This is a genomic window from Streptomyces roseochromogenus subsp. oscitans DS 12.976, from assembly GCF_000497445.1.
GTDB lineage: Bacteria > Actinomycetota > Actinomycetes > Streptomycetales > Streptomycetaceae > Streptomyces > Streptomyces oscitans.
The window spans coordinates 3273272-3330091 of the sequence record NZ_CM002285.1 but is presented as its reverse complement, the minus strand read 5'-3'; the positions used below and the strand labels follow the sequence as shown (position 1 = coordinate 3330091).

Genomic DNA, 56820 nt, shown 5'->3' with positions numbered 1-56820 from the left:
GGCGGGATCGGGGCCACGCCGCTGCAGCGAGCTCTGGAGCTGCTTACGGACAAACGGATCGTCGCTGGGGAGCTGCCTGTATCGCTGCGTCCGTCGAAGGATCGCCGTTACCGGGTGACAGATCCCTACCTGCGGTTTTGGCTGCACTTGCTCGGCCCGTCCATGGAAGAGATCGAGCGGGGGCGGGGCGATCTGACCTTGGCGCGCATCCGGGAGAACTGGACCAGCTGGCGCGGCCGGGCGATCGAGCCGCTCATCCGCGAGGCGCTTGCCCGGATACTGCCCGACGGCCAACTGCCCGCAGCCCCCGCGGTGGGCGGCTACTGGACCCGCACCAACGACGTCGAAATCGACATCGTCGGGGCGGACCGCGCCCCCATTGCCAAGGAGCTGCTCTTCGTGGGCTCCATCAAGTGGCTGGAGCAGTCGCCCTTCGACCGGCACGACCTGGCCGCCCTCCACCGACACCGGGCCGCCCTCACCGACGAACCTGTTCCCGTCGTGGCGGTCTCGCGCAGCGGAGTCGACTGTCCGGGGCTCGACGCCGCCTACGGCCCCGGCCACTTGCTGACAGCCTGGCCGCTGTGAGTGGCGAGTAGCAGGCAAGGCAAGGGATTTGGGGCGCGATCAGGCTGCAAGGGCGTCGCGGAGAAGTCCCTCGAACCTCGATCTCTTGCTGACGCTGTTGTGTAGTGTTGGCGGTCCCGAGCCTTCTCGTACTTTGTCGCGAATCCCGTGCTGGATCGGTGCTGGATGTTCTGACCCGACGTCAGGCGTACTCAGGTGTCGTACACAGTGGAGCGATGCCCGACGTGCACGACCCACACCACCAGCTCGCCGTTGTCGATCGTGTAGATCACGCGGTAGTCGCCCACGCATAGGCGGCGGCGGTCGGGTTGGGAGACGAGGGCGGTGGTGTTGAACCCCAGAGGGTCACTCTCCAGCTCGGTCAACTTGGCCAGAATGCGGAGGGTCATGTCTCGCGGGACCTTGCGGAGTTCGGCCTGAGCCTCGGGCCGGAAGGCGGTGCGGTACTCACTCACTGCGCGCCAGCGTCTCCCTCATGATGTCCTCGATCGGGATGCCGGGCGCCGGATTGGCCATGCGCTCGTCGATGATCCGGTTGATCTCGCGCTCTTCCCACTCCTGGTATTTCCGGAGCATGTCGATGGACACCACGGCAGCCACCTCCTTGCCTCGGCGCGTGATCACCGTGGGTACGTCGTCACGGTCGGCTCGTTCCACGACCTCGGCCAGGTGTGCCCGGACATCGCGGATGGACTCTGTGGGCAGTGGCTGCGTCATACACCCAAGTGTACCGAGTGTCTCATGTGTACACAACGGCTTCACGATCGCTCGGAGGTGCTGGGTAAACCGCCACCGTGCTGGACCTGTGCTGGATGGGATCGTGGAAAGGCGCGTTTCCGCAGGTCGCAGCGTTGCCGTGGGCGTTCCGGTTCAACGTGTGATCGCCGCGTTGCTGAGCGCTAGGCGATTGCTGACTTCAGTTGCCCCGCGGTGGGGTGAGCTTGTCGAGGTCCAGGTTGATCTGGAACGGAACCGGGCGCTCCAAGGTGCCTCGGAAGATGCCGGCGGGTGCGTAGGCTCCCGTTGGTTCGTCGAGTTCATAGACATGGACGACGGGGGCGCCGTTCTCGTCCTCGATGCACCAGTAGTGCGCGATGCCTGCCTCCGCGTACTTGCGGAGCTTGACCGTGCGGTCCCGGTGCGCGGACTCGGGTGAGACGACCTCGATGACGAGTCGCACCTCGTCCGGCGCGAACCAGGTGCGGTCTCCGTCGTAGTCGGCGGTCGTCAGCAGCAGATCCGGCTCGGGCCGGTTTCGCTCGTCGAGCTTTATGGTCATCTCGCGGCCGACCCTGACATCGCCGGGCGCCTGCTCCATGAGAGCGACGGTGAGCATGGTGACGAGGTGGCCGTGCCACCACCTCTGCGGCGACATCACGAAGACAAGCGCTCCGTCGATCAGCTCGGTGTGGCGGGGTGCCTCGGGAAGGCGGTCCAGGTCCTCCGCGAACCAGCCTTCCTCGCGCGGCGGGCGCATCCAGTCGGGCAGTGCGGTCATGGCTCAACCGTAGCGATTCGACGAGGCGCGGGCCACGAGATCGTCGCCGGGGCGCGGTAGCGGTCCCGGGTCGGTGTCGGGTTCACTGCAGGGCCGTCAGCGCGGTCTCGGCGGCTGCCACGACCGTGCGTGCCTGGTGTTCCGCCTGGTGGTGCACCGGCACCCAGCGCAGCCGCAGGGCCGTCTCGAAGTCCGTGCACCACGCGGTGAAGAGTTCGTCCAGGTCGCGGTGCAGACCGGGGGCGGCGGCGTCGTCCGTCGTCTTCAGCAGCCGTAGCAGAAGACCCGCGGCGCGCAGCGGTTGGCGGCGGGCCACGATGTCCAGGGCGCAGACCTGGGCCGTCGTCAACCGGTGCGGATCGTCGGGGTGTGACGCGGCGGCCGCCTGCCGGGCGAGCGGTTCCCAGGAGTCGGCGACCAGGTCGTACAGACCGTCGGCCATCCACTCCAGCACGCGTCTGGGCGGGCTGTCCTGGGCCGGTGGCAGGAATGCGCGTGCCTTGTCGAGGACGGCGGTCACCTGCCGTCCGCGCTCCCGTACCAGCCCGGCCAGTTCGCGCAGTACGTGAGCGGCTTCCGGGTGCGGGGACAGATCGTCGGCGAGGTCGGTCGCCCACATGGGCACTTCGATGATCGCCGTGACGCCGCCGTACCGCTGAGGTGCGCACCAAGTGGACAACCCGATGTTCTCGGACCCGGCCGCCAGGCGGTCGGTGCTGTCCGGCGGTGGCAGGACGTAGACCCCGGGGCTGGGGTTTTCCCAGTACAGGGCGTCGAACGTGCCGTGCTGGACCGGAATGCCGAGCTCCGTGGCGGACGCCTGGAAAGGTACAGCGAGCTCGGGGAGGTCGCGGGTCACCTGGACCCAGCTGCCGCCCGCTTCGACGCCGTGCAGGGAGCACTGGAGAAACGGACGGAGTTCGTCGATCACACGGAACAGCGCCTGGCTCTCCGGGAGTTGCTGCGATTCGATCGGTGCCCACTCCGGCTGTTCCGCCGCGACCGGGCGGTAGGCGGTGCGGTAGTAGGTGTCCAGGGTGTGGCCGGGCCCGGCCGTCGCCTCTTCGATTCCATGGCTCAGGGCGGCGCCGTCCGGGTCCAGGCACAGAATGATGTCCCAGGTGACGATGGCGGGGTCGGTCGCCGCGGACAGCCGGTCGCCGCGTGCCACTCGCTCCGCCAGCGCGAGCGCGGTCGCGGCGCCGACCGGCTCGTCGGGGTGCGGCCGGGCGACCACCAGGATGTGACGCGGCCCGTGTCCCACGGACAGCATCAGGACCGGGCGGCCCGCCCGGGACGTCCCGATCCGGCGCAGGCGGCCGGCTCCGGGGAACCGGGAGACCAACTGCCGTGCCGACTCGGTGACTTCCGCGACCGTGGGGTACCGGTTCATCATCCGCGTCTGGTCAGGCGCCGCCGTTACCGCCGCTGTCGCTGGTGGTCTCCTTCTTGTCCAGCGGACGGATCTCGATCTTGTTCGGCATGCCGTGTCCTCCCGGTGGTGGCCGTGGCGTGCAGTGGGTTGATGTGCTCTTGTCAGGGTTCGCTCGCCGGGTGACGCTTGTCAATGTCCGTTGCAGTCGGAGGAGTTGGGGCTGAGGAGATTGGCGCGATGATGACGGTGCCCGCGATGCGGCGCCCCCGGATCAAGCCGGAGCACCGGGCCTACCGAACCGTTGACGGCCACGTGAGGATCGGGAGCGTCGTCCACGGCATCGGTGCCGAGGTCAAGGATCCCGACGGCTGGGTGTGGACGCTGGTCGAGGCCATGGACGGCACGCGGAACGCCGGGGAGATCGTCGCCGAGGTGTCCCGCCGCCATCCGGGATTACGGCCACCGGCCCCGGACATCGTGCAGGCGATGACGGATCTGACCATGGCCGGGTTCGTGGAGGACGCCGGTGCCGCCCCGCCGGCGGAGCTGTCCGAGCGGGAACGGGAGCGGTACAGCAGGGGCATGACCCTGCTGCGCTGGATGGATCTCCGGCCGAGGGAGAGTTCCTGGGAGCCGCAGGTGCGGCTGCGCCGTGCCCGGGTCCTGTTGATCGGCGTCGGCGGTACCGGCGGCGCCGCCGCACGGGACCTGGCGGCCTCCGGAGTGGGGCGGCTGCACTGCGTCGACCCGGATGTCGTCGAGCTGTCCAACCTCAACCGGCAGACCCTCTTCAGCGAGCGCGACCTCGGTACGCCCAAGATCGACGCGGCGCTGACGGCGTTGCGCGCCCTGAACTCGGACACGACGGTCACCGGCGAGCGCCGCGAGGTACGCGGGCCGGCGGACCTCGAAGACCTGCTGACCGGCGCCCCCGACAGCTCCGGCGGCGGGTCGGGGTACGACGTACTGCTGCTGGCCGCCGACCGCCCCGCGGCCATCCGCAGCTGGACCAACCGGGTCTGCCTGGCCTCCGGCACGTCGTGGGCCGAAGCCGGTTACCGCGGTCCACTGGTGAGTGTCGGGGTCTTCACGCCGGGCCGGGGCGCGTGCTGGGAGTGTCTGCGCATCGCGGAGGCCGAGCGGCGCGATCTGCGGCTCGCGCCCGGCCAGGACGAGGATGTCGCCTCGCCCCGCATGCCGTGGAATCCGGTCAACGCCGTGACCGCGGGCCTGTCCGGCGGTCTGCTGGCCCATGCCGCCATCACGCTGCTGTGCGGTGTCCCCCCGGTCGGCCCCGGGCACCGGTTCGGCCTCAATCTCATGGTGCCCGGAGACGCGATCGAGCAGCGCTCGGACCGACGCCCCGACTGCCCCGCCTGCCGAGCGGAACCGGCCGGGCCGGAACCGGCCGCGCACCGGGGACCGGGGGACCTCTCGTGACGGACACCGCGGCGGAGGGCCTTCCCCGAATCGAGCCGTCGGCCCGCGTCCTGCTGCACGACCTGGCGGTGCAGCGTGAACGGGACGAGTGGATCGTGGGCCGCATCACCACCCGGACCTTCGTCGCCATGCCGGCGGCCGGGGCCCGGGCGGTGGAACTCCTGGGCGAGGGACTGAGCGTGGCCCGCACGGCGGAGACGCTGCGTGACGAGACCGGCGAGGAGTTCGAGATCACGGAGTTCGTCAGGGACCTGGCCGCTCTGGGGTTCGTGGCACGGATCGGGGAGTGTCCGATTCCGGACGCCGAACCGCCGCGCGCGTCGCTGCCATGGCTGCGCCCCCACCATGTCCGGTTCGCCCTGCACCCGGTGCTTCCCGTGTTCGCCGGAGCGCTGCTGGCGGCTGCCGTCGTCGTCCTGATCCGCCGTCCCGGCCTGCTGCCGGGCTATCGCGACCTGCTGTGGAGCCCGCACGGCAGCCTGGTCCTGCTCACCGGGGCGGCAGCCGGGTGGGCGCTGGTGCTGGCTCATGAGCTGGCGCACCTGGTCACCGCCCGCGCCGCGGGCGTGCCGGGGAAGATGCGGCTGGGCACCCGGCTGCAGTTCCTCGTCATGCAGACGGACATCAGCGGCATCGAGCTCGCGCCCCGCCGCCACCGGCTGACGGCCTACCTGGCCGGCATCGCCCTGAACCTGTCCGTCGCCTCGTCGCTGGTCCTGACCCTCGCCCTGGCGAGCCCCGGTACGACGGTCCGCCGGCTGCTGTCCGCGGCCCTGCTGCTGGCCCTGATGCCGTTGCCCTTCCAGCTCATGGTGTTCATGCGTACGGACCTGTACTTCGTCGTCCAGGACGTCACCGGTTGCCGGAACCTGTACGGCGACGGTCTCGCCTACGTGCGGTACGTGTTCCGGCGGGCGGTGCGATCGCTGCGCCCCGGCCGGACCACCGGGACCGACGACCCGAGCTCCCGGCTGCCCCCGCACGAGCGCCGGGCCGTCCGCCTCTACAGCGCCGTCCTTGTGGCCGGCACGGTGGCCTGCCTGACGTTCATGGCCGCGGTCACACTCCCTGTCGACGTCACCCTGCTGATCCGCGCGGCACGGGGACTGGGGCCGGGGCACGGCCTCGCGGGCAACACCGACTCGGCGGCAGTCCTGATCACCCTGGGCGGCGTCAACGTCCTGTGGCTGGTCACCCGGTGGCGCGACCGGGGATCACGCAGATCAGCGGGCTTGACGTGAAAGCCCGGTGAAGCGGGACGAGGGCGTCATGGCGGGCCGGTCCAGCTGGAGGCCACCGGCGAACATCGCCCCGGCCGACCGGTCACATCCCCGTCACCCGCGCCACCGTGAACGGTGTCGTCGGTGTGCCCGAGCCCATCGGGCCGCCCTTGTCGAACTGGGAGCGGACGACGAGGAGGCCGCGGGGGGTGTGGGCCAGGGTGGTGGGGATCTGGAGGGCGGGGTCGGTCAGGGTACGGAGAAGACGGGCCTCGGTGCCGTCGGGGGAGAGGTGCCAGCGGGTCAGGGTGTTGCTCTTGTTGTGGGCGGCCCACAGGGTGCGGTGGGACAGGTCCAGGCCGTCACCGTGCACCAAGTCGCCGCCGTGCAGGGTGACTTGGAGTATCGAACCGTCGGTCACGTCGACCCGGTACAGGCCGCCGCCGGTCATGTCGACCACGAACAGCCGGCGTCCGGTGGCGTCGGCGGCGATGCCGTTCAGGGTGTAGGCGTCCGGCCCGTGCGACGGGACGGCCCCGCTCAGGTCGTACCGTGCGGTCAGTGGCGCCCGGCCGCCGTGCGCGCGGGCCAGGTCGGCCGGGGTGATCCGGTAGACCACCGGGCGCACGCTGTCGGTGACGTACGCCGTGCCGTCCGCGGTGATCACGAGGTCGTTCAGGAAGTGCGGGTCGCCTGCCGGTACCTCGAAGCGGGCCAGCAGGGAGCGGTCGCTCAGGTCGTACACGTCGACCCCGGTGGTGTGGTCGATGACCCAGAGGCGGCCCGCCCGGTCGGCCTTCAGGCCGTTGGCCGTCGTACGGCCGTCCGTGCCGGCCGGCAGGAAGACCTCGGCGGTGCGGCTGCCGGCGGCGGCGCGGTAGATCGCGCCGGTCGTGTAGGAGCCGACGTAGGCGTCGCCCGTGCGGGGGTCGAGGGCTATGCCCTCGGGGTAGGCGCGGTCGCCGGGGAGGGTGAAGGCGGTCGAGATGCGGGGGCCGGTGGCCGCGGTCGCCCGGGGCGCGGCGACGGCGACGGCCGCGGCGGCGGCGCCGGACAGGAAGGTACGGCGGTGGATCGAACGGGACACGACAGGCGCCTCTCGGTTCGGCTACTCACTGCATGACGGATGCAAAGCTATATTAGAACTCTAACGATCACCAGTGTATTAATCATCGAGAGTATCCTGATCATCATCAGGGCATTCATCCTGGCCAAGGCATTAATGTGGTCCGGTGACCTCCATGCCCGCGTCCGAGCGCCTCGGCTCCCACCTCAAGCGGGCCGAGCAGGCCCTCAACGCGACCAAGGCGGCGGTCCTGAAGCCCGCGGGCCTGACCGTCGCCCAGTACGCCGCGCTGCTCCACCTCGACGACAACCCGGGCATCTCCGCGGCCGCCCTCGCCCGGCTGTGCGGGGTCACCCCGCCGACCATGAACACGGTCCTGAAGAACCTCCAGGACCGCGATCTGATCACCCGCAGCCCGCACGAGTGGCACAAGAACGTCCTGGAGACCCGCCTCACCGACGAGGGCCGCGCCGTCCTCACCGCGGCCGACACCTCCGCCGTACGCGTCGAGCGAGCCCTCGCCGCGGAGTTCACCGAGGCGGAGCGGGACGCCCTGACCGGGCTGATCGCCCGCTGTGTCAGAGTCCTGGAGGAACAGCGCCCGGGAAGCTCATGACCGGCTCCGGCGCCGGATCCGTCACCCAGCCCGCCACCAGCACCAGCCGGGACTCACGGTCCACGGCGAGAAAGCCGAAGGGACGGTCGAAGACGACCCGCACGACCGTGGACTCGTAGCGGTACTGCGGCGGCAGGCCGCCCGCCTCCGGCATCACGGCCGTCACCGCCGCCGCCCGGAACCCCAGCGGACCGAACTGCGCCAGCGCCGACTGGCGGGCCTGGCCGATCGCGAGTGGGTAGTCGCTGATGCCGGAGAAGTGGCCGTGCCGGGCATCCGCTGCCGCCGTGAGCCCGAACAGCCCGGGCAGGGCGAGCAGATCGTGATCGGCGCGCACCTCGTACGCCACCGTCCGCACGTCCAGCGTCAGTGACGTCGGCTCGACGGCAGGCTGCTGCTCCACATACAGGCCCGGCCCCACATGCCCGTGCGGCAGTGCGCCGCCCCCGGTGAGCGGCAGCGCCCGCTCCACGATCCCCACCCCGGCGTTCAGCACCTGCCCCGGAGTCATGTGTTCCTCGCCGAGCACCAGATGGACGTCGATGCCGTTGTCGCCGGGCACCGTCAGCGCCGTGACGAAACCGTCCGGCGTGCCCGTCACGCCCACCCGGTCCGGCCGTGGGCTGCGCCGGTGCAGCCCACGCAGGGTGCGGCCCTGCCAGGGGCCGGCGTCCGGCCTGAGCGGCAGCTGGTCGAAGGGCTGCCGCCAGGTCGTGCGCAGCGCGAGGGCGCTGGCCAGCACCATCCGCGCGTCCCGGGTCAGCGTCACCGGCATGCGCTCGACCAGCCCGCCGGTCCGCTCGGCCGCCCAGGCGTCCAGCCGCTCCTGCGCGGTGACGAGGTCGTCCCCGAACACCCCGTACGTCCCGGCCGGCAGCCCGGCCCGCCACTCCTCGCGCAGCGCCAGCCCCTGGTGCGACCACAGGCCGAGCGCCGCGTCCAGGCCGGACACCGAGGCGAGCGCCAGCAGCAACTCCCGTGCCGCTGCGGCCGCTTGCTCGGCCGGCACGCCCAGCGCCCCGGCCAGCTCCGCGCGCGCCGGGCCTGTCGCGCCGTCGGCCAGGAAGCCCAGCAGGGGCCAGACCCCGGGCGCCGAGAACGCCGTGCCCTCGGGCAGGGCCTGCGCCCAGCGAGCCGTCAGCCCGTTCACCTGACGGACCGTCTCGGCGGTCACCTTGCTCACTCGTCGTCCTCCTGCGCGGCCTTGCCGGTCACTAGGTACGGATCCTCGGGATACGGCGGCGGATCCGTCACCCACCCCGCCGCCGGCACCAGCCGCGCGTGCCGGTGCAGGGCGAGGAAGCCGAAGGGGCGGTCGAAGGGGCGGTCGCAGGCGGCGTCGATCCGCGTCGTGGCGTACCGCGGCTTCGCCAGCGCGCCGGCCCCGGCCGCCACGAACGTCGTGATCGCGGCGGTGCGGAAGCCTGGCAGGGGCCGGACCCCGGCCGCCGAGAAGACCGTGCCGTCGTGCGCGGCCGCCGCCCAATGCCTGGTGAGCCCGTTCACCGCCCGGACGACCTCGGCGCCCCCGCGGTCCCCGGTGACGGCGTCGCCGCCCGCCCGACCCCCGGTCAGGGTCCCCACCCTCATTCCGCCCCCGCTTCCGCCCCGCTCACCATGTGCCCAGTCGTACGTCAGCCGGGCCACCGGCCGTTCACCGGTCCCGCGTCGCCGCCGCCCGGCCAAGGAGCACGGTACCGGGGTCCCTACGGCCGCCCCCGGCCCCCACCAGCCAGAAGCGCCGTTTCAGCCACCCCGCCCGCACCCGCACAGTCCGTACGTGGCCCCGCCGTACCCCCAACAGTCGGACGGGCCACAGGCGTTGCGCCATACCCGCCATGCCCGCGGGGCTACAGCTCCCTCAACCGCCCCGCGCCAGGTGTGAGCGGACCTATACGGGGGAGAAAGTGCCTGGGTAAAGCCCTCCCACGCCCCGTGTCATCACATCGAGTGATTCTCTGGCCTTTGCTTGCATGGCACAACCCACGGTTGCCAGGCTGTTGCTGTCTGTACAACCTGATGGGAGCGGCCAGTGACTTTCGGTGAGCAGCCGGCGTACCTGCGTGTCGCGGGTGATCTCCGCAAGAAGATCGTCGACGGTTCGCTGCCGCCCCACACCCGGCTGCCCTCCCAGGCCCGCATCCGTGAGGAGTACGGCGTCTCGGACACGGTCGCGCTGGAGGCGCGCAAGGTGCTGATGGCCGAGGGGCTGGTCGAGGGCCGTTCCGGCTCCGGGACGTATGTGCGCGAGCGGCCCGTGCCCCGGCGCGTGGCCCGCTCCGGGTACCGCCCGGCCGGCGGTGCCACGCCCTTCCGGCAGGAGCAGGCCGACGCCGCGGTGCGCGGCACCTGGGAGTCGAGCAGCGAGCAGGCCGAGGCCGGGGCCGCCATCGCCGACCGGCTGGCCATCGACGTTGGCGACCGGGTCATGCGCACGAAGTACCTCTTCCGGGAGGCCGGCGAGCCGATGATGCTCTCCACGTCATGGGAGCCCCTCGCCGTCACCGGCCGTACTCCCGTGATGCTGCCCGAGGAGGGGCCGCTCGGCGGCATGGGTGTGGTCGAGCGCATGCGCGCCATCGACGTCATCGTGGACAACGTCACCGAGGAGGTCGGCGCCCGCCCCGGCCTCGCCGAGGAACTGCATGTGCTCGGCGGAGTCCCCGGCCATGTGGTCGTGGTCGTCCAGCGCACGTACTACGCCTCCGGGCGGCCGGTGGAGACGGCGGACGTGGTCATTCCGGCCGATCGGTACCGGGTGGCGTACCACTTGCCGGTGAAGTGACGGCCGGGTCTGGAGCGTGCGGCTCCTCTCGCGAGGCCAGGTCTGGAGCGTGCGGCTCCTCGCGCGGCCGGGTCCGTCGGTGAGGTGGTGGTCGGGCTTGCCTGTGAAGGGGGCCGGCCGTTAGGGCGCAGGGGTACCCGGCCCCTCGGCGAAGGGGTAGTCCGGGCCCCTCGGTGAGGGGTGAGTCTGCCGGTGAAGTGGCGGCGGAGCCTTTCGCGCCGGTGCGTGCGCCCCTCCCGGTGAGGTAGCGCACACCCTGGCGCGCCCTGACCCGCACGCCCTGTCCCGCGACCTTCGCCGAGGGTCGGCCGGCCGCTGCAATCCAGCCGTTTTCCCAGGTGACCACGGGTCACTCGGATATGCCTACGACTCGGGGCGGTGGCGCTCACGACGGCGCGTTCACTCCTGTGCGCCCCCGTGTTCTGGCTGGTTGCGTACCTCTTTGTGAAAAGGCGTATTCGCTGCGTAAAGGTTGGGCGTACGCTCGGGCATATGCGGATTGCGGTTTCCTTAGGCGGGGCGCGACCGAGGCCCGGGACGGGACGGGGGTCCCCTCGGGTCAGCCCGGCCGAGCGTGGGGGAGGGCGGGGCGATGCGAGAAGGAGCGACGCGGGCGGTGGGGGCCATGAGTGAGGGGACGGTCTCCCTGCCCTGGATCGTCATACGGCAGGACGACAACGGCAATCGCTACCGCGTCGGGCGGTACGCGACCCGCGCCGAGGCTCAGAAGATCGCCGACAGCCTCGACGACGACCGGGGCCACAAACAGCTCTACTGGGTCGAGCGCATCGGCCAGAACGGGGACGGCGGCCGCAACTGACCTCGCGCACCCTCCCGTAGGCTCCGCCCCATGACGCCCATGACGGACCGGATGACACCCGAGGCGGACCGCATCGTGGTGGTGGGAGCCGCCCTGCTCGACGGCGGCCGGCTGCTCGCCGCGCGCCGCAGCGCCCCCGCCGACCTCGCCGGACGCTGGGAGCTGCCCGGCGGCAAGGTCGAGCCGGGCGAGCGGCCCGAGGACGCCTTGGCGCGCGAACTGCGCGAGGAACTCGGCGTCGACGCCGAACCCGTCGAGCGCGTACCCGGCCAGTGGCCGCTGCGGGCGCCTTACGTCCTGCACGTATGGACCGCCCGCCTGCGCCCCGGCTCGCCCCCGCCCCGGCCCCTCCAGGACCATGACGAGCTTCGCTGGCTGACCCCGGACCGGATCTGGGAGGTGGCCTGGCTCGACCAGGACGTCCCAGCGGTCCGCGAGGTGACCGCCCGATCCAAAGCGGGGCGAAGCCCCGCAGGGGGCGCCGGGCTGAAGAGATCTGCGGCTCCACCGCCGGGCGCGACCAGCCGAAACGGACCCGCACCCGCACGACGACCGCACCACCCGAGTTCTTAGGCGCGCGGCGGCGCGCGGCGAAACCCGCGGAGCGCCCCGTACGCCGTTTGTGCCACTGTGCGCCCTCCCGCACGGTACTGCCCCCGGGATATCGGGTATGTGCCCATTAACCCCACGAAACCGGACATGGGTGGGCTCGCTGGCCTGGGAGTGATCGGCGTGATCGACACCGATGGCGACTGCGCCGAGTGGAGCTTTCCCGCGGAACCGGGCGCCGTACGCACCGCACGCGCAGCAGTCCGCGGGCAACTGCACGGCTGGGACCTCGACTGCCTCGCCGACCTCGCCGCGTTGCTGGTCAGTGAGCTGGTCACCAACTCGTTGCGGTACGCCACCGGCCCCATCGGCGTACGACTCGTACGCCCCGTCGGGCTGGCCGACACCCTGCTGGTGGAGGTCTCCGACCCGCTGCCCGACCCGCCGCGCGAGCGCGTCGCCCGCGACGAGGACGAGAGCGGGCGCGGTCTGCAACTGGTCGCCGGCTCCTCGCGCCGCTGGGGCACCCGGCCCGGCGTGAGCGGAAAGACCGTCTGGTTCGAACTGGCCGTGCCCGGGTGAGCCGGGAGCGTGCGCGGAAGCACCTGGGGAGCAGGGGGTGTACAGCGGGCGTTGGTGAGTCCACCGTGCGCCCCGGGCGCGCGGCTGACTCCGGAGTGCGTGATTCGAGGGCGTGTTCCCTGGTTAGAAGAGTGGAAGTGTTGTCACGGAACGGTCCTGAAATCATCTGGACCGAGCTGTGATCGTGAACACCGTGTCGTGCGGCGTCGTAGTGCTGGATACTGCGGGCAGCCGCCTCCGGTGACCGGTGCCGGGCGCGGTGAGCTGGAGGGGACGGTTCGCGTGAGCGAGATACCAGCGAAGGCCACGGAGTCCGAGGACCCGTCGGACGGCGCGAGGAACCAGGCCGCGGAGGCCGCCACGGCACCCGGCGACGCCATGTGGCAGAGCAGTCCGCCCGGTTCGATCTACGACTACATCAAGGTCGCGTCCTTCTCCATCAGCCCCGGTGGGCTGGTCGACCAGTGGAGCCTGCGCGCCGAGCAGCTCTTCGGCATCCCCGCCGCACGCGCCGTCGGCATGGACCCGATAGAGACCTTCATCGACCCCGACCTGCGCGAGCGCGGCCAGCGCAAGATGGCCGAAATCCTCGACGGGCGGGAGTGGACCGGGGTCGTACCCTTCCGGATGCCGGACAAGGCCGACGGCACGCGCGGTGAGGAGGGCCTGGCCGAGGTCTATGTCATGCCCACCCGGACCGCCGAGGGGGACAAGGCCGCCGTCTGTATCGTCGTGGACGTCCGTACCCTGCGCAGCATCGAGACCGACCTGGCCGCCTCGCAGGCCATCTTCGGCCAGTCGCCGTTCGGATTCCTGCTGATCGACATCGATCTGAGGGTCCGTCGGGCCAACGAGCGGTTCGCCTCCATCTTCGGCGGCAGCCCGGACGACCACCGGGGCAACGGCGTGCACGACTATCTGCCGCGCGGTGAGGCCGAGCGGGTTTCAGCCACCCTGCGGCGGGTGCTGGAGAGCGGCCAGTCCATCACCGACATGCATGTCACGGGCCATGTCCCCGGCTCCGAGGAACGCCGGCACTGGTCCGTCAACCTCTACCGGGTGCACGGCGGCACCGGGCGCCCCATCGGCATCGCCTGGCTCGGCACCGACATCACCGCCCGCCGGGCCGCCGCCCGCGAGGCCGCCAACGCCCGCCGCAACCTCGCCCTGCTCAACGAGGCCGGCGCCCGCATAGGGAACTCCCTCGACCTGGAGACCACCGCCCGGGAACTCCTCGACGTCGTCGTCCCCGGCTTCTGCGACCTCGCCACCGTCGACCTCTACCAGGGCCTGCTCACCGGCGACGAGACCCCGCCCGGCCTCGCCGACGGCAGCGCCGAACTGCGCCGCGTCGCCTTCGCGAGCGCCGTCTCGGACGTGCCCCTCACCGGCGCCGCCGACCCCGTCGCGGTCGGCGCGGTCCACCACTTCCCCTTCAACTCACCCTGCGCGGACGCCCTGCGCACCGCCCGCCCGCAACGCGTCCCGGCGGAGGACGGGAGCCTCGTACAGTCCACGCTGGCGGTTCCGATGGTCGCCCACGACACGGTCGTCGGCCTCGCCCGGTTCGCCCGCACCAAGGGCAGCGAGCCGTTCGGCGACCGCGACCGGGACCTCGCGGTGGAGCTTGCCGCACGCGCGGCCGTGTGCATCGACAACGCTCGCCTGTACCGCCGGGAACACGAACGCGCCCTGATCCTGCAACGGTCGCTCCTGCCGCCGGGCGCCCCCGAGGCCTCCGGCCTGGACATCGCCTGCCGTTACCTCCCCGGCAACGCGGCGACCGAGGTCGGCGGCGACTGGTTCGACGTCATCGAACTGCCCGGCCACCGTACGGCGTTGGTGGTGGGCGACGTGATGGGCCGAGGTCTGCGCGCGGCGGTGGCGATGGGTGAACTCCGCACGGCGGTACGGACATTGGCCCTCCTCGATCTCGAACCGGCCGAGGTGCTCTCCGCGTTGGACGAGATCGCGCGCGGCCTCGGCACCCCGGGCGGCGTCCAGCAGGCCACGCGCACGGCCCGCCAGCCCCGGGACGCCGACCTCTCCGAGGTCTACCTGGCGACCTGCGTGTACGCGGTGTACGACTCCGTCACCAGACGCTGTACGTTCGCCAACGCCGGTCATCTGCCACCGGTCCTGGTCGAGCCCGGTGAGCCGGCCCTGATGCTGGACGTGCCGCCCGGCATGCCGCTGGGCGTGGGCGGCGAGCCCTTCGAGGAGGTCGAGGTGGAACTCCCCGAGGGCGCGTTGCTGGCCCTCTACACCGACGGCCTGGTCGAGTCCCGCGACCACCCTCTGGACGAGGGCCTGCAGGCCTTCGTGGGCGCCCTCACGGACCCCTCCCGTCCCCTGGAGGACGTCTGCGACCACGTCCTCAACACCCTTGACACCCACCACGGCGAGGACGACATCGCGCTGCTCATGGCCCGGGTACAGGGCCTGCCGGCCGACTCCGTCGGCGACTGGACGCTCCCACGCGAGCCACGCAGCGTGGGCCGGGCCCGCGAGGACGCCCGGGCACAACTCCTGAGCTGGGACCTGGAGCCTCTGGTCGACACGACGGAACTCCTGGTCAGCGAACTGGTCACGAACGCGCTGCGCTACGGCGAGGGCGAGATCCGCCTGCGACTCCTCCTGGACCGCACCCTGGTCTGCGAGGTCTGGGACTCCGGGCTCGTCCAGCCCAGGCGCCGCCGCGCCCGCGACACCGACGAGGGCGGCCGCGGTCTCCAACTCGTCGGCCTGCTCAGCGCGGCCTGGGGCTCCCGCCGGACGCCTCGCGGCAAGACGGTGTGGTTCGAGTTGCCGCTGCCGGGTGGCGAGACGGGACTCACCGATCCGGCGGAGGCGTTGCTCAGCCTGTTCTGATATGGAGCAGATCTTGTCAAGAGGCATGACGGGCCCGTGTCGTGGGGCCACCGAAGCTTGTTGGCGGGCCTCCGTTCTGGCGTTCTGCCAGCAGTACGCCGCCCAGGACCGCGCCGGCCAGGCCCGGCTCGGTTCCGGCGGTGCCGGCGTAGGGGTTGCCGTGGGCTCGTACGTCCCGTTCGGCCAGGTCCCGGGCCTCGCGGGCCAGGGAGTCGGCCCGGTCGGCGCGGTCCGCGCCCAGTTCCCGTTCGGCCTCCGCAAGGAGGACCCGTGCCTCCGGCCCCACGGCGCCCCGGTGCGCCGCGACGAACCCGTCCGCCCCGGCGACGGAACTCCGCGCCACGAGCAGCGCCGCGGCGGCCGGGGCGCCGAAGTGGCCCGTCTCCAGCCGTTCCACGGCCCGCGCGATCCGGCGCAGGGCGTCCAGCGGGTCGTACGGGCCCGCCGTCAGTTCCTCCCGTACGGCCGCCAGTACGCCGTCCGCGTGGGCCAGCCGGGCATGTAGTTCACCGTCGGTCAGCGGCTTGTGCGCACCCCCGTGCCGGGCCGCCGCGAGCACCGACTCGGCGCCGGTCAGCGCGGCCGGCACCAGTCGCGCCGCCTCCCGCAGCTCCCCCGCGAGTCGTTCCACCCCGGTCACCAGGACCTCTGCCTGGGCCACCGCTCCCTCTGCGGCGCGCAGATGCCCGGCTGCCCGGTCGCCGGCACCCGCCTCGGCCGTCTGGCGGGCTTCGTTGAGCTGGACCGTGGCGAACACCAGGCGGTCCTTGGCCTGTTCGACGTACCCGGTGACGGGCGCGGTGGCCGCGGGCGTGCAGTGGTCGTGCAGCGTGGTCAGGGTGTCCTCGGCGGTCAGCGTGCGTGCCGTCAGAGCCCGGAACCGCCCCTCGGCCGTCTCCAGCGCCCCGGCCAGCCCCGGCCCCTCCAGCTCCCGCAACGCGTCCAGCGCGGCGGCCTCCGCGTCCAGCCGGCGCCCCGCCTCCGCGCACCGGCCGACCACGCCGACCAGCGCCTGCCGTCGCGCGACGGCGTCCTGCGGCACCCCCTCCTCGTACCGCCGCCAGATCGCGCACGCAGCCGTCAGTTCGGTCTCGGCGGCCCGCAGGGCATGGACGAAGGGCTCGGTCTCGTCGTTCGTGAACCTCTCCTGGACGAAGGAGAGTTCCTCCCGGCTCGTCCGTACGCAGTCGTCGGCCATGACCAGCGCCGCCCGGGCCTGACGCTCGGAGTCGGCCGGGGTGGGGGTCGGCGGGGCGGCGGAGATGGTTCCGGGGGTCGTGCGGGTACGGGCACGGCGGGTGCGGCGCAGATAGCCGTATCCGGCCAGCACCACGGCCGCCACCCCCGCGAGGAGCGGCAGCACGAGGTCGGCCGTGGACGTCCCGCCCTGCTGCGGCGCGGCGGCACTCGCCACCGTGCCCGCGGCCGCCGCCGGAACCGGATCTCGCGCCGCGACCGTCATCACCGGCAACACCAGCCACCCGGCCCCGGCCACGGCACCCAGCACGGCCTGCGCCACCCGCACCCATATGTGCGCCGTGGCGCGCCGGGGCCGGCCCCGAATCAGGGAGGACGTCACATTTCGGAGCGTATGGGCAGGTAGGCGCCTTCGCGAGCGGGACGGATACAGGTGGGGGACGAGACAGGCAGGCGGTCAGAAATGGACACCCGAGGAGCGGACGGCAGAGGTATGGGCGAGGGCGGAGGGCCGGGCGAGGGCAGAGTGGACGGCGGAGGGGCGGGTGGGGGCGAGAGGGGAGGGACAGGCGATGAGGGCGGTGATCGCAGGGGACCCCGATCCGGGACGGCTGGCCCACTCATACACCTCATGCACCGGATCCGCCGCGCCCGCCAAGTCCTCGGTATCGGCCGTGCCCGCCGAGTCCTCGGCATCCGCCGCGCCGGCCAAGCCAACCGTATTCGCCGTGCCAGCCAATCCCACCGCGCCCGTCGTCCCCTCCGTCTTGCCCTCACCACCCTCACCCTCCTGCTCCTCCCCCTCCTCACCGCCGAAACCGCCCTCCGCCTCAACTACACCGGCACCCCGAAACCCGGCACCATCACCCGCCACCAGGACGCCCTCTGGCTCGGCCATGCCTGGGTCGACGGCCGCAAGACGCACCAGGACGTCCAAGCCCTCGCCCGCCGGCTGAGAGACACCGGCATCCGCGACCTGTACGTCCACTCCGGCCCGCTGGAGCACGACGGCACGCTCCCCGACTCCGCCTACCCGAAGGCCCGCCGGCTGATATCAGCCCTGCACCGCGCGGCGCCCGGCGTCCGTGTCCAGGCCTGGCTCGGCGACAAGCTGGCCACCGAGGATCCGGACGGGCTGCACCTGGAGCGCGCCAGGACCCGTGCCGCGATCCTCGTCTCCACTCGCCGCGTCCTCGCCGCCGGTTTCGACGGCGTGCACTTCGACCTGGAGCCGCTGCACTCCGGCGACCGCGACTACCTCGCCCTCCTCGACGACCTGCGCGCCCTCACCCACGCCCGGCACGCCGTCCTCTCGGTCGCCGCCCACCAGATCGACCCGCTGCCCGCGTTCCACTCCTTCTGGGGCACGACCACCGGTCACCCCAAGTGGTGGTCGCAGTCCTTCTTCGGGCAGGTGGCCCGCCGTGTGGACCAGATCGCCGTCATGTCGTACGACACCATGCAGCCGCTGCCGAGTCTCTACGGCGGTTACGTGGCCCAGCAGACGAGCCTCGCCCTGGAGGTCACCCCCGACACCACCGACCTGCTCATGGGCCTGCCCTTCTACCACGAGAACCGTTTCGGCCACTGGGCCCGCGCGGAGACCGTCCCGGCCGCCGTACGCGGTGTCCGCCTCGGTCTGTCCCGCACCGACGCCGACCGCGTCCGCTTCGGCGTCGCCCTGTACGTCGACTTCGCGGCGACGGAGGCCGACTGGCGCGCCTACCGGGAGAACTGGGTTCGCTGAGCGGGGCCGAGTCGACGAGGACCTTCCCCATACGGAACCCATGCGCGGTATCACGGAGTACAACCTGGCGCGGGCGCTCGCCCTGGTGGGATCATGATCTTCATGCACATGTTCTTGGCGGTGGCGGCCGCCGTCGTCTACGGCCTGCTCGCGGTGTCCGGGATCGCGAGCATCACGACCGGCTGGGTCGTGCCCTGGCTCCGCACCCGGGTGCTGCGCCCCAGGCTGTGGGGCTACGGCTCTCTCCTCGCGGCCGTCGGCGGGGCGGTGTTCCTCTACCTGGGCCCGCTCGCGGAGAGGTACGGTTCCCTGCCCTGGCTCGGCTGGCTCGGCTTCATGGCCGGGCTGGGCCTGCAGATGCTGGCCCAGCGCCCCGGCCGCGCTGTCACTAAGGCCGCCTCCTGATCTTCGAGCCCAGCCACACCAGCGGGTCGTACTTGCGGTCCACCGCGCGCTCCTTCAGGGGGATCAGGGCATTGTCGGTGATCTTGATGCCCTCGGGGCAGACCTCCGTGCAGCACTTGGTGATGTTGCAGTAGCCGAGGCCGTGTTCGTCCTGCGCCGTGCCTTTGCGGTCCAGGCCTGACTCCGCTGCCGCGTCCAGGGGGTGCATGTCCAGTTCCGCGATCCGCATCAGGAAACGCGGGCCCGCGAACGCCGTCTTGTTCTCCTCGTGGTCGCGCACCACATGGCAGGTGTCCTGGCACAGGAAGCACTCGATGCACTTGCGGAACTCCTGCGAGCGGTCCACGTCCTCCTGCATCATCCGGTACGCGCCGGGACCGACCCCGGCGGGTGGCACGAACGCCGGGACCTCCCTGGCCTTCTGGTAGTTGAAGCCGACGTCGGTCACCAGGTCGCGGACCACCGGGAAGGCGCGCAGGGGGGTGATCGTGATCGTCTCCTCGCGCGTGAACACCGACATACGGGTCATGCACATCAGGCGCGGGCGGCCGTTGATCTCCGCCGAGCACGAACCGCACTTGCCGGCCTTGCAGTTCCAGCGCACGGCCAGGTCGGGCGCCTGGGTGGCCTGGAGGCGGTGGACGATGTCCAGGACCACTTCGCCGTCGTGGACCTCGACCGTGAAGTCCTCGAGGCCACCGCCCCGCACATCACCCCGCCACACCTTGAAGCGGGCCTCGTAGCTGGTCACTCGTACAGCTCCTCTTCGGCGAGGTACTTGACCAGCTCCTCCTTCTCGAAGAGAGCGAGCAGGTCCGGGCGGATGGGGTCGGTGTTCTCACGGGTGAGGCGGATCTGGCCGCGGCCGGGGTCGGTCGCCGCCAGGCTGCCGGTGGGGTCGGCGAGGGCGCAGAGCAGGTTCACATTGCGCCAGGCGCGGTCCATCGTCGGATGGTCCTCGCGGGTGTGGCCGCCGCGCGACTCGGTGCGTTCCAGGGCCGCGCGGGCCACGCACTCGCTGACCAGCAGCATGTTCCGCAGGTCGAGGGCGAGATGCCAGCCCGGGTTGAACTGGCGGTGGCCCTCGACGCCGGCCCGCCGGGCGCGTACCCGCAGCTCGCCGAGCTTGCGCAGGGCCTGCTCCATCTCGCCCTCGCGGCGGATGATGCCGACCAGGTCGTTCATGGTCTGCTGGAGTTCCTGGTGCAGGGTGTACGGGTTCTCCGGCGGGCCCGCCTCGCCCTCCCGGTCGGCCTCCGCCGAGAAGGGCCGCAGGGCCTCCGCGGACGCCGCGTCGACCTGGGCGTCGTCCAGCGGCGGGCGCTGGTGCGCCTGGGCGTACTCCGCCGCGTGCCAGCCCGCACGGCGGCCGAACACCAGCAGGTCCGAGAGGGAGTTGCCGCCCAGCCGGTTGGAGCCGTGCATGCCGCCCGCGACCTCACCGGCCGCGAACAGGCCCGGCACGCCGCGCGCCGCCGCCGTGTCGGAGTCGACCGCGATGCCGCCCATCACGTAGTGACAGGTCGGCCCGACCTCCATCGCCTCCGCCGTGATGTCGACGTCCGCCAGCTCCTTGAACTGGTGGTACATGGAGGGCAGCCGACGCCGGATCACCTCGGCCGGCATGCGTGTCGACACGTCCAGGAAGACCCCGCCGTGCGGGGATCCGCGGCCCGCCTTCACCTCGGAGTTGATCGCGCGGGCCACCTCGTCGCGGGGGAGCAGCTCGGGCGGGCGGCGGTTGTGCTCCGGGTCCTCGTACCACCGGTCGCCCTCCTCCTCCGACTCGGCGTACTTCTCCTTGAACACGTCCGGGATGTAGTCGAACATGAACCGCTTGCCCTCGGAGTTCCTGAGCACCCCGCCGTCGCCGCGCACCGACTCGGTGACCAGGATGCCCTTCACCGACGGCGGCCAGACCATGCCTGTCGGGTGGAACTGCACGAACTCCATGTTCAGCAGCTGCGCGCCGGCCAGCAGCGCCAGCGCGTGGCCGTCGCCGGTGTACTCCCAGGAGTTCGAGGTGACCTTGAAGGACTTGCCGATGCCGCCGGTCGCGACCACGACCGACGGTGCCTCCAGGACGAAGAAGCGGCCGGTCTCGCGCTCGTAGGCGAAGACCCCGGACACCCGGTCGCCGTTTTTCAAGACCCTCGTGACCGTGCACTCCTGGAAGACCTTCAGCCGGGACTCGTAGTCCCCGGTCTCCTTGAAGTCCTCCTGCTGCAGGGCGACGATCTTCTGCTGGAGCGTACGGATCAGCTCCAGGCCCGTACGGTCGCCGACGTGGGCGAGGCGCGGATACTCGTGGCCGCCGAAGTTGCGCTGGGAGATCCGGCCGTCCTCCGTACGGTCGAACAGCGCGCCCCAGGTCTCCAGCTCCCACACCCGGTCCGGGGCCTCCTGCGCGTGCAGCTCGGCCATCCGCCACTGGTTGAGGAACTTGCCGCCGCGCATGGTGTCGCGGAAGTGGACCTGCCAGTTGTCGTGCTCGTTGGCGTTGGCCATGGCCGCGGCGATGCCGCCCTCGGCCATCACCGTGTGCGCCTTGCCGAACAGCGACTTGCAGATCACCGCCGTACGGGCGCCCCGCTCGCGCGCCTCGATCGCGGCGCGCAGCCCGGCGCCTCCGGCACCGACCACGACGACGTCCCACTCCTGGCGGTCGACCACGGACATCGGCTCAGATCCTCACTGGGTCTTTGGAAGACGGGTCTCTAGATGGGTCTCTAGAAGAAGCGCGGGTCGGCGAAGACCCCGGACGCGACGAGATAGACGTAGAAGTCGGCGAGCGCCACGCTCAGCAGCGACGCCCACGCCAGCTGCATATGGCGGGCGTTGAGCCTGCCGACGAACTGCCACGCCTGGTAGCGCACCGGATGCTTCGAGAAGTGTTTGAGCTTGCCGCCGACGATGTGCCGGCAGGAGTGGCAGGACAGGGTGTACGCCCAGATCAGCACGATGTTGACCAGGAAGACGAGGGTGCCCAGGCCCATGTGGCCCCACCGGTAGTGGGTGTCGCGGAAGGACAGGACCGTGTCGTAGGTCAGCACGCCGGCGACCAGCAGGGCGGCGTAGAAGAAGTACCGGTGGACGTTCTGCAGGATCAGCGGGAAGCGGGTCTCACCCGTGTACTTCTTGTGCGGCTCGGCCACCGCGCAGGCCGGCGGGGACGCCCAGAAGCTGCGGTAGTACGCCTTGCGGTAGTAGTAGCAGGTCAGCCGGAAGCCGAGCGGGAAGATCAGGATGATGATCGCGGGGGAGATGCCCCACCAGCTGCCGAAGAGGTCGGCGTTGGGGCCGGCGTGCATGGTCCGGCAGTTCTGCGCCAGGCACGGCGAGTAGAACGGCGAGACGTACGGCGCCGCGTAGTAGTCCGCGTTGGCGAAGGCCCGCCACGTCGAGTAGACGACGAAGGCGAACAGACCGGCCGCGGTGACGGCGGGCGCCAGCCACCAGCGGTCGGTCCGCAGATGCGGGGCGGTGATCGCGGCGCGCGTACCGGTCCGTACGCCGCCGCTGTTCTGTTGGGGTTCCGTACCAGTGGCCAAGGCGGGGCTCCGCTTCTATGGCGCTCTATGGCTCTTCTAGGGCTCAGGGATCAGGGGGCGTGGCGGTCGCGGGCGCCCAGGCCTTCGTCGTCCGTGTCCGTCCACAGGCTGAAGTCGTAGGGCTTGTCGGAGATGGTGACGAGGTCGGGGCGGCGGGGCTCGGCCGGGGCTGCGGCCGTCTCCCGCAGCAGCGCCAGGCTCTCGCGCAGATGGTCGGCGTCCAGCCGGACCCGGCGCATCTCCAGGCCGCCGCTGCCGAGCTGGTGCTCCAGACGTCCCAGCGACCGGTTCAGATCGTCGAGGGAGCGCTGGACCGAGGTGATGTCGTCGTGCACAGACATGTCTTGCCTCACTTCCATGGGTCCGGCGGGCCCTGGGCGGCGACGTTCATGCGCCTTGGAGTGTTGCGCGTCACACCTGCCTCTGTGAAGGCATGTGCACCGATTGGCGGAGGCGTATCGATGCATCTCCGGGTGTGTTGCGCCACACGGGTGAGGTTACTGTTTGTGGTCGCCGTGTCGCCCGCTGTTGCCGGATCCTTTCCTCTTCAGTGGGCCGCATAGATCTGATCAGCTCCATATACCGCCAAACGTGATCATAACGCTCGCGGCTTCCCGGAGGTAGCAGAGATGTCCCACGACGGCGTCGGCGCCCAGCCGGTCACGGCTGGGCAGCGCCCTGAAGGGGCGCGGGGAACTGCGCGACCAGCCACGACGGAGCAGCAGACGACCGACGGCGCGTCACGGCGCCTCCAGCGGAGCCTCACCGCCTTTCTCACGGCAGGCGTGCTGGCCGTGCCGTTCCTCGCCGGGTGCGGCTCGGACGAGGACGAGGCTGGCAAGCCGCTCGCCGGCCAGGACATCGCCCCGGTCGCCCGGGACCTGGTCGCCGACGGCTCCAGCCTGAAGTGGGCCGTCGACGCCGTACCCGCGACTCTCAACACCTTCCAGGCCGACGCCGACACCGGCACCAACCGCATCGCCCAGGCCGTACTGCCCTCCCTGTTCCGGCTGGACGCCGGCGGCCGGCCGGTACCCAACCCCGCCTACCTGGAGTCGGCCAAGGTCATCGAGACCGAGCCGCGCCAGGTCGTGCTGTACAAGCTGAACCAGCAGGCCGTCTGGAGCGACGGCCGGGAGATCGGGGCCGCGGACTTCCTCGCCCAGTGGCGCGCCCTGTCCGGCAAGAACAGCGCCTTCTGGACCGCCCGCAACGCCGGCTACGACCGCATCGAGAAGATCGAGCGCGGCGCCAGCGACCTCCAGGTCCGGGTCACCTTCGCCCGCCCCTACGCCGACTGGAAGTCGCTGTTCTCACCGCTGTACCCGAAGGAGGTCATGGGCACCCCGGAGGCCTTCAACGACGAGGCCCGCCGCAGGCTGAAGGTCACCGCCGGACCGTTCACGGTGGACAAGGTCGACACCGCCAACAAGGACGTCGTCCTCACCCGCAACCCGCGCTGGTGGGGCAGGTCCGCCAAGCTGTCCGAGATCGTGCTGCATGCTGTACCCCGCGACAAGCGGGCCGAGGCGCTCGCCAACGGCAGTGTGGACGTCGCCGACGTCGACCCCGCCGACGCCCAGCGGATCGGGCTCGCCGCCCACGGCACCGCGAACCCGCTGCAGGGCTCCGGCCGGACCTCCGTGAAGAAGCTGCGCGCCTGGGCGCTCGCCCACGACTTCGGCGCCGACGCGGCCAAGGCCGGCAAGGGCAAGCTGCACAAGGCCATCGCCGAGTACCTGGGCGAGCAGCTGGCATTGCGCGAGGTCGAGGTCCGCAGGTCGCTGGAGCCCGCCTATACCCAGCTCGCCCTCAACGGCTCCGAGGGCCCCCTCGCCGATGAACGCGTCCGCCGGGCCGTCGCCCGTGCCCTGGACCGCAAGGAACTGGCCCGGCTGGTCCTCACTCCGTTGGGCCTGCCCGCCGTCCCGGTCGGCAGCCATCTCGCGCTGTCCGGGCAGGCCGCCTACGCCGACGACAGCGGCGCGGTCGGCGGCCAGGACACCAAGGAGGCGCAGGCGCTCCTCGCCGACGCCGGCTGGGTGCCGGGCGGCCCGGTCAAGGGGGCCAAGAAGGGCGAGAAGGCCGCCGGCGCCGAGAGCGACCAGGGGGACAAGGGGGATAGGGGAGACAAGGGTGACGGGGAGGAGAAGTCCGACGGCGGCAGGGACGGCGAGTACATCGTCGGCGAGGACGACAAGACCGGCGACGGCAAGAGCGGGGGCCACGGCGACGGGGGTGACCGGCACCTGGTCCAGGAGGGCAGGAACGGGGGCGTACCCGGTGCGTACGCCCCCAAGGGCACGGCCGCGGCCGCCGCGCCGGCGGCCCCGCTCGCCAAGGACGGCAAGGCGCTCACGCTGCGCTTCGTGCTCCCGTCCGGCGTCGGCTCCGAGACGCTCAACTCGGTCGCCGAGCGGATCTCGGCCATGCTGGAGCGGCTCGGCATCCGGACGACGATCATCAAGGTCTCGGACGACAGCTACTTCAAGGACCACATCGCCTCCGGCGACTACGACCTCGCGCTGTACTCGTGGCCGTCCTCCGCGTTCCCGGCGACGGACGACCGCCCGGTCTACGCGAAGCCGGTGCCGGCCGCGGACGGCTCGGTGAACGTCGAGCAGAACTACACGCGGGTGGGGACCGACCAGGTCGACCAGCTCTTCGACGAGGCCGTGGCGACGCTGGACGAGGGCAAGGCGGTCTCGCTGATCCGCAAGGCCGACGCGAGGATCTGGGCCGCGGCGGGGTCCATCCCGCTGTATCAGCGGCCTCAGCTGGTGGCCGTGCGGAAGAACCTCGTCAATGTGGGAGCGTTCGGATTCCAGACGCCCGTGTATGAGGACATGGGCTTTCTGAAGAAGGGGGCGAAGATCTCCCCCAGTCCCAAGAACTGATCGTCTCCCAGGAAATGATCTCCGTGGAGATCATCACGTGACCCTCGGAAGGCCGACTCGCTCGGGGCCACGTAACATGGGGTGAGGCCGTGGCATGTCAAGCCCGGCAAGGCCCGCGTAACGCACACGTACGCGCAGGCTTTCCTCACACTCCGGGAGTACGCCGCAATATGGCCACGCGCCACGACATCCGCAACGTCGCCATCGTCGCCCACGTCGACCACGGCAAGACCACCATCGTCGACGGCATGCTGAAGCAGGCCGGCGCGTTCGCCGCCCACCAGCTCGACTCGGTCGACGACCGCATGATGGACTCGAACGACCTGGAGCGTGAGAAGGGCATCACGATCCTCGCCAAGAACACGGCGGTGAAGTACCACCCCAAGGACGGCGGGGACCCGATCACGATCAACATCATCGACACCCCGGGCCACGCCGACTTCGGTGGCGAGGTCGAGCGCGGTCTGTCGATGGTCGACGGCGTGGTGCTCCTCGTCGACGCCTCCGAGGGCCCGCTCCCGCAGACCCGCTTCGTGCTGCGCAAGGCGCTCCAGCAGCGGCTGCCCGTCATCCTGTGCATCAACAAGACGGACCGCCCGGACTCCCGGATCGACGAGGTCGTCAACGAGACCTACGACCTCTTCCTGGACCTGGACGCGGACGAGGACCAGATCGAGTTCCCGATCGTCTACGCCTGCGGCCGTGACGGCGTCGCCTCGCTGACCAAGCCGGACGACGGCACGGTCCCGGCCGACAGCGACAGCCTGGAGCCGTTCTTCTCCACGATCCTGGAGCACATCCCGGCTCCGACCTACGACGAGGCCGCGCCGCTCCAGGCCCACGTCACCAACCTGGACGCCGACAACTTCCTCGGCCGTATCGCGCTGCTCCGCGTCGAGCAGGGCGAGCTGCGCAAGGGCCAGACGGTCGCCTGGATCAAGCGCGACGGCTCGATCCAGAACGTGCGCATCACCGAGCTGATGATGACCGAGGCGCTCACCCGCAAGCCCGCCGAGAAGGCCGGCCCGGGTGACATCTGCGCCGTCGCCGGTATCCCCGACATCATGATCGGTGAGACCCTCGCGGACACCGAGAACCCCGTTCCGCTGCCGCTGATCACGGTGGACGAGCCCGCGATCTCCATGGTCATCGGTACGAACACCTCGCCGCTGGTCGGCCGGGGCGGCACCGGCAAGGGCGCGGACGCCAAGGCGGCCGTGAAGGACCGCAAGGTCACCGCCCGCCAGGTCAAGGACCGCCTGGACCGCGAGCTGATCGGTAACGTCTCCCTCCGTGTCCTGGAGACCGAGCGTCCGGACGCCTGGGAGGTCCAGGGCCGTGGTGAGCTGGCGCTCGCCATCCTGGTCGAGACCATGCGCCGGGAGGGCTACGAGCTGACCGTCGGCAAGCCGCAGGTGGTCACCAAGGACGTCGACGGCAAGGTCTACGAGCCGGTCGAGCGCATGACGATCGACGTGCCCGAGGAGCACATGGGCGCCGTCACGCAGCTCATGGGCGTCCGCAAGGGCCGCATGGACAACATGTCGAACCACGGCTCCGGCTGGGTGCGCATGGAGTTCGTCGTGCCGTCCCGTGGTCTGATCGGTTTCCGGACCGAGTTCCTGACCCAGACCCGCGGCACGGGCATCGGCCACTCCATCCACGAGGGCCACGAGCCCTGGTTCGGCACCCTGCAGACCCGTAACAACGGTTCGCTGGTCGCCGACCGCTCCGGTGCCGTCACCGCGTTCGCGATGACGAACCTCCAGGAGCGCGGCGTGCTGTTCGTGGAACCGGGCACCGAGGTGTACGAGGGCATGATCGTCGGTGAGAACTCCCGCGCCGACGACATGGACGTCAACATCACCAAGGAGAAGAAGCTCACCAACATGCGGTCCTCGACGGCCGACGTGGCCGAGTCGATCGTGCCGCCGCGCAAGCTGTCCCTTGAGCAGTCGCTGGAGTTCTGCCGCGACGACGAGTGCGTCGAGGTGACCCCGGAGGCCGTTCGCATCCGCAAGGTCAACCTCGACCAGCGGGAGCGGGCGCGCGCCGCGAGCCGAGCCAAGCACGGCTGATCCACCTGTAGTTGAGCCCGGGTGCCCCCATCGTGGGGGTGCCCGGGCTTTTTGCAACCCATTTTCTGGCGCCCTATGTCCGGCATGCGGAGATCGCTGCCCGATACCCATGTAACAAGTCCGTTTCGCGCCTTCTTCCGTCGAACAGTTTGTCCAGATTTTGAAAGATCTGGCCGCGATCCGTGACTGAATTGAGATCTACGGGCGGTGGTCGGTAGTGGACCCATGGCAGATAGTTAGCCGCACAGCGCTCGGGTCAATGGGTCTCGCACTGTGGGGACAGTGCGCCGACTCACGAGCACCAGGGGGTGCCTGATCCTCCGTCAGGGGTGTCGGAGGCAGGGCGGAACCCTCTCTTGTTGGTGAACGCGTGGAGTCACTCATACCTTGAAACGGACGAACCGTGACAAGTCCTATCGACATTGAGGGCGGCGGGACTTCGGTCGTCGTCGACGGCGAACCAGGGCCGGAGACGAAGAACGAAGCCGTCAAGCTCGAGGGCCGGTCCCCCGGCCAGCTGATGTGGCTGCGCTTCAAGCGCGACCGCACGGGCGTGATCTCGGCGTACGTCGTGGGCTTCTTCTTCCTGATCGGACTGCTCGCCCCGCTGATCTCCAAGCTGTACGGCAAGAACCCGTACACGGTGTACGCGGACGAACGTCCGGAGCTCTTCGACAGCGCCGGTGTGCCGGTACAGCCCAACGGCGGTATCAGCAGCCAGTTCTGGTTCGGCCTCGAACCCGGCAACGGCTACGACGTCTTCACCAAGCTGATCTACGGCATCCGCACCTCGCTGATGATCTCGGTCGCCGTCACCGTCGCGGTCGTCCTGACCGGCATCCTGCTCGGCGTCACCGCCGGCTATGCCGGCGGCAGGACCGACTACTTCATCGGCCGGGTCATCGACTTCCTGCTCGCCTTCCCGGCGCAGCTGTTCTTCATCGCGAGCATGCCGGTCGTGGTCTCCCTGTTCGTCAGCCCCCGCGACGAGACCCCCACCTATGTCCGGGTGGTGGCCCTGATCATCGTCCAGTGGTTCCTGGGCTGGATGGGGCTCGGCCGTATCCTGCGCGGCACCGCACTCGCCCTGCGGGAACGGGAGTTCATCGAGGCGGCCCGGGTCAGCGGTGCCTCGTCCTGGCGGATCATCCGCAAGGAGATCCTGCCGAACGTGGTCACGCCGCTGCTGGTGCAGTCGACGTACCTGCTGCCCGGTTTCGTGACGGCCGAGGCCGGTCTGTCCTTCCTGGGCGTCGGCATCGTCGAACCGACGCCGGACTGGGGGCAGATGTTCTCCAAGGCGTCCACCGAACTGGTGATGCAGAACGACATCACCTACATGTTCTTCCCCGGCGTCTCGATGATCATCTTCGTCGTCGCGTTCAACCTGCTCGGGGACTCGGTCAGAGACGCCTTCGATCCCAAGACCGCGCGCTGACCCGGCACCACGTCAACCAGACGGATCGTCACTTCACGGATCGTCACTTCACGGTCGTCACTTTCACAGATGGGTGGGTATCTTCGTGATGAGTAGGGGCGGACGCCACGTCTACGGCGCGCTCTCCGTGCTCGCGGCCGGAGCACTCGTGCTCACCGGTTGCAGCAAGGGCGGCAGCGACTCCGGCGGCAACGACAAGAAGGACCAGCAGAACGCCAAGAACCAGCAGGCGGCCATCAAGTTCGGCACCGCGGCCGACTCCACCGGCCCCGCGGCCGACGTGCCCGGCGCCAAGTCCGGCGGCACCATGGAGGTGCTGCAGCGCGACAGCTTCGCCCACCTGGACCCCGGCCAGATATACGTCTCCGACCAGATGGCGCTCGCGCAGCTGATCCACAGAGGCCTCACCGGCTACAAGGCCACCAGCGACGACGGCAAGCAGCACGAGATCGTCGGTGACCTCGCCACCGACTCCGGCACCACCACCGACGGCGGCAAGACCTGGAAGTACACGCTCAAGGACGGCATCAAGTTCGACGACGGCACTCCGATCACGTCCAAGGACGTCCGCCAGACCGTCGAGCGCCTCTTCGCGCCCTTCATCACCCAGGGCCCGAGCTACCTCCAGCAGTGGCTCGCCGACACCTCGGGCTCGGCCTACCGCAAGCTGCTCCCGGACGGCCCCTACAAGGGCAAGCACCTGCCGGACAGTGTCCTTTCGACGCCCGACGACAAAACCATCGTCTTCCACTTCAAGAAGGCGCACCCGGACCTGCCGTACACCCTCGCCATGGCCGGCTACTCCATCGTCTCCGCCAAGGGCGACACCAAGGAGAAGTACGACAAGGCCCCGGTCACGACCGGACCGTACAAGGTCCAGTCCTTCAAGTCGGGCAAGTCGATGGTGCTCGTCAAGAACACGAACTGGGACCCGAAGACGGACCCGATCCGCCACCAGTACGTGGACCAGTTCAACTTCACGTTCAACCAGCAGTTCGAGACGTCCACCAAGGCCCTGCTCGCGGACAGCGGCGCCGACCAGACCGGCCTCAGCTTCAGCAACCAGGTGGACGCGGGCAACCTCTCCCAGGTGCTCAGGGACCCGAAGCTCAAGTCCCGTACGGTCTCCGGCTACCAGCCGTACGTCGGCCAGATGAACATCAACATGAGCAAGCCGGAGATGAAGGACATCCGGGTCCGCCAGGCCATCGCCTACGCCCTGCCGGTCACCCCGTTCCTGCGGGCCTACGGCGGCACCGACGCGATGGAGACCGCCGGCGGCCTCATCAGCCCGACGGTCAGCGGCTACGACGCCTCCTTCGACCCGTTCGGCAAGAAGAAGAACCCCGCCGGTGACCCGGTCAAGGCCAAGAAGCTGCTGCAGGAAGCCGGCAAGCTCAACATGAAGCTGACCTTCGGCTACATCAACACCCCCGAGGGCCAGCAGTACTCCACCGCCATGGCGGCGGGCCTGACCAAGGCGGGCTTCAACGTCCAGCGCCAGGAGATCCCGTCCGAGACCTACTACGACCAGGTCTCCAAGCTGAACAACAACTACGACATCTTCCACACCGCCTGGGGCGCCGACTGGCCGTCCGCCTCCACGGTCATCCCGCCGCTGTACGACGGCCGCCAGATCGCCGACGGCGCGTCGAACTACTCGCAGATCAACGACTCGCACGTGAACAGTGAGATCGACCGCATCAGCCAGATCACCGACCCGGTCAAGGCCGCGACGGAGTGGGAGAAGCTCGACGAGTACCTCCTGACCAAGGTGGTCAACGTGGTCCCGACCGCGTACTACAAGCAGACCCAGATCGCCGGCTCCAAGGTCGGCGGCCTCGTCTACGACGACGTGATCGGCGGCGTCGACCCGCGTCGCCTCTTCATCAAGTAACCGTCCCCGTCCGGCACCCGGCGCGCCCCCGCGACAGCGGAGGGGGCGCGCCGGGTACCGCCCGGGCCGCCGACGTCTGAGAGCTGCCTTGTCATGCTGCGCTTCCTCGTGCGCCGGTTCATCGGTGCCGTCGTCATTCTCTTCCTGCTGAGCATGGTCACGTTCGTGCTGTTCTTCGGGGTGCCCCGGGACCCGGCGCTGCTGATGTGCGGCAAGACCTGCAACCCGGACAGCATCGCGAACATCCACCATGTGCTCGGCCTGGACAAACCCATCACCGAGCAGTACTGGATCTTCCTGCATAACCTCGTCATGGGCAGCAACCAGTTCGCCCAGGGACCGTGCCCCGCCCCCTGCTTCGGCTACTCGTACCACACCAACGAGCAGGTCTGGGCCACCCTGATGGACCGCCTGCCCACCACCGTCTCCCTGACCCTGGGCGCGGCCGTGTGCTTCCTGCTCGTCGGCCTCGGCACCGGGCTGCTCGCCGCCTGGCGGCGCGGCACGCTGATCGACAAGACGGCCACCGCGGGCGCCATGGTCATCAGCTCGCTGCAGATCTACTTCCTCGGCCCGCTGGCCCTGGCGATCCTGGTCTACCAGACCCACTGGTTCGACAAGCCCGCCTACAACGAGTTCACCCAGGACCCGGTCAGCTGGTTCACCGGCCTGATCATCCCCTGGGTGGTGTTGTCGACGATCTTCGCCGCGCAGTACACCCGTATGGCGCGCTCCTCGATGATCGAGCAACTCCAGGAGGAACACGTCCGCACGGCCCGCGCCAAGGGCATGTCCCAGCGGTACGTCTTCTTCCGCTACGCCTGGCGCGGCTCGCTGATCCCGATCGTCACCATCTTCGGCATCGACCTCGGCTCGCTGTTCGGCGGCGCCATCATCACCGAGTACACCTTCGGTCTGCCCGGACTCGGCAACCTCGCAGTCCAGGCGGTCTTCTTCAGCGACTTGCCGCTGCTGCTCGGCGTGATGCTCTTCTCCGCCAGCATGATCCTGCTGTTCAACATCGTCGTCGACGCCGCGTACGCCTACATCGACCCGCGCGTGCGGCTGTCCTAGGCCGCATGAGGAGACTGTCGTGACCACTCTGACCAAGGAAGCCGGAGCCCCGGCCCCGGCCGGCTCCGGCCCCCTGCTCTCCGTGCGGGACCTGCATGTCAGCTTCAAGACCGAGGACGGCGTGGTACGGGCCGTGGACGGCCTCTCCTTCGACCTCGAACGCGGCAGGACGCTCGGTATCGTGGGCGAGTCCGGCTCGGGCAAGTCGGTGACCAACCTGACCATCCTCGGCCTGCACAACCCCATGTTCACCACGGTAGAGGGCGAAATCCTGCTGGACGGACGGGAGTTGACCACGGCCCGCGAGTCCGAACTCGAAAAGCTGCGCGGCAACAAGGTCGCCATGATCTTCCAGGACCCGCTCACCGCGCTCTCCCCGTACTACACGGTGGGCCGGCAGATCGCCGAGCCGTACATGAAGCACAACGGCGCCTCCAAGAAGGCGGCCTGGGAGCGGGCCGTGGAGATGCTCGGCAAGGTGGGCATCCCGAACCCCCGCGAGCGGGCGAAGGACTATCCGCACCAGTTCTCCGGCGGTATGCGCCAGCGCGCGATGATCGCCATGGCGCTGGTCTGCGACCCGGATCTCCTGATCGCCGACGAACCGACGACGGCCCTGGACGTCACGGTCCAGGCCCAGATTCTGGATCTCCTCAAGGACCTGCAGCAGGAGTTCGGATCCGGCATCATCTTCATCACCCACGACCTGGGGGTGATCGCCGACATGGCCGACGACATCATGGTGATGTACGCGGGCGGCGCGGTGGAGCGGGGCACGGTCGACGAGGTGCTGCGCTCGCCCCGCCATCCCTATACCTGGGGCCTGCTGAACTCGATGCCACGCCTGGACTCCGACCTCGGTGCCCAGCTGTCCCCGATCCCCGGCACCCCGCCCTCGCTGCTCACCCCGCCGCCCGGCTGCCGTTTCCATCCCCGCTGCACCTTCCAGGACCGGGTCGAGGGCACCGGCCGCTGTGTGCGCGAGCGCCCGCTGATGGCGCCGGACCGGGCTTCCGCGTGCCATCTGACGGAGGACCAGAAGCGAACCATTTTCATGGAAGAGATCAAGCCCCGACTGGGCTAGCCATGAGTAACCACTCGCCAGTCGTCCTAGGAGGACATCGGCATGACTGAGGACACGGTCCTCCCGGCCCCGCGCGAGAAGGGTGCCGGCGCGGACGGGGAGCCGCTGCTGGAGGTCTCCGGACTGACCAAGCACTTCCCCGTGAAGGGCGGCTTCCCGATCCGCCGGACGATCGGCGCGGTACAGGCCGTGGACGGCATCGACCTGACCGTGCACGCCGGGGAGAGCTTCGGCCTGGTCGGTGAGTCGGGCTGCGGCAAGTCGACGACGGGCCGGCTGATCACCCGCCTCCTGGAGCCGACGTCCGGATCGATCACCTACCGCGGCCAGGACATCAGCCACGCGACGCGCAAGCAGCTCGCCCCGATCCGCTCCGAGATCCAGATGATCTTCCAGGACCCGTACTCGTCGCTGAACCCGCGGCAGACGGTGGGCAAGATCATCTCGGGCCCGATGGAGATCAACGGGATCGAACCGGAGGGCGGGAGGGAGAAGCGAGTCCGCGAGCTGCTGGAGATCGTGGGCCTGAACCCCGAGCACTTCAACCGCTTCCCGCACGAGTTCTCGGGCGGCCAGCGCCAACGCATCGGCGTGGCAAGGGCGTTGGCCCTGGAGCCAAAGCTGATCGTGGCGGACGAACCGGTCTCGGCCCTGGACGTCTCGATCCAGGCCCAGGTGGTGAACCTCCTCCAGGAAGTCCAGCAGGAACTGGGCATCGCGTTCGTCTTCATCGCCCACGACCTGGCGGTGGTCCGCCACTTCTCCCACCGGGTGGCGGTGATGTACCTCGGCAAGATCATCGAGGTGGGCGACCGCGACTCCATCTACACCCGCCCGCGTCACCCGTACACCCACGCCCTGCTGTCCGCGGTCCCCGAGGTGAACCTCGCGGAGGAGGACACGGGCGGTCGCGAACGCATCCGCCTGGCCGGCGACGTCCCGTCCCCGATCTCCCCACCGTCCGGCTGCCGCTTCCGCACGCGTTGCTGGAAGGCCCAGGACAAGTGCGCGACGGAGGAGCCACCGCTGGTACGGATCTCCGGCAACCGTGACGGCCACCTGACGGCCTGCCATTTCCCGGAGGAGCCGACGATCGAGGCACGGGACGAGGACATCGTGCTGGATCCGGCGCTGGCGGCGCTGGAGGAGGGGGCGGAGGGCTGATCGCCTAGATCGGCGACGTCGTCGCGAACTCGTACTGCAACTGGAAGAGATGAGCCGCCTCCGCTGCGTCGGTCACGAGGACCGGCCGGTCCTCGCTGTACGCGATGCGGAATGTGCGCAGGACCGGCTGTGTCACGGGTAGCCGGAGGAAGGCGCTGTGCTCCTCGGTCGGGATCTCGGCGGTGACCGTGTCGACGCACCGGGCGGTGGTGTGGCCGAGGCGGGCGAGCAGGGAGGGGATACCGCCGCGAATGAGGCGGCAGCCGGTGATCGGGGTCCCGGCGGCCAGGTCGTGCGGGAAGTACACCTTGATCAGGGCGGCGGGCTGCCCGTCGAACGTCAGCAGGAGATGGCGTAGGACGGCAGGCTGCCCGGCGCTCAGCCGGAAGGCGTCGACGACCCGGTCCGGAGGCTCGGGCAGAACCGTGGCTTCCAGGAGCCGGAAGCGGGCGTCGATCCCGCGGCGGCGCAGCTCGACGATCCAGGGGAAGGCGCCGCCAGGACCGACGGGTGTCATCCCCTGGGCGGGGCGCATGGTCTGGCGCTGGGCCGGAGGGAAGGCTGGCAGGTCCGTCGCCTGGCGGGCCGTCGTCATATACCGTCTCCCGACTCACGGTGAGGTCAACAAGCCTCCGTTATCCGGGACTTGGCAGCCCCGCGCTAGAGTGCCCTTTCAGCCACGGTGACGATCTCGGGGCTGGCGGGGGTGAGCGGCCCGCGCTGCCAGTCTCCGTACTGCGCCACGACGTTCAGGCCGGCGTCGGAGAGGAAGTCCCGCAGCGCGTCGTTGTCGAGAAAACGCAGCACGCTGGGGCTGATCCGGGGTGCATCCCAGCCGTCACCCTCGTACGTCTCCGTGAACCGCACCCTCCCCCCGCTGAGCCCGTCGCCCTGAACCTCGTGCCGGACCCGCACAGGGGTGCCGTCGGCGTCGGTGATGTCGTACACCCGGTCCGGCGTCCACCGCTCCCAGGCGCGGGCGGCCGGGTTGCGGGTCTCGAAGACGAACCGGCCGTTGGCGCCGAGAGCTGCCCGAACCGCGCGCAGACAGGAGCGGATCTCCTCGTCCCCGACCAGTTCCTGGAACGCGTGGCCGGTCATGACGACGAGGTCGAACTCACCGTCCCATCGGCGCACCCGGGTGTCTCCGAGCACCCACTCGACGCCGTCCGGCTGAGCCTGCCGTGCCTGTACGAGCATGGCGGCGGCCGGATCGAGGCCCATCAGCCGACCCCGGTGGCCCTCGGTCCGGGCCCGCCGCAGCAGTCGCCCGGTGCCGCATCCGATGTCCAGCACCGAGCGGGCCTCCCTGACCAGACCGAGGTAGAAGTCGTCACCCGGTCCCCAAGGGTTGAGGGTGTCGTAGAGCGCGGCCAGCGTGAGATCGGTGAACGAATGATCTACCACCGCGGCAGTCTGACACACGTTGCTGAACGGTGTGTCAGGTTCCGGTGCAATTCTTGAGGGTCTCTCAACTCTCGGTGGGGCGGCTGTGCTTCAGGGCTTGGATGAAGGGGGTGAAGGCGGTGGGGGGAAGGTGAGGGTGGCTCTGTCTGGGGTCTTTGAGTCGCGGATGGCTATGTGGGAGTCCAGGTCTGAGACTTCGACGCAGGCGTCGCCCTCGTCGCCACCGGAGAAGGAGGACTTCTGCCAGGAGTGGGGGGTCAGCATGCTCACAGCTCCTTCGCTAGCCGGTGGATGAAGTCCCGCGAATGGTCCGGGTCCAGTGACACTGTCTGTACCCTACGGAATCGCGTTCGATATCGGTTGAGCTGGGCTTCGGTATCGATGTAGACCGGACCGCCGGGGCCGTCGCGGACGACGGTGTCCAACGTGGGGACGGGGCCGCCCGCATACACCATCGCACTCCCGGCCCCGCCGAAGCCGTCCAGGTCGAAGGGGATGACGCGTACGGTGACGTGATCGGCTTCGGAGATTTCCAGGACGCGGGCGAGCTGAGTCCGGGCTGTGGATCGGTCGCCGACCCTGATGCGCAGTGCCGCCTCGTGGATCAGGGCCTCGTACGGGACCGGGTCCGGGCGCTCGATGATGACCCTGCGCTTCATCCGGTGATCGACCCGCTGCTCGACATCGCTCGGCGGGAACTCCGGGTTCACGTACGAGAAGAGAAGCCGAGCGTACTCCGCGGTCTGAAGGAGGCCCGGGACATGCAGGAACTCCACATCCCAGCGGAAGCGGGCGTGATGCTCCAGCTCGGGTAGGTCCATGAACGGCGCGGGCAGCTGATCTCGGTACTCGTCCCACCAGCCACGGGTCCGGTCGGTCGCCATGGTCACGAGCGCGTCGATCAAGGCCTCGTCCGTACAGGCGTAGTGGGCCGCCAGGCGTCGTACGCGTTCGGCGCTCACGCCGGCGACACCGGACTCGATCTGGCTGATCTGCACAGAGTCGACTCCGAGCAACTCCGCTGCTTCGCGAGACTTCATGCCTGTCGCCTCGCGCAGTCTGCGCAGTTCGGTGCCCAGCCGCACCCTGCGGACTGTGAGCTGCCTTTTCGGCGGCACCGTTACCTCCTGTCGCAACTGCCCTGTGGGTGTAGCTCGTTCGGGGCTCAGAATACGGCAACGGCTTGCGCCATCCTAAGTTTAGGAAATACCGTCAGTGATGCGACGCATACGCAGCGGAAGTGCACCGCGGAAGATGCGGCGATGCCACCGTGCGCCAAATCCCCAGCCACTGAACGGAGTTGATGACGCATGCCCGAAAACGAGACCTGGGACTACACGCTCTACATCCCCAACGACTTCAGAGCGGTGACGGTATGCCGCCGCACCCTGCGCCTGATCCTCACCCTGCACGGCTTGATCGTCCTGGTGGACACGGCGGAGCTGCTGGCTGCGGAGCTGGTGTCGAATGCCGTGCGGCACACCAAGGGGCCGGCTGCGCTGAGGGTGCGCCGTACCCCGGAGGGGATGGTGTGGATCGGGGCCTGGGACACCGACCCCGCTCCGCCGGACCCGCCGCGTCCGCTGGAGCAGGTGGCGGAGCTGGAGCTGGAGGACGGGCGGGGCCTGGGGCTGGTGATGGCCTGCGCGGAGCACTGGGGGTGGCAGCCGACGGCACGGTTCGGGGATCGGGGGAAGTTCGTGTGGTGCGAACTTGCGGCGGCGTAGCTCGTTGATCACCGCGATGGAAAGGAGAGCTTATGGTCGGCTCGTCGCATGAGGCGCTGCACCGGATCTTCCAGAAGGATCCGACACTGCTGACGAAGGCGTTACAGAAGGTCCTGCACGTGCCCTTCCCCGAACCGAGAGAGATCGCCGCGCTGAACGTGGACCTCACCGAGATCGAACCGGTCGAGCGCCGGGTGGACACCTTGCTGCGGGCGGAGACGGACGAGGGCACGTACCTGCTCGTGGTGGAGTCGCAGGGGAAGAAGGACGAGCGGAAACGGGGCAGCTGGCCGTACTACCTGTCCTACCTGTACGAGAGGTACCGCTGTGAGCCGGTGCTGATCGTCATCACTCAGAGCAGTGGTACGGCGCGATGGGCGTCGCGTCCGATCCAGTTCGGGTTCCGGGGGCGGCCCTCGCTGATCGTACGGCCTCTCGTGCTGGGGCCGGACAACGTGCCGGTGATCGCGGACGAGCGGCAGGCCGAGAAGGACGTACCTCTTGCGGTGCTCTCGGCCATGACACACGGGCGTGGGCCGCAGGCTCCGGCCATACTGGAATCCCTGGCCGCCGCCCTGCGGACCATCGACCCTGATAGCGCCGCAGTCTTCGTGCAGTTTGTCGACTCCTGCCTGGCCGACCCCCAGGCGAAGCAGATGTGGAGAGACCTGATGACCGCGATCCAGTACTTCTGGCGACACGAACTTGCTGAGCAGGTGCGGCAGGAAGGTCGAGATCAGGGCCTGGAACAAGGTCTCGAACAGGGTTTCGAGCTGGGTCGGGAGGAAGGTCGGGAACAAGGCCGGGAGCAGGGCCGGGCCGAGGCCAAGGCCGAGATGGTGCTCCACATTCTGGAATGGCGCCGCATCCCGGTGCTTGACGCCGACCGCAAGCGAGTGGCGGCGTGCACGGACCTCGACCAGCTAGAGATCTGGGCCCAGCGAGCCGTACACGCCACGGACGCTGCGGAGTTGTTCGACGCGGAGTGACGATGATGGCGATCCAGTACTTCTGGCGACACCCCCTGGCGGAGCAGGTGCGCGCGGAAGGCAGGGAACAAGGCAGGGAAGAGGGCCGTATCGAGGTTCGTAGGGAGATGATCCCGCGCATCCTGGAATGGCGGGGAATCCCGGTGGCAGATGGGACCCGCGAGCGAGTTACCGCCTGTACGGACCTCGGCCAGCTGGAGGTCTGGGCCCAGCGCGCCGTACACGCCACAGACCCGGCGGAGTTGTTCGGCACGGAGTGAGCAGCCCCGTCCCTTGAGTGTGCCGAAGGCCCGCGTCCGGGAAGACGCGGGCCTTCGTTCCCTGGAAGCGGACGATCAGGGCTCGGGTCAATGGGCCGGTGAAAGTCCGTTCCGCGAGGGGCGGCTGACGGAAAAGGGGTGTGTCAGGCCGCTGCCTCGGGGTCCTTGGCGAGGCGGGGGGACGGGACCGCGTCCGCCGTCTCGGGGTAGTGGCACGCCGTGAGGTGGCCGGGCTTGTTGCCCTCCACCTGGACCAGCGGCGGTGCCTCCGTCGCGCACTTCTCCGTGGCCTTCCAGCAGCGGGTGCGGAAGCGGCAGCCGGAGGGCGGGTTGATCGGGGACGGGACGTCGCCGACCAGGCGGATGCGCTCGCGCGGCTCCGCGTCCACCGTCGCCTCGGGCACGGCGGAGAGCAGGGCCCGGGTGTAGGGGTGGCGCGGGTTGTCGTACAGGTCCTCGCGGTCGGCGATCTCCACTATCTTGCCCAGGTACATCACGGCCACGCGCTGCGAGAAGTGGCGGACGATCGCCAGGTCGTGGGCGATGAAGACGAACGCGATGCCGAGTTCCTGCTGGACCTTCTGGAGGAGGTTCACGACCTGGGCCTGGATCGAGACGTCGAGCGCGGAGACCGGTTCGTCCGCCACGATCAGCTTCGGTTCCAGGGCCAACGCCCTTGCCACGCCGATGCGTTGGCGCTGGCCGCCGGAGAACTCGTGCGGGAAGCGGTTGAAGTGCTCCGGGTTCAGGCCGACGATCTCCAGGAGCTCGCGGACTCGCTTCTCGCGGCCGCCGGCCGGTTCGATCCCGTTGATCTCCATCGGGCCCGAGATGATCTTGCCTACCGTCTGCCGCGGGTTCAGCGAGGCGTACGGGTCCTGGAAGATCATCTGGATCTCGGAGCGGATCGGCGCCAGCTGCTTGCGGTCCGCGTGCGTGATGTCCTGGCCGCGGTAGGTGATCTTGCCGCCGGTAGGCTCCAGGAGGCGGGTGATCAGGCGGCCCGTGGTGGACTTGCCGCAGCCCGACTCGCCTACGAGGCCCAGGCTCTCGCCCTCGGCGACCTGGAAGTCCAGGCCGTCCACCGCCTGCACCGCGCCGACCGTCCGGCGGATCGGGAAGCCGCCCTTGATCGGGAAGTGCTTCGTGAGCCCGGAGACGTCCAGGAGGGGGTTCGTGTTGCTCATGGTCGTGAAGTCCCGTCTGGTGTCCGTCAGTTGTGCCGGGTTCCGGCGATGTCGGCGAAGAGTTCCCGCTTCTGGTCGGGGGTGAGGTGGCAGGCAGAGCCTCGGCCCTCGGCCACCTCCAGCGCCGGGCGCTCGGCCGAGCACAGTCCGTCGGCGACCTTCTCGGCGAAGGAGCAGCGCGGGTGGAAGCGGCAGCCGGACGGCGGGTTGAGGAGGGAGGGCGGGGAGCCGGGGATGGGGGAGAGCGGCACGTCGACCGGGCCGTCCAGGCTGGGCATGGAGTTCAGCAGGCCCAGTGTGTAGGGGTGGTCCGGGGTGCTCAGCACCTGCTTCTTGGTGCCGCGCTCCACGCACCGGCCGCCGTACATCACCAGGACGTCGTCCGCGATGTCGGCGATGACGCCGAGGTCGTGCGTGATGAAGATGATGGCGGTGCCGAACTCCTGCTGGAGGTCCTTCAGGAGGTCCATGATCTGGGCTTGGACCGTCACGTCGAGGGCCGTGGTCGGCTCGTCGGCGATCAGCAGCTCGGGGTCGCAGACCAGCGCCATGGCGATCATCGCGCGCTGGCGCATACCGCCGGAGAACTGGTGCGGGTAGTCGTCCACCCGGGTGTCGGGCTGAGGGATGCCGACGCGGCGCAGCATCTCGATCGCGCGGGCCCGGGCTTCCTTCTTGGAGCAGCCGGTGTGCTTGCGGTACGTCTCGGCGATCTGGACGCCGACCTTGTGGTACGGCGACAGGGAGGCCAGCGCGTCCTGGAAGATCATCGACATCTTGTTGCCGCGCAGCTTCTCCAGCGTCCGTTCGGACGCGGTCAGCAGCTCCTGGCCGTCGAGCAGGATCTCGCCGTCCAGGGTGGTGCGCTCACGGTTGTGCAGGCCCAGGATCGCGAGGTTGGTCACCGACTTGCCGGATCCGGACTCGCCGACGATGCCGAGCGTCTTGCCCTTCTCCAGGTCGAAGGAGAGCCCGTCGACGGCCTTGACGATGCCGTCCTCGGTGGAGAAGTGGACGCGCAGGTCGCTGACGGAGAGGAAGGGGGTGCTCATCTTGTCTCTCCTTAGGCGAGGCGGACGCGCGGGTCGATGAGGGCGTAGACGGCGTCGACGACGATGTTGAACACGACGATCGCGGCGGCGGCCACCAGCGTCACACCGAGCAGCATCGGCAGGTCGTTGTCCTTGACGGCCTTCACCGAGACGGCGCCAAGGCCGTGCAGGCCGAACGTCGCCTCTGTGATGACCGCGCCGCCGAGCAGCGTGCCGAGGTCCAGGCCGAGGATCGTCACGATCGGGCCCATCGCGCCGCGCCAGGCGAACCGGAAGAACACGGTGCGCGAAGCGAGGCCCTTGGCGCGGGCGGTGCGGACGTAGTCCTCGCTCAGCGTCTCGACCAGCTGGGAGCGGGTCATACGGGTGTAGTTGGCGGTGAAGATGATCGCCAGCACGAACCACGGCAGCAGAAAGCCTCCGAACCAGGCTCCGGGATTGTCTGTGAAACCGGAGTTGTCGTTCGGGCGGGGCAGGATGCCCCACTCGTCGGAGAGGTAGAACATCGCGACGATGCCGACGATGTAGATCTGCAGCGACGAACCGATCAGCGAGGCCGAGGAGGCGATCTTGTCCAGCGCCTTGCCCTGCTTGACGGCGGCGATCATGCCGGTGCCGACACCGAAGACGAAGAAGACGACCGCGCTGCCCAGAGCCAGGGAGATCGTGGTCGGGAAGCGGTCCAGGATGATGCCCGTGACCGGCTCACGGTTGATGAACGAGTAGCCGAGGCAGGGCGCGTTGCAGTGCCCGAACGACGCGTAGTCGCGGCCCGCGAAGACGCCTTCGAGCCAGTGCCAGTACTGCACCGGCAGCGGATCGTCGATCCCCAGGTTGTGCTTGACCAGCGCCAGAGTCTGAGGCGTGCAGACCTTGCCGCAGGCGACCCGGGCTGGGTCACGCGGAGCGACGTAGAAGAGGAAGAAGGTGATGGCACTGATGATCAGCAGGATCACCGCTGCGCCGATTGTCCGGCGGACGAGGAAGCGGAACATGGCGATGGGATTCCCTGGGCGACGCCGTGGTGGGGGCGGAGGGGAGTGGGCGGGGGCACCGGTGAGCGGTGCCCCCGCCCCTGGACTGGCTTGGGCGTCAGGCCTTCACGTACAGCTTGTACATGATGAACGCCGAGAACTGCGGGTCGAACAGCGCACCGCCGACCTTCGAGCCGTGCAGGTAGAACCGGCGCTGGAAGGTTTCGGGGATGATCGGCGCCAGCTCCGTCATGATCTTCTTGTCCAGCGCCTCCCAGGCCTCGCCGGCCTTCTTCGGGTCGGCGATGACCGCGTTCTTCTTGATCGCGTCGTTGACCCAGCCGACATTCAGCTGCGAGACGTTGTTGGAGCCGTTGGCGATGGTGGCGCCGTCGAACAGCGGCTGCATGACGGTGTAACCGGTCGGCCAGTCCGGGGACCAGCCGAACCACATCACGTCGAAGCTGTTGTTGATCTGCTGGGCCTGGTCGTAGTAGCTGGTGGAGTCCACCGGCTTGACGACCGGGTCGAAGCCCGCCGCCTTCAGGGCGTTGGTGATGACGACCGCGGTCTTCTCGTAGGCGTCGTTGCCGCCCTTGGGGTAGGTGTAGACGATCTTCTGACCGACCTTGCCGGCCTCCTTCAGCAGCGCCTTGGCCTTCTCCGGGTCGCCCTGCGGCTTCTTCAGCTTGCCGTAGACGTCCTGGTGCTCGTAGCCGAGGATGTCGGGGCTGATGACGGAGGTCGCGTAGTCACCGGCGGACGGACCGCCGTAGATGCGGCGGATCTGCTCCAGCGGCCAGGCGTAGTTGAGGGCCTGACGCACCTTCGGGTCGGTGATCCGCTTGCAGTTGATGGCGTAGTAGTACAGGCCGGTGAGCAGGCCGTTGATGGTCCGCGCCTTCAGCTGGGGGTCACCGAGGACCTTCTGCATACGCTCGGCCGGGACACCGCTGTAAGCCATGACCGCGTACTGGTCGTCGCCGCTCTCCGCGATCAGCCGGTCGGTGGCCGCCAGGGCCTCGTAGCCGAACTGGAAGGTGAAGCTGTCCGGGTAGGCGTTGCGGATCGCGTCCGTCGCCGGGTCCCAGTGAGGGTTGCGCACCAGCTTCAGGGACTTGTCGACGGAGTGCTGGGCGATCTTGTACGGGCCGGCGGAGACCGGGTCCTTGTCGTACTTGTCCTTGGTGTCGTGGCTGACCGGAACGGCGCCGTAGGAGTGCATCGCCAGCGTGAAGTTGAGGTCCGGACGCTGGACCTTCAGCTTCAGCGTGATGGTCTTCGTCTTGTCGTCGGTGACGATGGAGTCCAGGTGCTGGCCGCTGAACGGGCCCTTGTACTTGGACCGGAAGTCGGTGGAGCCGACGAGCGCGGTCTGGACGTACTGCGCACCCTCGGTGGTGAAGCTGGCGAAGCCGCGCTCGATGCCGTGGCGGACGTCCTCGACGGTCAGCTCACTGCCGTCATCCCACTTCAGACCGTCCTTCAGGGTGAAGGTCCAGGTCTTGCCGCCGTCGGACACGGTGCCGGCGTCGGTCGCGAGGTCACCCACCAGCTTCATGGAGCCGTCGGAGGCGATCTTGTAGCCGGTCAGGGTACGGACGTAGAGGTTCGCGATGGTGGAGTTCCACGCGAAGTAGATCCGCTGCGGGTCCAGGTGGGAGAAGTCGTCCTTGCTGAGGCCGATGATGTTGCCGCCCTTGCGCGCACCCGGGATCTCGGGGGCGGGACCGGTCGAGTCCTCCTTGGTGCCGACGACCACAGAACCGGTGTATTTGTCCGTGCCGGCGTGGGAGGAGTTGCCGCTGTTCCCGCCACCTCCGCCGCTGCTGCACGCGGAGAGGACCATGGAGCCGCCGGCCGCGACCGACGTGGCGATGACGAAGTTTCTGCGGGAAAGGGACATGGCTTCCTGCTCTTGTCGAGGAGAGATACGGGCTGCTCCGGCGGGCCCCGTCGCCCGGGCCGGAAGGTGGAACGGGAGGGTCAGCGCCCGGCCTTGGGGTCCAGCGCGTCACGCACCGAGTCGCCGAGGAGGTTGAAGGCGATCACGAAGATCACCATCGACAGGCCCGGGAAGAGCATGTACGTGATGTCGTCCTGGTAGTACTTCGAGGCGTTCTGGACCATGACGCCCCAGTCGGGGGTGGGGTCGGAGAGGCCGACGCCCACGAAGGCCAGACCGGCCTCGGTCGTCACGTACATGGGCAGCGCCAGGGTGGCCTGGATGAGGATCGGGGTCCACAGGTTGGGCAGCAGCTCCTTGAAGATGATCCGGGCCGGTGACGCGCCGGTGACCTTGGAGGCCTCGACGAACTCCCGCTCGCGCAGGGCGAGTACCTCACCGCGCAGCAGTCGGGCGATGGGCGCCCAGCCGAACACTGTCATGATGAGGATCAGTGACGTGACGGTGAGCCAGACCGGGGTCGCCTCGTCGGGCGCGACCAGGATGGTGAGCAGCACCGGGAAGAAGCCGATGAAGAACAGCATCTGCGGGAAGGCCAGCAGGATGTCGATGATCCGGCCGACGAAGTAGTCCGTCCTGCCGCCGAGGTAGCCGGCGGTGATGCCGATGACCACACCGAAGAATGCCACCAGCAGGGTCGTCGCCGTCGCGATCAGCAGCGAGTTTCGGATGCCGTAGAGCAGGAACGTGAAGACGTCCCGGCCGAGCTGGGGGTCGATGCCGAACCAGAAGTCGCCGCCAATGCCCCCGTTGGGCTTCGCCGGGAAGCCGAAGTCGTTCAGCAGGGTGGGGTCGTTCTGGCCGTACGTGGTGTACGGATCCTTCCCGTACACCTTGGCAATGAGCGGCGCAAAGATGCCGATGACGAAGAAGAAGATCACCACAAAGCCGGAAATGACGCCCGTCCGGTCCCGCTTGAAGCGGGTCCAGGCCAGCCGTCCCGGAGAGCGGCTCTCGGTGCCCTTGGGGGTGCCGGGCTTCGCCGATGCGGCGCTGTCTTCGTCGGTCACCTCGAGTGCGGCGGCCGGGGAAGGGGATGCGGGGGTGGTCATGATGCTCCGTGCCTTGTGGGTCAAGGCTCCGCAGGGCGCTCCCCTACGGGCTACGCCGGACTTTTTCAACGCAATTCATTCAAGGTCAATAAATTCTCGGTCCCCTTGGTTGCCTATTTACCTTCTTTACTCGGCGTTGACTGTTCCGTAGCTACGCGGGTAGCGCGCTGTAATCAATCCGTGCTTCACATTGGACCAACTGGACCAATCGGGCAATGAGTTCGATATGCGGACGGTGGTATGCCGAAATGCGTACATCGGCACGTCGCAATCCAACGTTTCGGCATCGTTACACGAAGATCTGTTGCGCGGCACGCGGAAGATCGTCTGAGTGACCCCCGCCCGGCCGTCCGCCTTCGCCTCGGCCGGATGCCTGCATTCGGATGACGTGTCCCTCTAAAGGCCGCTCAATCGGTCGGCGGGCATGCAATACGCGGCACATGAGTCGATATTGACCGGTATCGGTTCTGTGATCGCGGAGGAGGCAGCCATGCGGGGACGCGCGCACGCCCGATGGGCCGCCTGCGTGATCGCCGCTGGGCTGCTGGCCACCGCCTGCGGGGGCGGTCAGGGCTTCGGCGGGGCCGGGGTGCTGACCTCCTCCTGGGGCGATCCGCAGAACCCGCTGGAGCCCGCCAACACCAATGAGGTCCAGGGCGGCAAGGTCCTCGACATGGTCTTCCGGGGCCTGAAGAAGTACGACCCGAGGACCGGCAAGGCCCGGAACATGCTCGCCGAGCGCATCGACACCCCGGACTCGCGGAACTTCACCATCAAGCTGAAGGGCGGCTGGACCTTCTCCAACGGCGAGAAGGTGACCGCCCGCTCCTTCGTGGACGCCTGGAACTACGGGGCCAGTCTGAAGCACAACCAGAAGAACGCGTACTTCTTCGGCTACATCGAGGGCTACGACAAGGTCCACCCCGACAGCGGCCCGCAGACCGCCGGCACCCTGTCCGGGCTCAAGGTCACCGGCCCCAGGACGTTCACCGTCCGGCTCAACCAGAAGTTCTCCAGCTTCCCCGACACCCTCGGCTACGCCGCCTACGCACCCCTCCCGCGCGCCTTCTACGCCGACCACGCCGCCTGGGTGAACAAGCCGATCGGCAACGGGCCCTACCAGATCGCGTCGTACACCAAGGGCTCCGCCATGTCCCTGAAGAAGTGGGACGCCTACCCCGGCCCCGACCCGGCCCGGAACGCCGGCGTGACCCTGCTGGTGTACACCGACAACAACACCGCCTACACCGATGTGCTGGCCGGCAACCTCGACCTCGTCGACGACGTGCCCGCCACCCAGCTCAAGAACGTCCACACCGACCTGAACGGCCGCTACATCAACACCCCGGCCGGCATCCTGCAGACCCTGGCCTTCCCGTATTACGACCCGAAGTGGAACACCCCCGGGGCGCGCATGGTCCGCACGGGTCTGTCCATGGCGATCAACCGCAAACAGATCACCCAGACCATCTTCCGGGGCACCCGCACCCCGGCCACCGACTGGACCTCCCCGGTGCTCGGCGCGGCCGGCGGCTACCAGGCCGGACTGTGCGGCCACGCCTGTGACTACGACCCCGCCGAGGCCAGGAAGCTGATCCAGGAGGGCGGCGGGATCCCCGGCGGGCGGCTCAAGATCACCTACAACGCGGACACGGGCTCGCACAAACAGTGGGTGGATGCCGTGTGCAACTCCATCAACAACGCGCTCGACAACGACCAGGCCTGCGTCGGCAACCCGATCGGCACCTTCGCCGACTTCCGCAACCAGACCACGGGGCACAAGATGTCCGGTCCCTTCCGGGCCGGCTGGCAGATGGACTACCCGTTGATCCAGAACTTCCTGCAGCCGCTGTACTACACGGGCGCCTCCTCCAACGACGGCCTGTGGTCGAACAAGCAGTTCGACCGGCTCGTCGACCGGGCCAACGCCGAGACCGACCGGGCCGCCGCCGTCCGACTCTTCCAGCAGGCCGAGGGGGTCGTCCGCGACAACATGGCGGCCATCCCGCTCTGGTACCAGAACGGCAGCGCCGGCTACTCCGCCCGGCTGTCCCATGTCGCGCTCAACCCCTTCAGCGTCCCCGTCTACAACGAGATCAAGGTCGGCTGAGCGGCCATGGGACGCTATGTCGCGCGGCGACTGCTCCAGATGGTCCCGGTGTTCATCGGGTCGACCCTGCTGATCTTCCTGATGGTGAACGTGATGGGCGACCCCATCGCCGGCCTGTGCGGCGAGCGGGCCTGCGATCCGGCGACGGCCGCCCAGCTGAAGCGGGAGTTCGGCTTGGACAAGCCGCTCTGGCAGCAGTACGCGACCTATATGGGCAACCTCTTCACCGGTGACTTCGGCACCGCCTTCAACGGTCAGAAGGTCACCGAGCTGATGGGATCGGCGTTCCCCGTCACCATCCGGCTCACGGTCGTCGCCATCCTCTTCGAGATCCTCATCGGCGTGACGCTGGGCGTGCTGACGGGCCTCAGGCGCGGCCGGCCCGTCGACACCGGGGTGCTGCTGGGCACCCTGGTGGTGATCTCCGTGCCCACCTTCGTCACCGGTCTGCTGCTCCAACTGCTGCTCGGCATCAAGTGGCAGTGGATCAGCCCGTCCGTCCGCTACGGCAGTTTCGACGAGCTGATCGTGCCCGGCCTGGTCCTCGCCTCCGTCTCCCTCGCCTATGTCACCCGGCTCACCCGTACCTCCATCGCGGAGAACAAGCGGTCCGACTACGTACGTACGGCGGTCGCCAAGGGCCTGCCCCGGCACCGGGTGATCGTCCGGCACCTGCTGCGCAACTCGCTGATCCCCGTGGTCACGTTCATCGGCGCCGACATCGGCGCGCTGATGGGCGGTGCGATCGTCACCGAGCGGATCTTCAACATCCACGGCGTGGGCTTCCAGCTCTATCAGGGCATCCTGCGCCAGAACACCCAGACGGTCGTCGGCTTCGTGACCGTCCTCGTCCTTGTCTTCCTCGTCGCCAACCTCCTCGTCGATCTCCTGTACGCCGTACTCGACCCGAGGATCCGCTATGCCTGAGCAGCCGCACGAGCCCGAGGGGGCGATCGCCGGGACCGGTATGGGAGGGGCGATGGACCTGGGCGCGAGCGAGGCGGCGACCCTGGAGCGCACTCCTGGTGGACCGCGGGGCACGGGCCCGGCAGCCAAGCCTCGCAGCCTCTGGTCGGACGCGTGGCGGGACCTGCGGCGCAACCCGGTGTTCCTCGTCTCCGGGCTGGTCATCCTCTTCCTCGTCCTCATCTCCCTGTGGCCCTCGGCGATCGCCTCCGGCAGCCCTCTGAAGTGCGACCTCGCCAAGGCCCAGGACGGCGCGGGCCCAGGCGCGCCCTTCGGCTACGACGGTCAGGGCTGCAACGTCTACACGCGCACGGTGTACGGCGCCCGTACGTCCGTCACGGTCGGCGTGCTGGCGACGCTCGGGGTGGCCGTCGCCGGGTCGGTACTGGGGGCCCTGGCGGGCTACTTCGGCGGCGTCTGGGACTCGATCCTGTCCCGGGTCACCGACATCTTCTTCGCGATCCCGGTGGTCCTCGGCGGTCTCGTCCTGCTGTCGGTGGTGACGAGCAACACCGTCTGGCCGGTCATCGGGTTCATGGTGCTGCTCGGCTGGCCGCAGATCTCGCGTATCGCGCGCGGCTCGGTCATCACCGCCAAACAGAACGACTACGTCCAGGCCGCCCGCGCCCTCGGCGCCTCCGACTCCCGCATCCTGCTGCGCCACATCGCCCCGAACGCCGTAGCGCCCGTGATCGTGGTGGCGACCATCGCGCTGGGCACGTACATCGCGCTGGAGGCGACCTTGTCGTATCTCGGCGTCGGCCTCAAACCGCCCAGCGTCTCCTGGGGCATCGACATCTCCGCCGCGTCCCCCTACGTCCGCAACGCCCCCCACGCCCTCCTGTGGCCCTCGGGCGCCCTGGCCGTCACGGTGCTGGCCTTCATCATGCTCGGCGACGCGATCCGCGACGCTCTCGATCCGAAGTTGAGGTGATGGGGCGTGCTGGAGGAAACACCAGGTGTGCCTGGGGAGTGCGCTGCCCGTCGCCGGTCTGCTTCCGGCATGCCGTCGGCGCGGGGCCGAGGTGGCTTCGGTCCGAGGGTGAGGTGATGGGCTCGTGCTGCTCGAAGTGCGGGAGCTGCAGGTGGAGTTCCGGACCCAGGACGGGGTCGCGCATGCCGTCAACGGGGTGAGTTACGAGGTCGATGCGGGGGAGACGCTTGCCGTGCTGGGGGAGTCGGGGTCGGGCAAGTCCGTCACCGCGCAGGCCGTGATGGGGATTCTCGACATGCCGCCGGGCAGGATCACCGGCGGACAGATTCTCTTCCAGGGGCAGGATCTGCTGAAGCTGAGGGAAGAGGAGCGGCGGAAGATCCGGGGCGCCGGGATGGCGATGATCTTCCAGGACGCCCTGTCGGCTCTCAACCCCGTCATCTCTGTGGGGGATCAGCTGGGCGAGATGTTCGTCGTGCACCGCGGGATGTCGGCGAGGGACGCGCGGGCCAAGGCCGTCGAGCTGATGGAGCGGGTGCGCATCCCGGCTGCCGCCCAGCGGGTGCGTGACTATCCGCACCAGTTCTCCGGCGGTATGCGCCAGCGCATCATGATCGCCATGGCGCTGGCCCTGGAACCGGCGCTCATCATCGCCGACGAGCCCACCACCGCGCTGGACGTCACCGTGCAGGCCCAGGTCATGGACCTGCTCGCGGAGTTGCAGCGCGAGTACCACATGGGGCTGATCCTCATCACCCATGATCTGGGCGTCGTGGCGGACGTGGCCGACCGGATCGCCGTGATGTACGCCGGGAAGATCGTCGAGTCGGCGCCCGTGCGTGACATCTACAAGGCGCCCGCCCACCCCTACACCCGCGGCCTGCTGGACTCCATCCCGCGCCTGGACCAGAAGGGACAGGAGCTGTACGCCATCAAGGGCCTGCCGCCGAACCTGATGGACATCCCGCCCGGCTGCTCCTTCCACCCGCGCTGCCCGATGGCCCAGGACGTCTGCCGCACCGACGAACCCCCGCTGTACGAGGTCTCCGACGTGCGCGGCAGCGCCTGCCATTTCTGGAGGGAGTGCCTGAATGGCTGAGCCGATCCTCGAAGTGACCGGGCTCGTCAAGCACTATCCGCTGACCCGGGGCATCCTGTTCAAGAAGCAGATCGGCGCGGTGAAGGCCGTCGACGGCGTCGACTTCACGCTCGGCAAGGGCGAAACCCTAGGCATCGTCGGCGAGTCGGGCTGCGGCAAGTCGACGGTCGCCAAGATGCTCTGCAGCCTGGAGCGCCCGACGGCCGGCTCCATCAGATTCAAGGGCGAGGACATCACCAAGCTGTCCGGCCGTGCGCTGAAGGCCGTACGCCGCGACATCCAGATGGTCTTCCAGGACCCGTACACCTCCCTCAACCCCCGGATGACGGTCGGCGACATCATCGGGGAGCCGTATGACATCCACCCCGAGGTCGCGCCCAAGGGCGACCGCCGCCGCAGGGTCCAGGAGCTGCTGGACGTGGTCGGCCTCAACCCGGAGTACGTCAACCGCTACCCGCACCAGTTCTCCGGCGGCCAGCGCCAACGCATCGGAATTGCACGCGGGTTGGCCCTCCGTCCCGCGATCATCGTCGCCGACGAACCCGTGTCCGCCCTCGACGTCTCGGTCCAGGCCCAGGTCATCAACCTCCTGGACCGGCTGCAGTCGGAGTTCGACCTGTCCTACGTCTTCATCGCGCACGACCTGTCCATCGTCCGGCACATCTCCGACCGGGTGGGGGTGATGTACCTGGGCCGGATCGTGGAGATCGGCCGGGAGCCCGAGATCTACGACCACCCCACCCACCCCTACACCCAGGCGCTGCTCTCCGCGGTCCCGGTCCCGGACCCCGAGGCGCGCGAACACCGCGAGCGGATCATCCTCACCGGGGACGTGCCGTCCCCGACAAACATCCCCTCCGGCTGCCGCTTCCGCACCCGCTGCTGGAAGGCGCAGGAGCGGTGTGTCGTGGAGGTCCCGGCCCTGGCGGTCCCGGACGTGTTCCGGGGCATGTCGGGGCCCGCGGCCCATGACTCGGCCTGCCACTTCGCCGAGGAGAAGCAGGTGGTCCGGGCGGAGGGGGAGACGCAGGGGGAGTAGGAGCGTACGGCAACGGGCCGGGACGACATGGCGCGTCCCGGCCCGTTCACGGCACCCGCACGGCCGTACGCTGATCAGCCTCCCGCGTCCGTATATCGGTACCGCTTCGGCGAAGTTGCCTGCGTGTTAACGCAGTTGATGCTCATTTGTCCCCGCCTGGCAGTGAACGCCGCAGGAAGTCAAGCTGCAGCCGCAGCAGGTTCTCCGCGACGGTCTCCTGCGGGGTCATGTGCGTCACCCCGGACAGCGGCAGCACCTCGTGCGGGCGGCCCGCGGCGAGCAGTGCGGAGGACAGCCGCAGGGAGTGCGCGACGACGACGTTGTCGTCCGCCAGCCCGTGGATGATCATCATCGGGCGGTGCGGCTCCGCCGGGTCGACCAGGCCGGCGTCGTCGATCACCGAGTTGCGGCGGTAGACCTCCGGCTGCTGGTCCGGGAGGCCGAGATAGCGCTCCTGGTAGTGGGTGTCGTACAGCCGCAGATCGGTGACCGGGGCGCCGACGACCGCCGTGTGGAAGACGTCCGGGCGGCGCAGCGCCGCCAGCGCCGCCAGATAGCCGCCGAAGGACCAGCCGCGGATCGCCACCCGGCCGAGGTCCAGCGGGAACTGTTCGGCGAGCGCGTGCAGCGCGTCCACCTGGTCCTGCAGTACGGTGGCGGCCACCTCGTCCCGGATCGACTTCTCCCAGGCCGGCGAGCGCCCCGGCGTGCCCCGGCCGTCGGCCACGATCACCGCGAAACCCTGGTCGGCGAACCACTGCGAGGTGAGGTGGGGGTTGTGCGCGGCGAGCACGCGCTGGCCGTGCGGGCCGCCGTAGGGGTCCATGAGGACGGGCAGGGGAGTGTCACCGTGGTAGTCCCGTGGCATAAGCACGGCGCACGGAATTCGGCGTGCGCCCCCTTGGGTGAGGGTCACCCGCGGGGACAAACCGGGATCTTCGGCGTACGACCGGACAGTTGCCGTCGGTTTTCCGTCACTCAGCACCTGGGCCCGGGTGCCCGGGCGGTCCGGTGTCGCGGACACGAGGACCGTCACACCGCCGGCCCGTACCGCCGTGTGCACGCCCGGCTCCTGCGATACGCGCTCCACGCCCAGTTCGTTCACCCGGTACACATGGACTTCGCCAATCTCCGGCTCCTGGGCCTCCTCGCCCGCAGAGGCGGAAACCAGTACGTCCTCCGGACCCACGTCCAGGACGGCACGCAGGTGCAACTGGCCGCTGGTCAAAGGCCGTTCGCCGACCGCCAGCACTCGGGCGCCGCCCTCGTCCGCGATGCGGACAAGCTGCCCTGAGGGGCTCCAGCAGGGCACTCCAGCGAACAATTCAAGCCAACCTGGATCTTCATCCGCGTGCACCATCCGGGTGGCCCCCGTCTCCGGGTCCACCGCCAGGAACAGCTGGCTGCGCTGGTCCCGCGCCTGCACCAGCAACAGCGGCGCACCTGCCGCTGACCAGTGCACATGGGCCAGATACGGATAGCGGGACCGGTCCCACGCCACCTCGCTGCGCTCCCCGTCGAGGCCGACGACGAACAGCCGTACGTCCGCGTTCGGTGTGCCCGCCGCCGGGTACGCGATGTTGAGTGGCTCACGCTCCGGGTGGGCCGGGTCCGCGATCCACCACCGCCGTACCGGCGTGTCGTCCACGCGCGCCACGAGCAGCCGGCGCCCGTCCGGCGCCCACCAGAAACCGCGCGCACGCCCCATCTCCTCGGCCGCAACGAACTCGGCCAGGCCGTAGGTGATCTGCTCCGACTCCGGCTCGGCGAGCGCCCGGTCGTCCTCGCCCTCGGCGCCCACGACCCGCAGCGCACCCCGCGCGACATACGCGATGTGCCGGCCGTCGGGGGCGGGACGCGGGTCGATCACCGGTCCCGGGACCCGGAGTTCACGTGTCGTGCCGGCCCGCAGCTCGGCCGTGAAAAGCCGCCCTGACAAGGCGAAAGACGCCAACTCCAGGGCGGTGTCGGTGGCATAGCCGACGATGCCGGCACCCCCCTCCCGGCTGCGCTCACGGCGCGCCCGCTCCTCGGTCGAGAGTTCTTCGGAGGCGCCGCCGAGCAGGGTGCCCGGATCGGCCGCCGGGCGTTCCGTGCCCTCCGGGAGGTCCATGATCCAGAGGGAGTTGGCGCGGTCGGTGCCGGAGGCGGAGCGCAGGTACGCGACACGCGAACCGTCGGGCGCCACGGTGAACGCACGCGGCGCGCCGAGCGTGAATCGCTGGGTCCTGGCGTGCCGGCGGGGGAAGGAGTCAGACTCGGTCGTCATACCCCGACCATATTGGCCATGCGCCCCCTTGTGCGGCCGTGCGCCGCGCGATGCGCGAGCACGGATAGTTATGATCACTACCGCTGTGTGGGTATGAACCTGCTGGCGTCTGCATGGATTTGCTCTACTGATCTAGATCTGGCGATCTTTGGAGGTGAGCCGCCGTGGCACTCTCGATTTCGGCGGTGGTGCTGCTGGCGATCATCGTCTTCCTGTTGATCAAGAAGTCGGGACTGAAGGGCGGTCATGCCGTCATCTGCATCCTGCTCGGCTTCTATCTCGCCTCCTCGACCATCGCGCCCACGATCAGTCAACTCACGACGAATGTCGCGAGCATGATCGGCAGCATCAAGTTCTGAGCCGGCGGGGCCAAGTTCGGAGGAGCCCTCGCGCCCGGTGGGTCAGTTGCACCACCTTCCAACGCTGGACCAGCTCCTCGCCGGTGACCCGACCCGAAGAGGCCGAGTGCCGCGGAGGACGAGTACCGCAGGCGGTTCGCCCGGGAAGTGGCCGCAGCCCGGCGGGTGGGCGGGAGTTGGCCGGCGGCCGTGCTCGACGCCGACCCGGAGGCCGCCGTCCCCTGGTTGGCGACCCGGTACATTCCCGGACCCGATCCGCACTCCGCACTCCGTGGTCGCCAGGGACTTCGGGCCACTGCCCGAGCATCGGCCCACTCGCTCGCCAACCGGCTCGCCCTCGCCTCGCAGGCCGTGCACGGGGCCGGCCTGATCCGCCGTGGCCTCAGACCGTCCAACGTCCTCGTCGCCGCCGACGGCCCCCGCGTCATCGACTTCGGCATCGCCCGGGCGATGGACAGGCTCACCGGGAACAGTCTGCACACCCGCACCGGCATGCTGATCGGCTCGCCCGGCTTCATGCCGCCGGAACAGGTCAGAGGCTTTGAACTCACGCCCGCCAGCGATGTGTTCTGCCTCGGCGTCGCTCTTGTCCACGCGGCCACCGGACGTCTTCTCTTCGGCTCCGCGGAGACCGGCTTGAACGCCCATCTCTTCCGGGTCGCCGAGGACGAGGCGGACCTGACCGGCGTGCCCGAGTCGCGGCTCGACCTCGTCCGGGCCTGTTCGCACAAGGCCCCGGCCGAGCGGCTCACCCCTCGCCAGGCGGCGGCCGAGCGCACGACGACGGAACCGGCCGGGCACCGGCGCTTGGCCGGCGGGGTGTCGGACGGAGGCTCCGTGACCGAGCTGCCCGTCATGTCCGTCATCGGCTTCGGACTCGGCATCGCCTTCATGCCGGTTTTCTCCCTCGACACCGACACCGACGCCCCCGGCACTCCGGCGGGTCCCCGGCAGCCCTCGTCACGGCCCAGCACCTGGGCGAAGCGATCAGCTCGGCGCTGTTCTCGGCCGTGGTCCACCCCCGCCACCTCTGGTACGTGACCGTCGGTGTCCGGCTCGCTGCCCTGCTCGCCGGGCCGCTGGTCCGAACCGATGTGCCGCGCCGCGAGGACGCGAGCCGTGGCGGAGAGGGCGGAGCGGCCTCGTAGGGTGGGTCCCATGACGGAACTGCCCGATCGGCGTCTGCTGCTGGTGCACGCCCACCCGGACGACGAGTCGATCAACAACGGCGCCACGATGGCCAGGTATGCGGCCGAGGGCGCGCACGTGACCCTGGTCACCTGCACGCTCGGCGAGCGGGGCGAGGTCATCCCGCCCGGGCTGCGGCATCTGACGGGGCCCGCGCTGGGCGCCCACCGGCGCGGCGAGCTGGCCGAGGCCGTGCGCGCGCTGGGCGTGAGTGACGCCCGGCTGCTCGGCGGGGCCGGTCGGTACGGCGACTCCGGGATGATGGGCATTCCGGACAATGACGACCCCGGGTGCTTCTGGCAGGCCGATGTGGACCAGGCCGCCGGCCATCTCGTCGAGGTGATCCTGGAGGTCCGCCCCCAGGTCCTCGTCACCTACGACGACCAGGGGGGCTACGGCCACCCGGACCACATCCAGGCCCACCGCGTCGCCATGCGCGCCGTCGAACTGGCGGACCGGCACGGGCACCGGATCGACAAGGTCTACTGGAACCGCGTCCCGCGCTCCGTCGCCGAGGACTCCTTCGCCCGCCTCCAGGACGAGCTGCCCGGGCTGCCGTTCGACAAGAGCGCGTCCGTGGCCGACGTACCCGGCGTGGTGGACGACGAGCGGATCACCACGGCTGTCGACGGCGCCGCCTTCGCCGCCGCCAAGGCCGCCGCGATGCGCGCCCACGCCACCCAGATCGACGTGGCCGAGCCGTACTTCGCGCTCTCCAACGAACTGGCCCAGCCGCTGTTCACCACCGAGTACTACGAGTTGGTACGGGGCACGGCCGAGCCCGGGGAGACCGACCTGTTCGCCGGAGTCGGCCTCGGGCACGAGCACGGGCACGGACACGGGCACGGACTCCGCGTCGGTTCAGGCCCTGGCGTCGGCACCGGCATCGGCATCGAGGAGACCTCATGAGCAACACCGGACCGGGCTCGCCGCTCGCCCAGCCGCTGCAACGGCCCTCGGCTGCACGGGTTGTCGCTTATGTCGGACTCTTCCTGCTCGGTGCCGTCGTCGGTCTCGCCGGGACCCTGGTCCAGGCCGCCTGGTTCCCCGGCGGGCTGCTACTCGCCCTCGCGGGCGCGGCCGGGCTGTTCCTCGGCGGGTCGTACACCACCGGCGGCCGGGGCGGGGCGGTCGCACCCGTGGTGGGCTGGATCGTCGCCGTCATCCTGCTCACCACCGCGCGCCCCGAAGGCGACTTCCTGTTCGCCGCCGGAGGCAGCTCCTATCTCTTCCTGCTCGGCGGTATGGCGCTCGCTGTGATCTGCGCCACCGTCGGTGCCGGGCGGCAACCTCGTGACGGCCTTGCCCGACTTGGGAAGTGACGTACCACTTCGCGGTGCGGCGTGCGTGCGAGTCCGGTGTGGGTTTCCTCAGCGGTCCTGGGATAAGCGCCAGAAGTGGCCAGTATGGTGGTGCGCGCCGCCGAGCCGCCCGAGCAGTCAGGTCGTAACGGGCGGTGGAGCCAACTGGGAGAACCTGCCTTGAGTCGTGAAACTGACACTCCGTCCTCCGGGCCCAACGGGCGCGGCGGAGCCGCATACCCCTCCGGCACGCCGCCGTACGGGACCCCCATGGCTTCCGATGACGGTACGGACGCGGGCCGTTCGGCCACGCGGCCGGAGGAGAAGAAGACCGAGACCACGCTGACGACCCGGATCCGGATCAACATTCCCGGATCCCGGCCCATCCCGCCGGTCGTCGTGCGCAAGCCCGTCGGGGACTCCGACGGTGCCCGGGACGAGGCGCCCGCCGCCGACACGCGGCCCGCGCCCGACCGTACGGCCACCGCGGAGGCGCCCGCCGAGCCCGCGGCCCAGGCCGAGGAGAAGACCAGCGACTGGTTCGCGCCCCGCAAGTCCGGCGGCGGCAAGGGCGGTCCGGGCGGCGGTGGCACGAACGCGGCGGGAACGCCCAGCGGTTCCGGTGCCCCTGGCGGCTCCGGCGGTTCCGGCAGTGCCAGCGGTTCCACCCCCGCCGCCGGTGTGCCGGGCACCCGTACGGGTGGTCCGGGAGCATCCGGTGCCTCCGGTGGCACCGGCGCACGCTCCGGCGGTGGCCGTCCCGGCGGTGTGGTCGGCTCCATGAGCGTCCCGGGCGCCTCCCGCTCGGGCACCACGAACGGCAAGGGCCTGCCCGGCGCCACCGGCGGCCCGGTCGCCCCCGGGCACGGCGGCGGCACCGGCTCCTTCGACGTGACCGAGGCACTGGCCGGGGGCCCGCTGGGCGGCGGCTCCCGCCCCGGCGCGTCCGGCGGCGAACGCAGCCGTGACGACCTGCCGTACTTCTCGGAGAACGCCGGG

52 protein-coding genes and 1 pseudogene (1 of these 53 running past the window's edge) are annotated in these 56820 nt (G+C 69.5%); 31 read left to right on the top strand and 22 right to left on the bottom strand.

What is annotated here, in order from left to right; all coding sequences use genetic code 11:
- Positions 1 to 588: the final stretch of an ATP-binding protein gene (locus tag M878_RS64080; RefSeq protein ID WP_023547032.1), read on the top strand. The gene continues 831 nt to the left of window position 1, outside the view; 588 of the gene's 1419 nt are visible here — the last part of the coding sequence; its start codon lies off the left edge, out of view; it ends in the stop codon at positions 586 to 588.
- Positions 589 to 779: 191 nt separating this feature from the next.
- On the opposite strand, the gene M878_RS64075 is transcribed toward M878_RS64080, so the two are convergent.
- The 4 genes from M878_RS64075 to M878_RS64060 all read right to left on the bottom strand — a co-directional run bounded on the left by M878_RS64075 (position 780) and on the right by M878_RS64060 (position 3479).
- Positions 780 to 1043: a type II toxin-antitoxin system RelE family toxin gene (locus tag M878_RS64075; protein WP_023547031.1), complete on the bottom strand. Its 264-nt coding sequence runs from the start codon at positions 1041 to 1043 to the stop codon at positions 780 to 782.
- Positions 1036 to 1305: a type II toxin-antitoxin system Phd/YefM family antitoxin gene (locus M878_RS64070; protein WP_023547030.1), complete on the bottom strand. Its 270-nt coding sequence runs from the start codon at positions 1303 to 1305 to the stop codon at positions 1036 to 1038. The genes M878_RS64075 and M878_RS64070 overlap by 8 nt, the downstream gene beginning before the upstream one ends.
- Before the next feature lie 199 nt (positions 1306 to 1504).
- Entirely contained in the window at positions 1505 to 2086 is a 582-nt protein-coding gene (locus M878_RS64065; protein ID WP_023547029.1) for a Uma2 family endonuclease, read from the bottom strand.
- 82 nt (positions 2087 to 2168) lie between these two features.
- The gene (locus tag M878_RS64060; protein ID WP_031224938.1) at positions 2169 to 3479 is read right to left on the bottom strand and encodes a M14 family zinc carboxypeptidase; all 1311 of its coding nucleotides are present in this window, start codon (positions 3477 to 3479) and stop codon (positions 2169 to 2171) included.
- Between the two features lie 222 nt (positions 3480 to 3701).
- On the opposite strand from M878_RS64060, the gene M878_RS64055 reads away from it, so the two are divergent.
- Entirely contained in the window at positions 3702 to 4901 is a 1200-nt protein-coding gene (locus M878_RS64055) for a HesA/MoeB/ThiF family protein (RefSeq protein ID WP_031224937.1), read from the top strand.
- Positions 4898 to 6142, top strand: coding sequence for a hypothetical protein (locus M878_RS64050; RefSeq protein WP_023547026.1), 1245 nt, complete (start codon positions 4898 to 4900; stop codon positions 6140 to 6142). The genes M878_RS64055 and M878_RS64050 overlap by 4 nt, the downstream gene beginning before the upstream one ends.
- Positions 6143 to 6224: 82 nt before the next feature.
- Here M878_RS64050 and M878_RS64045 read toward each other — a convergent pair whose 3' ends face one another.
- Entirely contained in the window at positions 6225 to 7208 is a 984-nt protein-coding gene (locus tag M878_RS64045; RefSeq protein ID WP_023547025.1) for an SMP-30/gluconolactonase/LRE family protein, read from the bottom strand.
- Between the two features lie 154 nt (positions 7209 to 7362).
- Between M878_RS64045 and M878_RS64040 the strand changes: the two genes are divergently transcribed.
- Positions 7363 to 7803: a MarR family winged helix-turn-helix transcriptional regulator gene (locus M878_RS64040; RefSeq protein ID WP_031224936.1), complete on the top strand. Its 441-nt coding sequence runs from the start codon at positions 7363 to 7365 to the stop codon at positions 7801 to 7803.
- On the opposite strand, the gene M878_RS64035 is transcribed toward M878_RS64040, so the two are convergent.
- Together M878_RS64035 and M878_RS64030 are read right to left on the bottom strand one after the other, a co-directional pair.
- Positions 7766 to 8986, bottom strand: coding sequence for a serpin family protein (locus tag M878_RS64035; RefSeq protein WP_023547023.1), 1221 nt, complete (start codon positions 8984 to 8986; stop codon positions 7766 to 7768). The two genes, M878_RS64040 and M878_RS64035, sit on opposite strands and share 38 nt — an antisense overlap.
- Positions 8983 to 9393 carry a hypothetical protein gene (locus tag M878_RS64030; protein ID WP_031224935.1) on the bottom strand — a complete coding sequence of 137 codons (411 nt, stop codon included), beginning with the start codon at positions 9391 to 9393 and terminating at the stop codon, positions 8983 to 8985. The genes M878_RS64035 and M878_RS64030 overlap by 4 nt, the downstream gene beginning before the upstream one ends.
- A 442-nt stretch (positions 9394 to 9835) precedes the next feature.
- Between M878_RS64030 and M878_RS64025 the strand changes: the two genes are divergently transcribed.
- The 5 genes from M878_RS64025 (at position 9836) to M878_RS64005 (ending at position 15410) form a co-directional block, all read left to right on the top strand.
- Positions 9836 to 10588 (top strand): GntR family transcriptional regulator, encoded by a 753-nt coding sequence (locus M878_RS64025; protein ID WP_023547021.1) that lies wholly within the window; start codon positions 9836 to 9838, stop codon positions 10586 to 10588.
- A 625-nt stretch (positions 10589 to 11213) separates the two neighbouring features.
- A complete protein-coding gene (locus M878_RS64020) occupies positions 11214 to 11408 on the top strand; it encodes an SPOR domain-containing protein (RefSeq protein ID WP_023547020.1) in 195 nt (64 codons plus the stop codon).
- 39 nt (positions 11409 to 11447) lie between these two features.
- On the top strand, positions 11448 to 11981 hold the full coding sequence (locus M878_RS64015) for a (deoxy)nucleoside triphosphate pyrophosphohydrolase (RefSeq protein ID WP_023547019.1): 534 nt from the start codon (positions 11448 to 11450) through the stop codon (positions 11979 to 11981).
- A 126-nt stretch (positions 11982 to 12107) separates the two neighbouring features.
- Positions 12108 to 12539, top strand: a complete 432-nt coding sequence (locus M878_RS64010; protein WP_031224934.1) for an ATP-binding protein — start codon at positions 12108 to 12110, stop codon at positions 12537 to 12539.
- 282 nt (positions 12540 to 12821) lie between these two features.
- A complete protein-coding gene (locus tag M878_RS64005; RefSeq protein WP_023547017.1) occupies positions 12822 to 15410 on the top strand; it encodes a SpoIIE family protein phosphatase in 2589 nt (862 codons plus the stop codon).
- A gap of 16 nt (positions 15411 to 15426) precedes the next feature.
- Here M878_RS64005 and M878_RS64000 read toward each other — a convergent pair whose 3' ends face one another.
- Positions 15427 to 16989, bottom strand: a complete 1563-nt coding sequence (locus M878_RS64000) for a hypothetical protein (protein ID WP_031224933.1) — start codon at positions 16987 to 16989, stop codon at positions 15427 to 15429.
- 249 nt (positions 16990 to 17238) lie between these two features.
- Here M878_RS64000 and M878_RS63995 point away from each other — a divergent pair, with 249 nt between their 5' ends.
- Both M878_RS63995 and M878_RS63990 read left to right on the top strand, forming a co-directional pair.
- On the top strand, positions 17239 to 18354 hold the full coding sequence (locus M878_RS63995; protein WP_023547015.1) for a glycoside hydrolase family 18 protein: 1116 nt from the start codon (positions 17239 to 17241) through the stop codon (positions 18352 to 18354).
- A gap of 102 nt (positions 18355 to 18456) precedes the next feature.
- Positions 18457 to 18759, top strand: a complete 303-nt coding sequence (locus tag M878_RS63990; RefSeq protein WP_158692690.1) for a hypothetical protein — start codon at positions 18457 to 18459, stop codon at positions 18757 to 18759.
- Here M878_RS63990 and M878_RS63985 read toward each other — a convergent pair.
- Genes M878_RS63985 through M878_RS63970 form a run of 4 tightly spaced genes read right to left on the bottom strand, consistent with a single transcriptional unit; the run spans position 18743 to position 22651 of the window.
- The gene (locus tag M878_RS63985; RefSeq protein WP_023547013.1) at positions 18743 to 19510 is read right to left on the bottom strand and encodes a succinate dehydrogenase/fumarate reductase iron-sulfur subunit; all 768 of its coding nucleotides are present in this window, start codon (positions 19508 to 19510) and stop codon (positions 18743 to 18745) included. The two genes, M878_RS63990 and M878_RS63985, sit on opposite strands and share 17 nt — an antisense overlap.
- A complete protein-coding gene (locus M878_RS63980) occupies positions 19507 to 21438 on the bottom strand; it encodes a fumarate reductase/succinate dehydrogenase flavoprotein subunit (RefSeq protein WP_023547012.1) in 1932 nt (643 codons plus the stop codon). The genes M878_RS63985 and M878_RS63980 overlap by 4 nt, the downstream gene beginning before the upstream one ends.
- 50 nt (positions 21439 to 21488) lie before the next feature.
- The gene (locus tag M878_RS63975; RefSeq protein ID WP_023547011.1) at positions 21489 to 22310 is read right to left on the bottom strand and encodes a hypothetical protein; all 822 of its coding nucleotides are present in this window, start codon (positions 22308 to 22310) and stop codon (positions 21489 to 21491) included.
- A gap of 50 nt (positions 22311 to 22360) precedes the next feature.
- Positions 22361 to 22651: a hypothetical protein gene (locus M878_RS63970; protein WP_023547010.1), complete on the bottom strand. Its 291-nt coding sequence runs from the start codon at positions 22649 to 22651 to the stop codon at positions 22361 to 22363.
- 288 nt (positions 22652 to 22939) lie between these two features.
- Here M878_RS63970 and M878_RS63965 point away from each other — a divergent pair, with 288 nt between their 5' ends.
- From M878_RS63965 to M878_RS63935, 7 genes are all read left to right on the top strand, one after another.
- Positions 22940 to 25207, top strand: a complete 2268-nt coding sequence (locus tag M878_RS63965) for an ABC transporter family substrate-binding protein (RefSeq protein ID WP_031224930.1) — start codon at positions 22940 to 22942, stop codon at positions 25205 to 25207.
- 170 nt (positions 25208 to 25377) lie between these two features.
- Positions 25378 to 27285 carry a translational GTPase TypA gene (typA, locus tag M878_RS63960; RefSeq protein WP_023547008.1) on the top strand — a complete coding sequence of 636 codons (1908 nt, stop codon included), beginning with the start codon at positions 25378 to 25380 and terminating at the stop codon, positions 27283 to 27285.
- A 403-nt stretch (positions 27286 to 27688) separates the two neighbouring features.
- Positions 27689 to 28723: an ABC transporter permease gene (locus M878_RS63955; protein ID WP_023547007.1), complete on the top strand. Its 1035-nt coding sequence runs from the start codon at positions 27689 to 27691 to the stop codon at positions 28721 to 28723.
- Positions 28724 to 28811: 88 nt separating this feature from the next.
- Complete coding sequence (locus M878_RS63950) at positions 28812 to 30620, top strand: ABC transporter substrate-binding protein (RefSeq protein ID WP_031224929.1); 1809 nt, start codon at positions 28812 to 28814, stop codon at positions 30618 to 30620.
- Between the two features lie 93 nt (positions 30621 to 30713).
- Positions 30714 to 31694, top strand: a complete 981-nt coding sequence (locus M878_RS63945; RefSeq protein ID WP_023547005.1) for an ABC transporter permease — start codon at positions 30714 to 30716, stop codon at positions 31692 to 31694.
- Positions 31695 to 31713: 19 nt separating this feature from the next.
- On the top strand, positions 31714 to 32778 hold the full coding sequence (locus M878_RS63940) for an ABC transporter ATP-binding protein (RefSeq protein WP_023547004.1): 1065 nt from the start codon (positions 31714 to 31716) through the stop codon (positions 32776 to 32778).
- A gap of 42 nt (positions 32779 to 32820) precedes the next feature.
- A complete protein-coding gene (locus M878_RS63935) occupies positions 32821 to 33942 on the top strand; it encodes an ABC transporter ATP-binding protein (protein WP_023547003.1) in 1122 nt (373 codons plus the stop codon).
- Positions 33943 to 33946: 4 nt separating this feature from the next.
- On the opposite strand, the gene M878_RS63930 is transcribed toward M878_RS63935, so the two are convergent.
- The 4 genes from M878_RS63930 to M878_RS63920 form a co-directional block, all read right to left on the bottom strand.
- Positions 33947 to 34537 (bottom strand): UTRA domain-containing protein, encoded by a 591-nt coding sequence (locus tag M878_RS63930; RefSeq protein WP_023547002.1) that lies wholly within the window; start codon positions 34535 to 34537, stop codon positions 33947 to 33949.
- Between the two features lie 65 nt (positions 34538 to 34602).
- Positions 34603 to 35349: a class I SAM-dependent methyltransferase gene (locus M878_RS63925; protein WP_023547001.1), complete on the bottom strand. Its 747-nt coding sequence runs from the start codon at positions 35347 to 35349 to the stop codon at positions 34603 to 34605.
- Between the two features lie 90 nt (positions 35350 to 35439).
- Positions 35440 to 35613 (bottom strand): DUF397 domain-containing protein, encoded by a 174-nt coding sequence (locus M878_RS94230; protein ID WP_342452719.1) that lies wholly within the window; start codon positions 35611 to 35613, stop codon positions 35440 to 35442.
- 2 nt (positions 35614 to 35615) lie between these two features.
- Positions 35616 to 36434 (bottom strand): helix-turn-helix domain-containing protein, encoded by an 819-nt coding sequence (locus tag M878_RS63920; RefSeq protein WP_425347896.1) that lies wholly within the window; start codon positions 36432 to 36434, stop codon positions 35616 to 35618.
- A 225-nt stretch (positions 36435 to 36659) separates the two neighbouring features.
- Here M878_RS63920 and M878_RS63915 point away from each other — a divergent pair, with 225 nt between their 5' ends.
- Genes M878_RS63915 through M878_RS63905 form a run of 3 tightly spaced genes read left to right on the top strand, consistent with a single transcriptional unit; the run spans position 36660 to position 38325 of the window.
- Entirely contained in the window at positions 36660 to 37076 is a 417-nt protein-coding gene (locus M878_RS63915) for an ATP-binding protein (RefSeq protein WP_023546999.1), read from the top strand.
- Positions 37077 to 37108: 32 nt separating this feature from the next.
- Positions 37109 to 38065, top strand: coding sequence for a hypothetical protein (locus M878_RS63910; protein WP_023546998.1), 957 nt, complete (start codon positions 37109 to 37111; stop codon positions 38063 to 38065).
- 2 nt (positions 38066 to 38067) lie between these two features.
- On the top strand, positions 38068 to 38325 hold the full coding sequence (locus M878_RS63905; RefSeq protein ID WP_031224927.1) for a hypothetical protein: 258 nt from the start codon (positions 38068 to 38070) through the stop codon (positions 38323 to 38325).
- A gap of 143 nt (positions 38326 to 38468) precedes the next feature.
- Here M878_RS63905 and M878_RS63900 read toward each other — a convergent pair whose 3' ends face one another.
- The 5 genes from M878_RS63900 to M878_RS63880 all read right to left on the bottom strand — a co-directional run bounded on the left by M878_RS63900 (position 38469) and on the right by M878_RS63880 (position 44556).
- Positions 38469 to 39512, bottom strand: a complete 1044-nt coding sequence (locus M878_RS63900) for an ABC transporter ATP-binding protein (protein WP_023546996.1) — start codon at positions 39510 to 39512, stop codon at positions 38469 to 38471.
- Between the two features lie 26 nt (positions 39513 to 39538).
- A complete protein-coding gene (locus M878_RS63895; RefSeq protein ID WP_023546995.1) occupies positions 39539 to 40564 on the bottom strand; it encodes an ABC transporter ATP-binding protein in 1026 nt (341 codons plus the stop codon).
- 11 nt (positions 40565 to 40575) lie between these two features.
- Positions 40576 to 41559: an ABC transporter permease gene (locus M878_RS63890; protein ID WP_023546994.1), complete on the bottom strand. Its 984-nt coding sequence runs from the start codon at positions 41557 to 41559 to the stop codon at positions 40576 to 40578.
- 97 nt (positions 41560 to 41656) lie between these two features.
- Positions 41657 to 43444 carry an ABC transporter substrate-binding protein gene (locus tag M878_RS63885; RefSeq protein ID WP_023546993.1) on the bottom strand — a complete coding sequence of 596 codons (1788 nt, stop codon included), beginning with the start codon at positions 43442 to 43444 and terminating at the stop codon, positions 41657 to 41659.
- An 80-nt stretch (positions 43445 to 43524) separates the two neighbouring features.
- Complete coding sequence (locus M878_RS63880; RefSeq protein WP_031224926.1) at positions 43525 to 44556, bottom strand: ABC transporter permease; 1032 nt, start codon at positions 44554 to 44556, stop codon at positions 43525 to 43527.
- 490 nt (positions 44557 to 45046) lie between these two features.
- Between M878_RS63880 and M878_RS63875 the strand changes: the two genes are divergently transcribed.
- From M878_RS63875 to M878_RS63855, 5 genes are all read left to right on the top strand, one after another.
- Entirely contained in the window at positions 45047 to 46666 is a 1620-nt protein-coding gene (locus M878_RS63875) for a peptide ABC transporter substrate-binding protein (protein WP_031224925.1), read from the top strand.
- A gap of 6 nt (positions 46667 to 46672) precedes the next feature.
- Positions 46673 to 47593, top strand: a complete 921-nt coding sequence (locus M878_RS63870; protein ID WP_023546990.1) for an ABC transporter permease — start codon at positions 46673 to 46675, stop codon at positions 47591 to 47593.
- Positions 47586 to 48566, top strand: coding sequence for an ABC transporter permease (locus M878_RS63865; protein WP_023546989.1), 981 nt, complete (start codon positions 47586 to 47588; stop codon positions 48564 to 48566). Before M878_RS63870 ends, M878_RS63865 begins: the two co-directional genes overlap by 8 nt.
- Before the next feature lie 124 nt (positions 48567 to 48690).
- Positions 48691 to 49665, top strand: coding sequence for an ABC transporter ATP-binding protein (locus tag M878_RS63860; RefSeq protein ID WP_023546988.1), 975 nt, complete (start codon positions 48691 to 48693; stop codon positions 49663 to 49665).
- Entirely contained in the window at positions 49658 to 50704 is a 1047-nt protein-coding gene (locus tag M878_RS63855) for an ABC transporter ATP-binding protein (protein WP_023546987.1), read from the top strand. Before M878_RS63860 ends, M878_RS63855 begins: the two co-directional genes overlap by 8 nt.
- A gap of 142 nt (positions 50705 to 50846) precedes the next feature.
- On the opposite strand, the gene M878_RS63850 is transcribed toward M878_RS63855, so the two are convergent.
- A complete protein-coding gene (locus M878_RS63850; protein WP_023546986.1) occupies positions 50847 to 52973 on the bottom strand; it encodes a S9 family peptidase in 2127 nt (708 codons plus the stop codon).
- A 164-nt stretch (positions 52974 to 53137) separates the two neighbouring features.
- Between M878_RS63850 and M878_RS63845 the strand changes: the two genes are divergently transcribed.
- The 5 genes and pseudogenes from M878_RS63845 to M878_RS63830 all read left to right on the top strand — a co-directional run.
- The gene (locus M878_RS63845; protein WP_023546985.1) at positions 53138 to 53332 is read left to right on the top strand and encodes a hypothetical protein; all 195 of its coding nucleotides are present in this window, start codon (positions 53138 to 53140) and stop codon (positions 53330 to 53332) included.
- 147 nt (positions 53333 to 53479) lie between these two features.
- Entirely contained in the window at positions 53480 to 54373 is an 894-nt protein-coding gene (locus M878_RS47850) for a protein kinase domain-containing protein (protein WP_078630283.1), read from the top strand.
- Between the two features lie 117 nt (positions 54374 to 54490).
- Positions 54491 to 55429 (top strand): N-acetyl-1-D-myo-inositol-2-amino-2-deoxy-alpha-D-glucopyranoside deacetylase, encoded by a 939-nt coding sequence (mshB, locus tag M878_RS63840; RefSeq protein ID WP_023546983.1) that lies wholly within the window; start codon positions 54491 to 54493, stop codon positions 55427 to 55429.
- Positions 55426 to 55842, top strand: a complete 417-nt coding sequence (locus M878_RS63835; RefSeq protein ID WP_023546982.1) for a DUF6113 family protein — start codon at positions 55426 to 55428, stop codon at positions 55840 to 55842. The genes mshB and M878_RS63835 overlap by 4 nt, the downstream gene beginning before the upstream one ends.
- A 159-nt stretch (positions 55843 to 56001) precedes the next feature.
- Positions 56002 to 56820, top strand: a pseudogene (locus M878_RS63830) (hypothetical protein); the annotation flags it as partial.

What these genes read in the sequence shown, in the direction of transcription:
- M878_RS64070 (WP_023547030.1), bottom strand. Translation starts at nt 1,305, where the DNA reads ATGACGCAGCCACTGCCCACAGAGTCCATCCGCGATGTCCGGGCACAC.
- M878_RS63945 (WP_023547005.1), top strand. Translation starts at nt 30,714, where the DNA reads ATGCTGCGCTTCCTCGTGCGCCGGTTCATCGGTGCCGTCGTCATTCTC.
- M878_RS64055 (WP_031224937.1), top strand. Translation starts at nt 3,702, where the DNA reads ATGACGGTGCCCGCGATGCGGCGCCCCCGGATCAAGCCGGAGCACCGG.
- M878_RS63890 (WP_023546994.1), bottom strand. Translation starts at nt 41,559, where the DNA reads ATGTTCCGCTTCCTCGTCCGCCGGACAATCGGCGCAGCGGTGATCCTG.
- M878_RS63980 (WP_023547012.1), bottom strand. Translation starts at nt 21,438, where the DNA reads ATGTCCGTGGTCGACCGCCAGGAGTGGGACGTCGTCGTGGTCGGTGCC.
- M878_RS63995 (WP_023547015.1), top strand. Translation starts at nt 17,239, where the DNA reads ATGCACCGGATCCGCCGCGCCCGCCAAGTCCTCGGTATCGGCCGTGCC.
- M878_RS64020 (WP_023547020.1), top strand. Translation starts at nt 11,214, where the DNA reads ATGAGTGAGGGGACGGTCTCCCTGCCCTGGATCGTCATACGGCAGGAC.
- M878_RS63915 (WP_023546999.1), top strand. Translation starts at nt 36,660, where the DNA reads ATGCCCGAAAACGAGACCTGGGACTACACGCTCTACATCCCCAACGAC.
- M878_RS64010 (WP_031224934.1), top strand. Translation starts at nt 12,108, where the DNA reads ATGGGTGGGCTCGCTGGCCTGGGAGTGATCGGCGTGATCGACACCGAT.
- mshB (WP_023546983.1), top strand. Translation starts at nt 54,491, where the DNA reads ATGACGGAACTGCCCGATCGGCGTCTGCTGCTGGTGCACGCCCACCCG.
- typA (WP_023547008.1), top strand. Translation starts at nt 25,378, where the DNA reads ATGGCCACGCGCCACGACATCCGCAACGTCGCCATCGTCGCCCACGTC.
- M878_RS63965 (WP_031224930.1), top strand. Translation starts at nt 22,940, where the DNA reads ATGTCCCACGACGGCGTCGGCGCCCAGCCGGTCACGGCTGGGCAGCGC.
- M878_RS63905 (WP_031224927.1), top strand. Translation starts at nt 38,068, where the DNA reads ATGATGGCGATCCAGTACTTCTGGCGACACCCCCTGGCGGAGCAGGTG.
- M878_RS63835 (WP_023546982.1), top strand. Translation starts at nt 55,426, where the DNA reads ATGAGCAACACCGGACCGGGCTCGCCGCTCGCCCAGCCGCTGCAACGG.
- M878_RS64060 (WP_031224938.1), bottom strand. Translation starts at nt 3,479, where the DNA reads ATGAACCGGTACCCCACGGTCGCGGAAGTCACCGAGTCGGCACGGCAG.
- M878_RS63850 (WP_023546986.1), bottom strand. Translation starts at nt 52,973, where the DNA reads ATGACGACCGAGTCTGACTCCTTCCCCCGCCGGCACGCCAGGACCCAG.
- M878_RS64030 (WP_031224935.1), bottom strand. Translation starts at nt 9,393, where the DNA reads ATGAGGGTGGGGACCCTGACCGGGGGTCGGGCGGGCGGCGACGCCGTC.
- M878_RS63930 (WP_023547002.1), bottom strand. Translation starts at nt 34,537, where the DNA reads ATGACGACGGCCCGCCAGGCGACGGACCTGCCAGCCTTCCCTCCGGCC.
- M878_RS63880 (WP_031224926.1), bottom strand. Translation starts at nt 44,556, where the DNA reads ATGACCACCCCCGCATCCCCTTCCCCGGCCGCCGCACTCGAGGTGACC.
- M878_RS64015 (WP_023547019.1), top strand. Translation starts at nt 11,448, where the DNA reads ATGACGGACCGGATGACACCCGAGGCGGACCGCATCGTGGTGGTGGGA.
- M878_RS64065 (WP_023547029.1), bottom strand. Translation starts at nt 2,086, where the DNA reads ATGACCGCACTGCCCGACTGGATGCGCCCGCCGCGCGAGGAAGGCTGG.
- M878_RS63935 (WP_023547003.1), top strand. Translation starts at nt 32,821, where the DNA reads ATGACTGAGGACACGGTCCTCCCGGCCCCGCGCGAGAAGGGTGCCGGC.
- M878_RS63875 (WP_031224925.1), top strand. Translation starts at nt 45,047, where the DNA reads ATGCGGGGACGCGCGCACGCCCGATGGGCCGCCTGCGTGATCGCCGCT.
- M878_RS63865 (WP_023546989.1), top strand. Translation starts at nt 47,586, where the DNA reads ATGCCTGAGCAGCCGCACGAGCCCGAGGGGGCGATCGCCGGGACCGGT.
- M878_RS63970 (WP_023547010.1), bottom strand. Translation starts at nt 22,651, where the DNA reads ATGTCTGTGCACGACGACATCACCTCGGTCCAGCGCTCCCTCGACGAT.
- M878_RS63870 (WP_023546990.1), top strand. Translation starts at nt 46,673, where the DNA reads ATGGGACGCTATGTCGCGCGGCGACTGCTCCAGATGGTCCCGGTGTTC.
- M878_RS63950 (WP_031224929.1), top strand. Translation starts at nt 28,812, where the DNA reads ATGAGTAGGGGCGGACGCCACGTCTACGGCGCGCTCTCCGTGCTCGCG.
- M878_RS63900 (WP_023546996.1), bottom strand. Translation starts at nt 39,512, where the DNA reads ATGAGCAACACGAACCCCCTCCTGGACGTCTCCGGGCTCACGAAGCAC.
- M878_RS94230 (WP_342452719.1), bottom strand. Translation starts at nt 35,613, where the DNA reads ATGCTGACCCCCCACTCCTGGCAGAAGTCCTCCTTCTCCGGTGGCGAC.
- M878_RS63990 (WP_158692690.1), top strand. Translation starts at nt 18,457, where the DNA reads ATGCACATGTTCTTGGCGGTGGCGGCCGCCGTCGTCTACGGCCTGCTC.
- M878_RS64040 (WP_031224936.1), top strand. Translation starts at nt 7,363, where the DNA reads ATGCCCGCGTCCGAGCGCCTCGGCTCCCACCTCAAGCGGGCCGAGCAG.
- M878_RS63885 (WP_023546993.1), bottom strand. Translation starts at nt 43,444, where the DNA reads ATGTCCCTTTCCCGCAGAAACTTCGTCATCGCCACGTCGGTCGCGGCC.
- M878_RS63910 (WP_023546998.1), top strand. Translation starts at nt 37,109, where the DNA reads ATGGTCGGCTCGTCGCATGAGGCGCTGCACCGGATCTTCCAGAAGGAT.
- M878_RS63855 (WP_023546987.1), top strand. Translation starts at nt 49,658, where the DNA reads ATGGCTGAGCCGATCCTCGAAGTGACCGGGCTCGTCAAGCACTATCCG.
- M878_RS63895 (WP_023546995.1), bottom strand. Translation starts at nt 40,564, where the DNA reads ATGAGCACCCCCTTCCTCTCCGTCAGCGACCTGCGCGTCCACTTCTCC.